Source organism: Curtobacterium sp. MCBA15_008, from assembly GCF_001865065.1.
Classification (GTDB): domain Bacteria; phylum Actinomycetota; class Actinomycetes; order Actinomycetales; family Microbacteriaceae; genus Curtobacterium.
Genome location: NZ_MJGN01000013.1, coordinates 1 through 57,671, shown reverse-complemented (window position 1 = coordinate 57,671; position 57,671 = coordinate 1). Strand labels below are relative to the sequence as shown.

At 71.1% G+C, this 57,671-nt stretch carries 46 protein-coding genes and 1 other RNA gene (1 of these 47 running past the window's edge); 31 read left to right on the top strand and 16 right to left on the bottom strand.

What is annotated here, in order from left to right:
- The 9 genes from BIU96_RS07125 to BIU96_RS07085 all read left to right on the top strand — a co-directional run.
- Nucleotides 1-260, top strand: partial view of a phosphoenolpyruvate carboxylase gene (locus tag BIU96_RS07125; protein ID WP_071291920.1) — the final stretch only. 2,398 nt of this gene lie to the left of the window's left edge; only the last 260 of its 2,658 coding nucleotides appear in the window; its start codon lies beyond the left edge, outside the window; the stop codon is at nt 258-260.
- Between the two features lie 134 nt (nt 261-394).
- Nucleotides 395-1,621 carry a multidrug effflux MFS transporter gene (locus BIU96_RS07120; RefSeq protein ID WP_139199881.1) on the top strand — a complete coding sequence of 409 codons (1,227 nt, stop codon included), beginning with the start codon at nt 395-397 and terminating at the stop codon, nt 1,619-1,621.
- A gap of 41 nt (nt 1,622-1,662) precedes the next feature.
- Complete coding sequence (locus BIU96_RS07115) at nt 1,663-2,001, top strand: STAS domain-containing protein (protein WP_071291969.1); 339 nt, start codon at nt 1,663-1,665, stop codon at nt 1,999-2,001.
- Nucleotides 1,998-2,444, top strand: a complete 447-nt coding sequence (locus BIU96_RS07110) for an ATP-binding protein (RefSeq protein ID WP_071291918.1) — start codon at nt 1,998-2,000, stop codon at nt 2,442-2,444. Before BIU96_RS07115 ends, BIU96_RS07110 begins: the two co-directional genes overlap by 4 nt.
- A gap of 66 nt (nt 2,445-2,510) precedes the next feature.
- Nucleotides 2,511-3,470: a helix-turn-helix transcriptional regulator gene (locus BIU96_RS07105; protein WP_139199879.1), complete on the top strand. Its 960-nt coding sequence runs from the start codon at nt 2,511-2,513 to the stop codon at nt 3,468-3,470.
- A 38-nt stretch (nt 3,471-3,508) separates the two neighbouring features.
- Nucleotides 3,509-4,066, top strand: a complete 558-nt coding sequence (locus tag BIU96_RS07100; protein WP_071291916.1) for an alpha/beta hydrolase — start codon at nt 3,509-3,511, stop codon at nt 4,064-4,066.
- 115 nt (nt 4,067-4,181) lie between these two features.
- Entirely contained in the window at nt 4,182-5,273 is a 1,092-nt protein-coding gene (locus tag BIU96_RS07095) for a hypothetical protein (RefSeq protein WP_071291915.1), read from the top strand.
- An 81-nt stretch (nt 5,274-5,354) separates the two neighbouring features.
- Nucleotides 5,355-6,227, top strand: coding sequence for a Nif3-like dinuclear metal center hexameric protein (locus tag BIU96_RS07090; protein WP_071291914.1), 873 nt, complete (start codon nt 5,355-5,357; stop codon nt 6,225-6,227).
- 2 nt (nt 6,228-6,229) lie between these two features.
- Nucleotides 6,230-6,964: a zinc ribbon domain-containing protein gene (locus tag BIU96_RS07085; protein WP_071291913.1), complete on the top strand. Its 735-nt coding sequence runs from the start codon at nt 6,230-6,232 to the stop codon at nt 6,962-6,964.
- A gap of 69 nt (nt 6,965-7,033) precedes the next feature.
- Here the strand turns inward: BIU96_RS07085 and rnpB are convergent.
- From rnpB to map, 3 genes are all read right to left on the bottom strand, one after another.
- Nucleotides 7,034-7,396, bottom strand: an RNA gene (gene rnpB, locus BIU96_RS07080) — RNase P RNA component class A.
- 411 nt (nt 7,397-7,807) lie between these two features.
- The gene (ppgK, locus tag BIU96_RS07075; RefSeq protein ID WP_071291912.1) at nt 7,808-8,557 is read right to left on the bottom strand and encodes a polyphosphate--glucose phosphotransferase; all 750 of its coding nucleotides are present in this window, start codon (nt 8,555-8,557) and stop codon (nt 7,808-7,810) included.
- 24 nt (nt 8,558-8,581) lie between these two features.
- Nucleotides 8,582-9,445, bottom strand: coding sequence for a type I methionyl aminopeptidase (map, locus tag BIU96_RS07070; RefSeq protein WP_071291911.1), 864 nt, complete (start codon nt 9,443-9,445; stop codon nt 8,582-8,584).
- 381 nt (nt 9,446-9,826) lie between these two features.
- On the opposite strand from map, the gene BIU96_RS07065 reads away from it, so the two are divergent.
- The 6 genes from BIU96_RS07065 (at nt 9,827) to BIU96_RS07040 (ending at nt 19,572) form a co-directional block, all read left to right on the top strand.
- Nucleotides 9,827-10,006 (top strand): SPOR domain-containing protein, encoded by a 180-nt coding sequence (locus BIU96_RS07065; RefSeq protein ID WP_071291910.1) that lies wholly within the window; start codon nt 9,827-9,829, stop codon nt 10,004-10,006.
- A gap of 36 nt (nt 10,007-10,042) precedes the next feature.
- On the top strand, nt 10,043-11,380 hold the full coding sequence (gene glnA, locus BIU96_RS07060) for a type I glutamate--ammonia ligase (protein ID WP_071291909.1): 1,338 nt from the start codon (nt 10,043-10,045) through the stop codon (nt 11,378-11,380).
- Nucleotides 11,381-11,402: 22 nt separating this feature from the next.
- On the top strand, nt 11,403-14,357 hold the full coding sequence (locus tag BIU96_RS07055; RefSeq protein ID WP_071291908.1) for a bifunctional [glutamine synthetase] adenylyltransferase/[glutamine synthetase]-adenylyl-L-tyrosine phosphorylase: 2,955 nt from the start codon (nt 11,403-11,405) through the stop codon (nt 14,355-14,357).
- A 595-nt stretch (nt 14,358-14,952) separates the two neighbouring features.
- Entirely contained in the window at nt 14,953-16,557 is a 1,605-nt protein-coding gene (locus tag BIU96_RS07050) for a glycosyltransferase family 2 protein (protein ID WP_071291907.1), read from the top strand.
- Nucleotides 16,550-18,148, top strand: coding sequence for a glycoside hydrolase family 26 protein (locus BIU96_RS19760; RefSeq protein WP_071291906.1), 1,599 nt, complete (start codon nt 16,550-16,552; stop codon nt 18,146-18,148). The genes BIU96_RS07050 and BIU96_RS19760 overlap by 8 nt, the downstream gene beginning before the upstream one ends.
- Nucleotides 18,145-19,572 carry a UDP-glucose/GDP-mannose dehydrogenase family protein gene (locus BIU96_RS07040; RefSeq protein ID WP_071291905.1) on the top strand — a complete coding sequence of 476 codons (1,428 nt, stop codon included), beginning with the start codon at nt 18,145-18,147 and terminating at the stop codon, nt 19,570-19,572. The genes BIU96_RS19760 and BIU96_RS07040 overlap by 4 nt, the downstream gene beginning before the upstream one ends.
- Before the next feature lie 500 nt (nt 19,573-20,072).
- Here BIU96_RS07040 and glnA (BIU96_RS07035) read toward each other — a convergent pair whose 3' ends face one another.
- Entirely contained in the window at nt 20,073-21,497 is a 1,425-nt protein-coding gene (gene glnA, locus BIU96_RS07035) for a type I glutamate--ammonia ligase (protein ID WP_071291904.1), read from the bottom strand.
- 238 nt (nt 21,498-21,735) lie between these two features.
- Between glnA (BIU96_RS07035) and BIU96_RS07030 the strand changes: the two genes are divergently transcribed.
- Nucleotides 21,736-22,191, top strand: a complete 456-nt coding sequence (locus BIU96_RS07030) for an RDD family protein (protein WP_071291903.1) — start codon at nt 21,736-21,738, stop codon at nt 22,189-22,191.
- A 362-nt stretch (nt 22,192-22,553) separates the two neighbouring features.
- Here the strand turns inward: BIU96_RS07030 and BIU96_RS07025 are convergent, their stop codons facing one another.
- Nucleotides 22,554-23,282 (bottom strand): DUF4191 family protein, encoded by a 729-nt coding sequence (locus BIU96_RS07025; protein ID WP_071291902.1) that lies wholly within the window; start codon nt 23,280-23,282, stop codon nt 22,554-22,556.
- Nucleotides 23,283-23,409: 127 nt separating this feature from the next.
- On the opposite strand from BIU96_RS07025, the gene BIU96_RS19755 reads away from it, so the two are divergent.
- Nucleotides 23,410-24,297: a hypothetical protein gene (locus BIU96_RS19755; protein WP_071291901.1), complete on the top strand. Its 888-nt coding sequence runs from the start codon at nt 23,410-23,412 to the stop codon at nt 24,295-24,297.
- An 81-nt stretch (nt 24,298-24,378) separates the two neighbouring features.
- On the opposite strand, the gene sucB is transcribed toward BIU96_RS19755, so the two are convergent.
- From sucB to BIU96_RS07005, 3 genes are all read right to left on the bottom strand, one after another.
- Complete coding sequence (sucB, locus tag BIU96_RS07015; protein ID WP_071291900.1) at nt 24,379-25,935, bottom strand: 2-oxoglutarate dehydrogenase, E2 component, dihydrolipoamide succinyltransferase; 1,557 nt, start codon at nt 25,933-25,935, stop codon at nt 24,379-24,381.
- Between the two features lie 49 nt (nt 25,936-25,984).
- Nucleotides 25,985-27,358, bottom strand: coding sequence for a dihydrolipoyl dehydrogenase (lpdA, locus tag BIU96_RS07010; protein WP_071291899.1), 1,374 nt, complete (start codon nt 27,356-27,358; stop codon nt 25,985-25,987).
- A 154-nt stretch (nt 27,359-27,512) separates the two neighbouring features.
- Nucleotides 27,513-28,994, bottom strand: coding sequence for a leucyl aminopeptidase (locus BIU96_RS07005; RefSeq protein ID WP_071291898.1), 1,482 nt, complete (start codon nt 28,992-28,994; stop codon nt 27,513-27,515).
- A gap of 75 nt (nt 28,995-29,069) precedes the next feature.
- Here BIU96_RS07005 and BIU96_RS07000 point away from each other — a divergent pair, with 75 nt between their 5' ends.
- From BIU96_RS07000 to BIU96_RS06980, 5 genes are all read left to right on the top strand, one after another.
- Nucleotides 29,070-30,002: a proteasome assembly chaperone family protein gene (locus BIU96_RS07000; protein ID WP_071291897.1), complete on the top strand. Its 933-nt coding sequence runs from the start codon at nt 29,070-29,072 to the stop codon at nt 30,000-30,002.
- A 141-nt stretch (nt 30,003-30,143) separates the two neighbouring features.
- The gene (locus BIU96_RS06995) at nt 30,144-31,469 is read left to right on the top strand and encodes a nitrate/nitrite transporter (protein ID WP_071291896.1); all 1,326 of its coding nucleotides are present in this window, start codon (nt 30,144-30,146) and stop codon (nt 31,467-31,469) included.
- Between the two features lie 193 nt (nt 31,470-31,662).
- A complete protein-coding gene (locus BIU96_RS06990; RefSeq protein ID WP_071291895.1) occupies nt 31,663-32,952 on the top strand; it encodes an RNA polymerase sigma factor in 1,290 nt (429 codons plus the stop codon).
- A 6-nt stretch (nt 32,953-32,958) separates the two neighbouring features.
- Nucleotides 32,959-34,218 carry a MurT ligase domain-containing protein gene (locus tag BIU96_RS06985; RefSeq protein WP_071291894.1) on the top strand — a complete coding sequence of 420 codons (1,260 nt, stop codon included), beginning with the start codon at nt 32,959-32,961 and terminating at the stop codon, nt 34,216-34,218.
- Nucleotides 34,215-34,988 carry a type 1 glutamine amidotransferase gene (locus tag BIU96_RS06980; protein WP_071291893.1) on the top strand — a complete coding sequence of 258 codons (774 nt, stop codon included), beginning with the start codon at nt 34,215-34,217 and terminating at the stop codon, nt 34,986-34,988. The genes BIU96_RS06985 and BIU96_RS06980 overlap by 4 nt, the downstream gene beginning before the upstream one ends.
- Before the next feature lie 105 nt (nt 34,989-35,093).
- Here the strand turns inward: BIU96_RS06980 and BIU96_RS06975 are convergent, their stop codons facing one another.
- Nucleotides 35,094-35,318 (bottom strand): hypothetical protein, encoded by a 225-nt coding sequence (locus BIU96_RS06975; RefSeq protein ID WP_071291892.1) that lies wholly within the window; start codon nt 35,316-35,318, stop codon nt 35,094-35,096.
- A 168-nt stretch (nt 35,319-35,486) separates the two neighbouring features.
- Between BIU96_RS06975 and BIU96_RS06970 the strand changes: the two genes are divergently transcribed.
- A complete protein-coding gene (locus tag BIU96_RS06970; protein WP_071291891.1) occupies nt 35,487-37,613 on the top strand; it encodes a type IIA DNA topoisomerase subunit B in 2,127 nt (708 codons plus the stop codon).
- Between the two features lie 180 nt (nt 37,614-37,793).
- On the opposite strand, the gene BIU96_RS06965 is transcribed toward BIU96_RS06970, so the two are convergent.
- A complete protein-coding gene (locus tag BIU96_RS06965; protein ID WP_071291890.1) occupies nt 37,794-40,280 on the bottom strand; it encodes a DNA topoisomerase (ATP-hydrolyzing) subunit A in 2,487 nt (828 codons plus the stop codon).
- Nucleotides 40,281-40,306: 26 nt separating this feature from the next.
- On the opposite strand from BIU96_RS06965, the gene BIU96_RS06960 reads away from it, so the two are divergent.
- Nucleotides 40,307-41,455 (top strand): alkaline phosphatase family protein, encoded by a 1,149-nt coding sequence (locus tag BIU96_RS06960; RefSeq protein ID WP_071291889.1) that lies wholly within the window; start codon nt 40,307-40,309, stop codon nt 41,453-41,455.
- Between the two features lie 30 nt (nt 41,456-41,485).
- Here BIU96_RS06960 and sepH read toward each other — a convergent pair whose 3' ends face one another.
- Entirely contained in the window at nt 41,486-42,502 is a 1,017-nt protein-coding gene (sepH, locus tag BIU96_RS06955) for a septation protein SepH (RefSeq protein WP_217642240.1), read from the bottom strand.
- Between the two features lie 274 nt (nt 42,503-42,776).
- On the opposite strand from sepH, the gene BIU96_RS06950 reads away from it, so the two are divergent.
- Nucleotides 42,777-43,076 carry a DUF4193 domain-containing protein gene (locus BIU96_RS06950; protein WP_031263038.1) on the top strand — a complete coding sequence of 100 codons (300 nt, stop codon included), beginning with the start codon at nt 42,777-42,779 and terminating at the stop codon, nt 43,074-43,076.
- A gap of 377 nt (nt 43,077-43,453) precedes the next feature.
- Here BIU96_RS06950 and BIU96_RS06945 read toward each other — a convergent pair whose 3' ends face one another.
- On the bottom strand, nt 43,454-43,885 hold the full coding sequence (locus BIU96_RS06945; RefSeq protein WP_071291887.1) for a DUF3093 domain-containing protein: 432 nt from the start codon (nt 43,883-43,885) through the stop codon (nt 43,454-43,456).
- A gap of 65 nt (nt 43,886-43,950) precedes the next feature.
- On the opposite strand from BIU96_RS06945, the gene dut reads away from it, so the two are divergent.
- From dut to dxs, 5 genes are all read left to right on the top strand, one after another.
- Nucleotides 43,951-44,442 carry a dUTP diphosphatase gene (dut, locus tag BIU96_RS06940; RefSeq protein ID WP_083402715.1) on the top strand — a complete coding sequence of 164 codons (492 nt, stop codon included), beginning with the start codon at nt 43,951-43,953 and terminating at the stop codon, nt 44,440-44,442.
- Complete coding sequence (locus BIU96_RS06935) at nt 44,439-45,161, top strand: DUF3710 domain-containing protein (RefSeq protein ID WP_254786015.1); 723 nt, start codon at nt 44,439-44,441, stop codon at nt 45,159-45,161. The genes dut and BIU96_RS06935 overlap by 4 nt, the downstream gene beginning before the upstream one ends.
- A 23-nt stretch (nt 45,162-45,184) precedes the next feature.
- Complete coding sequence (locus BIU96_RS06930) at nt 45,185-46,003, top strand: DUF3159 domain-containing protein (RefSeq protein WP_071291886.1); 819 nt, start codon at nt 45,185-45,187, stop codon at nt 46,001-46,003.
- 128 nt (nt 46,004-46,131) lie between these two features.
- Nucleotides 46,132-48,948, top strand: coding sequence for an aconitate hydratase AcnA (gene acnA / locus BIU96_RS06925; RefSeq protein WP_071291885.1), 2,817 nt, complete (start codon nt 46,132-46,134; stop codon nt 48,946-48,948).
- Nucleotides 48,949-49,080: 132 nt separating this feature from the next.
- On the top strand, nt 49,081-51,015 hold the full coding sequence (gene dxs, locus BIU96_RS06920) for a 1-deoxy-D-xylulose-5-phosphate synthase (RefSeq protein ID WP_071291884.1): 1,935 nt from the start codon (nt 49,081-49,083) through the stop codon (nt 51,013-51,015).
- A gap of 239 nt (nt 51,016-51,254) precedes the next feature.
- Here the strand turns inward: dxs and BIU96_RS06915 are convergent, their stop codons facing one another.
- The 4 genes from BIU96_RS06915 to BIU96_RS06900 form a co-directional block, all read right to left on the bottom strand.
- On the bottom strand, nt 51,255-53,399 hold the full coding sequence (locus BIU96_RS06915) for a 3-hydroxyacyl-CoA dehydrogenase NAD-binding domain-containing protein (protein WP_083402714.1): 2,145 nt from the start codon (nt 53,397-53,399) through the stop codon (nt 51,255-51,257).
- Nucleotides 53,396-54,628, bottom strand: a complete 1,233-nt coding sequence (locus BIU96_RS06910) for a thiolase family protein (RefSeq protein WP_071291883.1) — start codon at nt 54,626-54,628, stop codon at nt 53,396-53,398. Before BIU96_RS06910 ends, BIU96_RS06915 begins: the two co-directional genes overlap by 4 nt.
- 105 nt (nt 54,629-54,733) lie before the next feature.
- Nucleotides 54,734-55,978, bottom strand: a complete 1,245-nt coding sequence (locus tag BIU96_RS06905) for an HRDC domain-containing protein (protein WP_071291882.1) — start codon at nt 55,976-55,978, stop codon at nt 54,734-54,736.
- Nucleotides 55,971-56,507 (bottom strand): DUF3000 domain-containing protein, encoded by a 537-nt coding sequence (locus BIU96_RS06900; protein ID WP_254786022.1) that lies wholly within the window; start codon nt 56,505-56,507, stop codon nt 55,971-55,973. Before BIU96_RS06900 ends, BIU96_RS06905 begins: the two co-directional genes overlap by 8 nt.
- Nucleotides 56,508-56,578: 71 nt before the next feature.
- Between BIU96_RS06900 and BIU96_RS06895 the strand changes: the two genes are divergently transcribed.
- On the top strand, nt 56,579-57,671 hold a 1,093-nt coding region (locus BIU96_RS06895), incomplete at its 3' end, for an alpha/beta fold hydrolase (RefSeq protein WP_071291880.1).

Below are 57,671 nucleotides of genomic sequence, written 5' to 3'. Positions count from 1 at the left end.
CGAAGGTGCTCGACGAGATGCTCCGCACGCGCGCCTGGGTGCTGCGCGTCTCCGGTGGCAGCGACGTGCTCGAGGACCGGCCGGTCCTCGCCCGCGCCGTCCGCCTCCGCAGCCCCTACGTCGACGCGCTGTCGCACCTGCAGCTCCGCGCCCTGCGCGCGATCCGCACGTCCGGCAGCACGGACCCGACGGACGGCGACCACCGTCTGCTGCTCCTCACCGTCAACGGGATCGCGGCCGGCCTGCAGAACACGGGCTGATCTGTCGGTTCCGACCCACGGGCGGACGGGAGGCGCGGTGCCAGCTGGCACCGCGCCTCCAGTCCGTCTGTGGTCGTGTCCACAGACCGGCTCGGCCTTGTCGAATCGATTCGGCCAGGCGTAGCGTGGCCGGGGTGACGACGGAGCGCACCACGAACCCGACGATCGCGGGCGTGCTGCCCCCGATCCTGCCGCTCGCGCTCATCGTCGGCGTCTCGCCGTTCGCGACCGACATGTACATCCCGGCGCTGCCCGCCATCGCCCGTGACCTCGGGACCGCACCCGGCGCCGTGCAGCTCTCGCTGACCGCGTTCCTCGTCGCGTTCGCCGTCGGGCAGCTGCTGGCCGGGCCGGTCAGCGACGGCATCGGTCGTCGTCCGCTCATGCTCGTCGGCACCGCGGTGTTCGCGCTCGCGTCGGTCGGGTGCGCGCTCGCCCCGGACGTCGTGACCCTCGTCGTGGCACGGGTGTTCCAGGGGCTCGCCGGAGCCGCCGGCGCCGTGGCCGGCCGCGCCATGGTGTCCGACGTCATCACCGGGCCGCGGATGGCGAAGGTGTTCGGCACGCTCGCAGCGATCAACGCGATCGGACCCGTCGTGGCCCCGCTCGCCGGGGGAGCGGTCCTGACGATCGGCACCTGGCGCCTGATGTTCGTGGTACTCGCGGTCCTCGGTGCGGTCTTCTTCGTCGCCGTCGTGCTGCGGTTCCACGAGACGCTGCCACGGGAGCGCCGCGGAGGCGTCGGCTTCGGGGCGAACTGGGGCCGGATCCGTCAGCTGATGGCGATCCCGCGGTTCCGCGCGTACGTCCTCACCGGCGTGCTCTCGACGATCGGGTTCTTCGCCTACATCGCCACGAGCTCGTTCGTGTTCCAGACGCAGTTCGACTTCTCGGAGGGGATGTACACGATCGTCTTCGCGACGAACGCGTCGATGATGATCGTGACCACGCTCGTGTTCCGGCGGGTCGTCGGTCGGTTCTCCGAGGACGCGCTCCTGTCCCTCGGACTCGCCGTCGGGATGCTCGGTGCGGTCGGGGTCCTGTCGTCGGCGCTCCTCGGCCTCGGCCCCGTGCCGGTCTGGTGCTCCCTCGCGGTGGTGACGGCGGCCTGGGGATTCGTGCTGCCGGCCGCGATGACCCGGACGCAGCACGTCGGCGCGGCCCACCCGGGGACGGCGGCGGCGCTGCAGGGCGGGTTGACCTTCGGGCTCGGCGGCCTCGGGACACCGCTCGCGGGGGCGCTCGGCGGGACGGCGACGGCGATGGGGTCGGTCATGGCGGTGCTCATGGCGGCCGCCGTGGTCGTGCAACTCGTCGCGACTCGGCGGAGTCGGACGTCTTCCGGGTCGTCGACCCGGTAGGTTGCATGGTGCACCCCGTCCCGATCCGAGGAGGCACCGACATGGACATCGTCGTACACGAGGCCACCGCCGACGCCGCGGTGCTGGAGTGCAGCGGCCGGCTCAACATGGTCTCCGCACCGACCTTCCGCGAGACCGTGGCACAGGTGGTCACCGGCGGCCGTCCCCGCGTGGTGGTCGAGCTCTCGAAGGTCGAGTTCATGGACTCGTCCGGCCTCGGCGCGCTCGTCGGCTGCCTGAAGACCGCTCGCCAGGCCGGGGGCGACCTGCGCATCGCGGCACCCTCCGACCAGGTCGAGATGGTGCTGAAGCTCTCCAACATGGACAAGATCCTCCGCACGTACCCCGACGGGGACGCCGCGGTCACCGACTGGGGATGAGCACCGCGGTGGGCGGGCACAACCTCGACCTGGCGTGTCCGCCGGACGACGTCACGGCCGTGCACGCGTTCCTGGCGTCCGTGTGGGCGACCGAGCCGACCCTCTCCGCCGAGGACCGGATGGCGCTCGAACTCGCACTCGTCGAACTCACGTCGAACGTCATCGAGCACGGCGCCGGCGCGGCCGGTGTGGCCTGCTCGCTCCGGGTCGACGTCGGCCAGGACGCGGTCGAGGCCCTGCTGACGGACGACGGCGTCCCCGTCCCGGTCGACCCGCGGGCCGCGCAGTTGCCGGACGCCCTCGCCGAGAGCGGACGCGGGCTGGCGCTCGTGCAGATGGTCGTGGACGACCTGCGGTACGAACGGGTGGACGACCGGAACCGGTGGATCGTCCGCCGTGGCCGCGGAGGATCCGTCGCTTCATCCGCATCCCGCAGCGACTGAGCCGTTACCCGCAAAGCAGCCGGTCCGAAGCGCGTCGCCCGATGCTGGCGTGTGACGATCCAGTCGATGAACGTCGAGCCCGACCCCAGGATCCGCTTCGAGACGTCCGGGGTCGACCTCGAGGCGGCGATCGCGATGTACCAGGACGCCTACGAGGGCGCCGGGTTCCGGGCCGGTTCGACCGAGCGCCCCTTCAGCTACCGGTTCCGCGTGGTCGGCGACGACACGATGTCGTTCCGGTCGACGCGCTTCGACGCCCGGATGGAGGGCGAGATCGAGGCGCGGGACGAGTACGTCGTGATGTGGCTCGCCGACGGTGGCGGGATCGTCGACCGCGGTCGTGACGAGGTCGCCTTCGCACCCGGCACGCCGATGATGTTCCCGACCGGCCGACCCTTCGCCTTCGACCTGCAGGACGTCCGCCAGAGCCTCGTGCAGTTCGAGCGCACCTACCTCGAGGGCATCGCCGCCGAGGAGCACGGCGCGGCGCCGGCGCCCCTGGTGTTCGACCACACGCAGACGCCGCGTCCGGAGGACCTCCGCCGGTGGAACGCCCAGGTGCAGCGCGCGGCGACGACGGTGCTCGGGACCGCGCCGGTCTCACCGCTCGTGCTCGCCGAGACCGCGCAGGAGACCGCCCGTGCACTGCTGCGGACGTTCCCGCACACCGTGCTCGGGCCGGACGTGACCCTGCCGCAGGGCGCCACTGGACGCGTGCGCGAGGCCGTCGAGTACATGCACGCGTACGCGCACACGGCGATCTCGACCACCGACGTCGCCGAGCGCGTGGGCCTGAGCATCCGCGGCCTCCAGCAGGCCTTCCAACGGCAGGTCGGCTCGGCACCGAACGCGATGCTCCGCGGCATCCGGCTCGACCGGGTGCGCGAGGAGCTCCGCCGTGCCGCGCCGGGCGAACTCACCGTCGCCGCGGTCGCGATGCGCTGGGGCTTCGCGCACCTCGGCCGGTTCTCGGGCGCTTACGCCGCCCGGTTCGGCGAGTACCCGCGCGACACGCTGCACAGCTGACCCCGCGGCCGGGTCGTGCCGCCCAGTACGCTGCGACGGTGCGCAGACCTCGACCGTGGGTGATCGTCCCCGGGATCTGGAACTCCGGCCCCGACCACTGGCAGTCCCGCTGGCAGGCCGAGCGGGACGCGGCGGGCGTCGACGAGGTCGTCCGGATCGAACCGGCATCCTGGAGCGACCCCGAGCCGGGGGACTGGGTCGCCGCGATCTCCCGCGCCGTCGCCGTGTGCGCCGAGCCTCCGGTGCTCATCGCGCACAGCCTCGGCGTGCTGGCCGTCGCGCACTGGCTGCGGGACGGTTCCCGTCCGGCGGCAGCCGGGGCCTTCCTCGTCGCCCCGCCGGACCCCGCCGCGCCGGGCTTCCCGGCCGCCGCCGCGGGCTTCACCGCCCCCGCTGCACGGTCCGGACTGCCGACCCGCCTGGTGGTCAGCGACGACGACCCGTACTGCTCGGTGGACCGCGCCGTCGGGTTCGCGGCGACCCTGGGATCGGGTGTCCTGCGGGTCGGTGCACTCGGTCACGTGAACGTCGACAGCGGCATCGGGGAGTGGGTCGCGGGGCGGGCGTTGCTCGACGACTTCGAGCGCTCGCTCTGACGAGGCCGCGCCCGCCGTCGACACGCCGTTCACGTTCGACGCGATATGGCAGGCACTGCAGCGACACACCGCGGATGTCCGCGGAAATGAGCGTTGCGATATTTATCCTCCGAACATGGAATCGCAGTCCGGTGCACGCACCCCCCTCGTCGACCCGTTCGGTCGCGAGCTCGAGGAGTGGCTCCGTGACGCCCCGGCGACGCGCGCCCCGTACCTGGCGGACCTCGTGGTCCCGCCGGTCACCGGCCCCGTGCAGCGACCGGACGCAGCGTCGGACGCCGCCGTCGAGATCGCCCCGACCGTCCCCGACTCGACGCCCGAGCGCGTCGCGGAGACCCCGCACGCCGCCGTGCCCGCACCCGACGACTCCGCGTTCCGACGGCCCCGCGACCGTGCCCGGCACGCCGCGGTCTGCGCGCCCGCGTTCCCGGAACCGCCCGAGCGCCTCGCCCTCCAGCTGGAGGACCTGGCCGTCGAGGTCTCCGCGTCCACCGGCCGCACGACCATCGAGCGCATCGTCCTGCTCGAGGACGAGGTCCGCCGCCGCGACGAGGACCTCGCACGCCTCGCCGCGTGGGAGGCCACCGTCGCCGGCCTGAGCGACCCCGAGCTCGAGGCCGCCCGTGGCTTCGCGCACACCGTCTTCGCCGACCTGCTCGCCGACGCTGCCGTCGAGGCCGACCGTCGCGACCGCGCCGCCGCCCGTCGCGCTGCCACCGGCACCGTCGCGGTGATCGCTCCGGCTCTGGCCCCCGCTCCTACCCCGGCGCCGGTCGTGGCTGCGTCCTCGGCCGTGGTCGAGTCGGTCCCGGCAGCTCCGGTGCTCGTCGAGCCGACCGTGGTCGAGGTGACCGACGTCGTCGACGCGATCGACGCGCCCGGCACGGCGACCGCCCCGGAACGCGACGCAGCCGTCCGTCCGATGCTGTCCCTCCCGGTCGTCTCCCCGGTGTCCGCGGCGACGCGACCCACCCCGCTCATCCAGCCCGCCACCGGGCCGACGGTCATCGACCGTGCCGCGTTCGCCGCGGCGCTCACCGCGCACACCGGCACGACGGCGAGCACGCCGGTCGTCCTGCCGGAGGCCGTGTCCGTCCCGGCCGCGACGCCCGAGCCGACGGACGTGACCGAGGCGTCCGACGAGCCGACGCCCGGCTGGTGGTCGCGGTTCGTCGCCCGCATCCTGCAGGCGTTCGGTCGTCGCTGATCTCCCTCCACAGGGTCGGGTCCGGTCATGCTCCGTCCACAGGAGCCGCTCCGGACGCGTCGGTCTCGGTAGACTGACGGGATGCCGACGCTCCGCGAACTCCAGGCCGTGATCGAAGACCTGTGGCCCGCCGCAGGGGCCGAGTCGTGGGACTCCGTCGGCCTCGTCGCGGGTGATCCCGACCAGGCCGTCGAGCACGTCCACCTCGCGGTCGACGCCGTGCCCGCGACGGCGCGCGAAGCCGTCGAGATCGGGGCCGACCTGCTCCTGACCCACCACCCCCTGCTCCTCCGCGGGATCACGACCATCGCCGAGTCGACGTACAAGGGCAGCGTCCTGACCACCCTGGTCCGGGGTGGCACCGCCCTCGTCGCGGCGCACACCAACGCCGACGTCGTCACCACCGGCACCTCGGCCGTCCTCGCCGACCGCCTCGGCCTGGTCGACCAGCGGCCGCTCGACCCCGGTTCCGACCCGGCGACCGGCATCGGACGCGTCGGGTCCCTGGCCGAACCGACCACCCTCGGTACCCTCGCCCGCGCACTCGTCGACCTGCTGCCGCCCACCGCCACCGGTGTCCGCGTCTCCGGCGACTTCGACCAGCCGATCCGCACCGTGGCCCTCTGCGCCGGTGCGGGCGACGCCTACCTCCGGCACCCGGCCGTCCTGGGCGCCGACGTCTACGTCACGAGCGACCTGCGGCACCACCCCGCGTCGGAGTTCCGCGAGCAGGCGCTCCTCGGCGGCGGACCGGCGCTGATCGACACGTCGCACTGGGCGACCGAGTGGCTCTGGCTCGACGTCGCTGCCGAACAGCTCCGTCGTGCGGCCGGCGTCCGGGTCACCGTCAGCGACCTCCGGACCGACCCGTGGGACTTCGCCGTCCTGCCCGCGGCCGAGCCCACCACCGACCCCGCGTCGCACGACGCCGTCCCCACCACAGAAGGAGCCTGACCATGAAGGCAGCACCCGAGGACCAGGTCATCCTCCTCGACGTCCAGCGTCTCGACAACGACGTCACCCGGATCGCCCACCGCATCACCTCGCTGCAGAAGGGCGACCGCCTCACCGAGCTCAGCACGAAGGCCTCCGGGCTCCGAGCATCACTCGCCGCCGCGACGGGCGACGTCGAGGACGCCGAACGCGAGCTCGCCCGCCTCGAGTCCGACACGTCGACGGCGCAGGCGCGGGTCGAACGCGACACGACCATGCTCCAGCACGTGTCGAGCGCGAAGGACGCCGCTGGCCTGCAGAGCGAGCTCGAGTCGCTGCAGCGCCGCATCGGGGACCTCGAGACGGCCGAGCTCGAGGTCATGGAGCACCTCGACGTCTTCCGCGCCCGTGTCGGCGACATCGAGTCGCAGCTCGCCGAGGTCGAATCCGCCCGCGCCGGACTCGTCGCCGAGCGCGATGCCGAGATCGCCCGGCTCGAGGCCGACCGCGAGTCCGCCGTGCAGAGCCGAGCGAGCGTCGCGGCCAAGGTGCCCGCGGACCTCCTCGCGCTCTACGACCGGCAGCGTGCGCGGTACGGCTTCGGCGCGTCGCTCCTGCAGGGCGGGGTCTCCACCGCGTCCGGCGTGACGCTCACCAACTCGGACCTGCAGACCGTGCGGCGCGCGGCGCCCGACGACGTGGTGCTGTGCCCCGACAGCGACGCGATCCTGGTCCGCACGGCGGAGTCCGGGCTGTAGACGCGACCACACCCCGTGACAGGAGGCGCGGTGCCAGCTGGCACCGCGCCTCCTGTCCGTGACGTGGGTGCGAATGGGCCGGCCGTACGCCGGGTTCTGTCCCGCCGCTCGCGCGGCGGTGACGGCCATCTCTCTCGGACCGACGTTGCCGTCGGCCTCCAGCGGTCTACCCGAGGACTCGGCGAGCAGCCTCGACGTCCTCTGTCTGACCTTGCTCCGGGCGAGGTTTACCGAGCGGATCCGGTCACCCGGACCCCTGGTGGTCTCTTACACCACCGTTTCACCCTTACCGACGTCGCCGCCGGCGGTCTGCTTTCTGTGGCACTGTCTCGCGGATTGCTCCGGGTGGGTGTTACCCACCGCCCTGCTCTGTGGAGCCCGGACGTTCCTCGGCACTCCCGGGGGAGTGACGCGACCGTCTCACCGACCCATTCGCGTCCCCGAGTCTAGCGGGCGCGCGGTGGCCCCGCGGCGCGCACGATGCGAGGCGAGCGCCGCGCGTCGTGGTGGCGGCGTCCGGCGCCGCGCCCCGGTGGCGAGATCGCACTTCGGCGGGTTCCCTCGCCGGGGGTCCGCGCCGGAATGCGATCTCACGGCACCGCACCGCACCGCACCGCACCGCGCCGCCGCCGAGTGCCTCCGCCGCCGCCGGGGGCCGCGCCACCGCCGCCGAGCGCCGCCGGGGGCCGCGGCGTCCGCGGCCCGGTGGCGAGATCGCACTTGGGCGGGTTCCCTCGCCGGGGATCCCCGCCGAAGTGCGATCTCACCGAACGGCACCGCCGAGCGCCGGCGCTGCGCGGGCGCGGGCGCGCGGGCGCGGGCGCGAAGCGACGCCGCCGCCCGTCAGGCGCTGCGGGCCGCCAGGGTCGCGGCGCCGATGATGCCGGCGTTGTTGCGGAGCGTCGCGGGGATGATGTCCGCCTGCAGGTCGAGCAGCGGGAGGAACTCGTCGTACTGCTTCGACACACCGCCGCCGACGACGAAGAGTTCCGGGGAGAGCAGCGCCTCGAGCGTCGAGTAGTACTGCTGCAGGCGCTTCGCCCAGTGCTTCCACGACAGGTCGTCGCGTTCCTTCGCCGCGAACGAGGCGCGGGACTCGGCGTCGTGGCCCTCGATCTCGATGTGACCGAGCTCGGAGTTGACGATGAGCACGCCGTCGTTGATGAGCGCGCTGCCGATCCCGGTGCCGAGGGTCGTGACGATGACGAGTCCGTCCTTGCCCTTCGCCGCGCCGAACTGCTGCTCGGCGAACCCGGCGGCGTCGGCGTCGTTGACGAAGTGGATGGAGCGTCCGAGTTCCTTCTCGAACAGCGCCTCGGCCTCGAAGCCGATCCACTTCTTCGACACGTTCGCCGCAGACATGGTCTTGCCGTCACGGACGATGGCGGGGAAGCAGACGCCCACGGGGACGTCCGCCGCGGGGGCCAGCTCCTCAAGGATCGACGCGGCGACGGCGACGATGTCGTGCGGCTTCCCGCCCTCGGGTGTGGCCTTCTTGATCCGGTCGGTCGTGAGCTCACCGGTGGTGACGTCGACGATCGCGCCCTTGATGCCGGTTCCGCCGATGTCGACGCCGACTGCGAGGGAGGTCATGTGGAGCCTTTCGGTAGGGAGGGGTCAGGAGACGGTGAGGAGTTCCGCGCCGCGCTCGGTGACGACGAGCGTGTGCTCGAACTGCGCCGTCCAGGACTTGTCGTGCGTCGAGACCGTCCAGTCGTCGGACCAGATGTCGGCCTCGATGCCGCCGAGGGTGAGCATCGGCTCGATCGTGAACACCATGCCGGGTTCGATCACGTCGTCGAACCGCGGGGCGTCGTAGTGGGGGATGATCAGCCCGGAGTGGAAGGCCCGACCGACCCCGTGCCCGGTGTAGTCGCGGACCACCCCGTGGCCGAAGCGCTTCGCGTAGGCCTCGATGGCACGGCCGATGACGTTCACCTGGCGACCGGGGGCCACCGCGCGGATGCCGCGGCGGAGTGCCTCCTCGGTGCGGGTGACCAGGTCCTCGACCTCGGGCGCGGCCTGACCGACGATGAAGGTCCGGTTCGTGTCGCCGTGCATCCCGTCCTTGTAGGCGGTGATGTCGATGTTGACGAGGTCGCCCTCCTGCAGGACGGTGTCGTCCGGGATGCCGTGGCAGATGACCTCATTCAGGCTCGAGCAGAGCGACTTGGGGTAGCCGCGGTAGCCGAGCGTCGAGGGGTAGGCGCCGTGCGCGACGACGAACTCGTGGCCGATCCGGTCGAGCTCGTCGGTGGTGACCCCGGGGCGGATCGCTTCGCCGACGGCGTCGATGGCCTGCGAGGCGATGCGGCCGGCGACGCGGATGCGCTCGACCTCGTCCGGGCTGTACGTGTCGCCGTGGCCGAGCTCGTCGGGTTCGGCCCGGCCGACGTACTCCGGACGCTCGATGTCCTTCGGGACGCTGCGCTGCGGGGAGATGCGGCCGGCGGTCAGGTGTCCGTGTTCGTCCCGGGGCATGCGGACCACTCTATCCGGGCGCGGCGGGTGCGCGGACGCCGCGCCCGTGGTGGGCACGCGCAGGCCGCGGGGCACCGTGGACCGCGCACGAGGCAGGCGTCTGCCGACGGCGCGGTCAGCGGGCGCGTGCCCGACAGCGGTGGACGCGACCGCCTGGAGGCCCGGCACCGGTCCGGCGGGCCGGCACCGCGCCTCCAGGCGGTCGCCCCGGGGGCGCGAGAGCGACAGATGGGCGATGCGCATCGCGGGGCGCGACGCGAAGGCGACAGATCACCGCGAACGATCCGCAGCCATCTGTCGCTTTCGCGAAAGCGACAGATGCGCCCGCCGCGCCCGGCCCGCCGCCGCACGCGGCCGTACCCACGTGGGTACGGTGGCCGCATGAGCGACGAACGCATCGAGTCCCAGTGGTGGTTCAACGAGAAGACGCACGCCGTTGAGCAGGGCCCTCAGTCCCCGCAGCGCGACCGCATCGGCCCGTTCGACACCCGTGAGGACGCGCAACACGCCCTGGACCGGATCAAGGCGAACAACGAGCGGTGGGACGGCGAAGACCAATAGGCTGATCACCCCAGCTGCACCACGGAAAGGGCGTCAATGGACAAGCAGACGGACTTCGTGCTCCGCACCATCGAGGAGCGGGGCATCAAGTTCATCCGACTCTGGTTCACGGACGTCATCGGGACGCTGAAGTCGGTGGCGATCGCCCCGGCCGAGGTCGAGGGTGCGTTCGCCGAGGGCATCGGCTTCGACGGCTCGGCGATCGAGGGACTCACGCGCTCCTACGAGGCGGACGTCCTGGCGCACCCGGACCCCTCGACGTTCCAGATCCTGCCGTGGCGCGGGGAGATCGACCCCACGGCGCGGATGTTCTGCGACATCACGACCCCGGACGGCCAGCCCGCCGTCGCCGACCCCCGCAACGTGCTCAAGCGCACCCTGGCCCGGGCGAGCGAGCGCGGCTTCACCTTCTACACGCACCCCGAGATCGAGTTCTACCTGCTGAAGAGCCGCGACTGGAAGGACGGCGGCCCGCAGCCCGTCGACCAGGCCGGCTACTTCGACAACGTGCCCGGCGGCAGCGCCCACGACTTCCGTCGGCGGTCGGTCCGCATGCTCGAGGACCTCGGCATCTCGGTGGAGTTCTCCCACCACGAGGCCGGCCCGGGCCAGAACGAGATCGACCTCCGGTACGCCGACGCACTGACGATGGCGGACAACATCATGACCTTCCGCACCGTCGTGAAGGAAGTGGCGATCGAGCAGGGCGTCTACGCGACCTTCATGCCGAAGCCGATCTCCGGTCAGCCCGGTTCCGGCATGCACACGCACGTGTCGCTGTTCGAGGGCGACCAGAACGCCTTCTACGAGGCCGGCGGGCAGTACCAGCTCTCCGAGACCGCGAAGCACTTCATCGCCGGTGTCCTCAAGCACGCGCCGGAGATCACCGCGGTCACGAACCAGTTCGTGAACTCGTACAAGCGACTCTGGGGCGGTGACGAGGCCCCGTCGTTCGTGACGTGGGGGCACAACAACCGCTCGGCGCTCGTCCGCGTCCCGCTGTACAAGCCGAACAAGGGCCAGTCCTCGCGGATCGAGTACCGCGGCATCGACTCGGCGGCGAACCCGTACCTGGCGTACTCGCTGCTGCTCGCCGCCGGTCTCAAGGGCATCGAAGAGGGCTACGAGCTCCCGCCCGAGGCCGAGGACAACGTCTGGAGCCTGACGGACTCCGAGCGTCGCGCCCTGGGCTACAGCCAGCTGCCGGCGAGCCTCGACCACGCCCTGAGCCTCATGGAGGACTCGGAGCTCGTGGCAGAGACGCTCGGCGAGCAGGTCTTCAACTTCGTGTTGCTCAACAAGCGACAGGAGTGGAAGCGCTACCGCGACCAGGTCACGCCGTTCGAGCTCGACACGAACCTCGGCGCGCTCTAGCACCACCGACGAGCACCACGGCATGACGAGCAGGACGACGACGTCGCGTTCCGAGTTGGCCCGGCTGGGCTTCGCGGAGCTGTCGGAGAGCCTGGAACGGATCGCCGACCTGGAGGCACGGTTCGGCCCCGACCTGCGGGTTCCGGTGAGCGACGCCCCGGCTCTGTGGGAGTCCACGGCCGATCCCGACGGCGCACTCCGGGCGCTCGAGCGGCTGCTCGAACGGGCGCCGGACGAGTTGCGCCCGGTGCTCGCCGACGAGCCGGCGACGGAACGGCTGGTGCGCCTGCTCGGCGCGTCGGTCGGCCTCGGCGAGTTCCTGCACCGACGGCCGGCCGAGATCGCGCTGCTGCTCGAGCCCGTCTCCGCCCCGTGGACGCAGGAGCAGTACACGACGTCGCTGCTGGACGCGATCGACGGCGCCACCGGCGAGGACGCCCGACTCCGGCTGCGGGTGCGCTACCGCCGACACCTGGCGCAGATCGCCCTGTTCGACGTGCTGAACGTCTCGCCGACCGAGGCGTTCCCGGCCGTCGCCGCGGGGCTGGCCGACCTGGCCGGGGCAGCGCTCGAGGCCGCGGTCGACGTCGCTCGGCGCGAGGTCCCGTTCCCCGCAGCCGACGTCGCCGCGACCCCGCTCGCCGTCATCGCGATGGGCAAGGCCGGAGCGCGCGAGCTCAACTACGTGAGCGACGTCGACGTGATCTTCGTCACGGAGCCGAACGACACGGTCGGCACCGACCGTGCCGTCCTCATCGCGACCCGGCTGGCCATCGCCGCCACGCACGCCATCACCGACCTCGCCGCCGAGCCGGCGCTGTGGGAGGTCGACGCCAACCTCCGCCCAGAGGGCAAGGACGGCGCCCTCGTCCGCACGCTCGACTCGCACGTGGCCTACTACGAGCGCTGGGCGAAGGCGTGGGAGTTCCAGGCGCTGCTGAAGGCGCGCCCGATCGCCGGGTCGGCGGACCTGGGGGAGCGCTACGCCGCCGCGGTCGCACCGTTCGTCTGGACCTCCGCGAAGCGCCCGGGGTTCGTCGAGTCGGTGCAGCGGATGCGCGAACGGGTCACCGAGCACATCCCGGACGCCGAGGTCGACCGGCAGCTGAAGCTCGGCCCCGGCGGCCTGCGCGACGTGGAGTTCACAGTGCAGCTGCTGCAGCTCGTGCACGGGCGTGACGACGAGTCCGTGCGGGTGCGGTCCACGCTCGAGGCGATGGACGCCCTCGCCGACGCGGGCTACGTCGGCCGACCCGAGGCCGCGCGCTTCGGCCCCGACTACGCCCTGCTGCGCGTGCTCGAGCACCGCATCCAGCTCCGGCGGCTGCAGCGCACGCACCTCATGCCCTCGGACGAGGACGAGCTCCGCGTGCTCGCCCGGTCGAGCGGCCTCGCGAAGTCCGCCTCGGCGCTGGAGACCCGCTGGCGGGCGGTGAAGCTCGAGGTCCGTGGCCTGCACGAGCGCCTGTTCTACCGGCCGCTGCTGTCCGCCGTGGCCGCGAGCGACGGCGAGATCGTCCTGACGAGCGACCAGGCCGTCGACCGGCTCGGTGCCATCGGCTTCGTCGACCCGGTCGGTGCGCTGAGTCACATCCGGGCGCTGACGCAGGGTACGAGTCGTCGCGCGGCGATCCAGCGGAACCTGCTGCCCGTCCTCCTGCGGTGGATGGCCGAGGGGCCGGCGCCGGACCGCGCGCTCCTGGCGTTCCGCCGCCTGAGCGACACCCTCGGGGAGTCGAGCTGGTTCCTCCGCATGCTCCGTGACTCCTCCGGAGCAGCGCACTCGCTCACCACGGTGCTCTCCGAGTCGGCGTTCCTGTCCGGCCTGCTCGAACGGTTCCCCGAGGCCGTCGCGTGGCTCGACGAACCCGAGACGCTCCTCCGTCCCCGGCCGATCGAGTCGCTGCTGGCCGAGGTCACCGCCGTCACTGCGCGCCACGGGGACGACGTCGACGGTGCGGCCGCGCTCGTGCGGTCCGCCCGACGTCGGGAGACCCTCCGGCTCGGCATGGCCGCGGTGCTCGGCAGCCTCGACGTGGACTCGCTCGGCCCGGCGCTCAGTGACGTGACGGAAGCGACCCTCACGGGCGCCCTCGCCCTGGCACGCCGCAACGCCCCGGCCGGCCTGGAGTTCGGCGTCATCGCGATGGGGCGGTACGGCGGACGCGAACTCGGCTTCGGCTCCGACGCCGACGTCCTCTACGTGTACCGGGCGCCGGCGGACCTGCCGTCCGAGCAAGCGTCCCGGTCGGCGCAGACGATCGTGCGGGAGCTCACGCGGCTGACCGACGACGCGATCCACCCGCTCGAGCTCGACATCGACCTGCGGCCCGAGGGGAAGAACGGCCCCGTCGTCCGCACCCTCGACTCGTACGGGGCGTACTACGCGCGGTGGTCCCTGACGTGGGAGGCCCAGGCGCTCCTCCGAGCCCGCGGGGCCGTGGGGGACGACCAGTTGCTCCGCGACTTCGAGCACCTCGCCGACCGCACCCGGTACCCCGAGCAGATCGACGACCTGCAGGTCCGCGAGGTCCGGCGCATCAAGGCGCGCGTGGAGTCGGAGCGGCTGCCACGGGGCGCCGATCCGGCACGGCACCTGAAGCTCGGCCGCGGGTCCCTCAGCGACGTCGAGTGGTTCGTGCAGCTCCTGCAGCTGCAGCACGCGCTGACGATCCCGGGGCTCCGGACCACCTCGACGCTCGAGGCCCTCGACGCCGCGACCGAGGCCGGGCTGATCGGTGCCGAGGACGCCGAGCGGCTCGGTGCCGCGTGGCGGTTCGCCTCGCGGACCCGCAGCGCCCTCGTGCTCTGGTCGGGCAAGACGACCGACGTGCTGCCGGTCGACCGTGTCCAGCTCGAGGGCATCGCGCGGCTGATGGAGTACGCGCCGGGGTCGGCGTCACAGCTCGAGGACGACTACCTCGGCGTGACCCGCCGGGCCCGCCAGGTGTTCGAGCGCGAGTTCTACGGCGCCTGACCGGCGCCTGACCGACGCCTGACCGGCGCCCCGACCGGCCTGACCGGCGCCCTGACCGGCGCCCCGACCGGCGCCCCGACCGACGACGCGTGCCTGTGCACGACACGCCCGGACCGACGCGTTTCGCACGGAGTTGACACGTCCTCGCAGGTGAATTCCCCGTGTCGGCGGGCGTCCCCCGTTCGCCAGGCGCTGTACCCCGAGTAGTGCCACGGATGCGGTCGTGACCCGACCGTGACCGACCGCATCCGCCGCGCTCGACGCGACCGTCCCGCATCGCCGCGCCACGCCCGGCGACAGCCCCGTGAACGGGGCTTTCCTGCTCGGTCGCACCGCGCCTCCAGGCCGACACGCCCCCGTCGACGACGCGACGGAGCGGTCCATCGAGTCCACCGGAGTGCTGTCAGCAGCAGTGCGGACAAGTGCGACGCGACCAGAGGGGGACCACGGTGTACCCCGTAACGTGCCCGTAACGCCCCCGCACGGGGGCCAAGTTGCGCGGGCCATCACGTCTCTGCATCAATTGCACCACCCGAACCGGCCCTGATTCCCCGATGAAGCGGAATCTCCACCTCGAACGTTGAAGCAGGGATCAGTGTTCACCTTCATTCTGCAGATCAGGCAGATGGTCGAAGGGCACCCCGAGTTCTACCTGTTCGCCGTGTACTCCGCGGTGATCTGGTTGCTCTGGTTGCTCAAGGTCGTCATCTCCGCCCGCTACCGCCCCTTCACCGGCACCTTCGTCGGTACCACCAGCGTCGTCGTCCCCGTCGTGGACGAACCGCTCGACCTGTTCCGTGACGTGATCGGCCGCATGGTCGAACAGGGTCCCGGCGAGATCATCGTCGTCATCAACGGCGCCCGCAACGAGGCGCTTGAGGAGGTCTGCGACGAGTTCGCCCCGCTCGTCCGCTGGACCCACACGCCCATCCCGGGCAAGCGCAACGCCGTCAAGGTCGGCACCGAGATGTCCACGGGTGACATCACCGTGCTGGTCGACTCGGACACCGTCTGGACCCCCGGCGCGCTCGAGGAACTCCTCAAGCCGTTCGCCGACGCCTCCGTCGGCGGCGTCACGACCCGTCAGCGCATCCTCGAGCCCGAGCGCAGCTGGATCACCCGCTGGGCGGACTGGCTCGAGAACTCCCGTGCGCTGTACTCGATGCCGGCGCAGAGCGTGCTCGGCCAGATCGGCTGCCTGCCCGGGCGCACGATCGCCTTCCGCCGCGACATCCTCATGCGCGTCATGGACCGCTTCATGCACGAGAAGTTCATGGGGGTGTTCCTCGAGGTCTCCGACGACCGGACGCTCACGAACCTCACGCTCAAGGAGGGGTACCGCACCGTCTACCAGTACACGTCGCTGGTCTACACGGACGCCCCGCTCCAGGTGAAGAAGCTGTTCAAGCAGCAGCTCCGCTGGGCCCGCGGCTCGCAGTACAACACGCTCCGGATGCTCCCGTGGATGCTCGGCCACGCGCCGATCCTCGCGGTGTTCTTCCTGACCGACATCATCCTGCCGTTCATGCTCTTCGGCGTGATCGCGGGCTGGGTCTACCGTGCCCTCACCGGCCAGGGGGAGAACCTCTACCAGGGGATCCTGCAGCAGTACGGCTTCTCGACCGGCTTCATCTACGTCGCCGCGCTCATGGTGGTCTCGTCGGTGCTCAGCATGGCGATCCGGCAGATGCGGCACCTCGCCGAGAAGCCGAGCGACTTCTTCCGCCTGCCGATGTTCATCATCGTGTCGACGTTCTTCCTCATGCCGATCCGGCTCATCGGCTTCTTCCGCCTGGCGCACGCGTCCGGCTGGGGGACCCGTGCAGGTGCCTACGCCGGCGGGCCGATGGAGACCGAGGCCGACCACCCCCAGGCCGACGCCGTGCAGCCGTCCGCCTTTGGCACGCAGACCCCGGTGAGCCCGATCGACGCGGCATCCCGCGCCGGGATCGACGCGCCGACCGGCGACCAGCGCGCTGCCGACCGGGCGTTCGACGAGCTCTTCGGTCCGGACGCCACCACCAACTCGACCGCGACGGTCCTCGCGACCCGACGCTCAGCCGCTCAGGCGCAGGCATCCGCCGCTCCGGCACCCGCGAAGCAGGCCCCCGCCCGCGTCCGCCGGTACAACCCGTACGCCGCGATCCCGTACTGCATCGGCATCGCGATCTTCGTCCTGGAGGCCTTCCTCATTGTCTGACCTCATCCGCTCCTCCGGTGCTTGGTGGGCCCAGTCCAGCAAGCACACCCGACTCACCGCGATCGGCACCACCGCGATCGTCCTCGTCCTCGGGCTCATCACCTGGAACGTCTGGGTGTCCCCGGCCGGTTCCGTCTCGACGGCGGTCCACCAGGCCCTCGGCGTCACCCCGCCGAAGAAGAAGATCTCGGCAGCCGAGCTGCAGGCCAAGCTCACGGCCGCCCAGAAGGAGATCTGGGCACTCGAGGGCAAGCTCGATTCCTCGACGGCGCAGGCCGGGTCGCGTGGCGACCAGATCACGCAGCTCAAGGCGCAGATCGCGTCGCTCCAGTCCCAGCTCGGTTCCGGCAAGGGCGGGTCGGGAGGCGCGTCCTCCTCCGACGGGTCCGGCACGACCGTCAACGCGGCCGGCTCCGGCGGCTCGGGCAACGGTTCCGGCAACGGCTCCGGGTCGGGCAACGGCTCGGGTTCCGGTTCGGGCGGCGGGAACGGCTCCGGCGGCAACGGGTCCGGCGGCGGCAACGGCGGTGGCTCCGGGTCCGGTGGCCCCGCGACGAACCCGAACACGGGCCCGTCGACGGAGCCCGACGGCCCCGAACCGATCAGCACGCCGAGCAAGGCGCAGATCCTCGCCCAGCAGTCGCGGTGGTACGGCCTCTACACCGCGCAGTCGCCCTTCAACTGGTCCGAGTACGACCAGGTCTCGAAGGAGGTCGGCACGGCCACGAACATGGTCGGGTTCTTCCAGGGCTTCGACCAGGACTTCAACCAGAACGCGGTCCAGCGTGCCTGGGCGAACGGTCGCCTGCCGATGATGACGTGGGAGTCGCTGCCCGCGAAGACCGGCAACGACCAGCCCTACATCGAGGGCTACACGAACCAGGACATCATCTCGGGCAAGTTCGACGCCTACCTGACGAAGTACGCCCAGGCGCTGACGTCGAACGGCATGCCGCTCGTCATCCGCCTCGACCACGAGATGAACGGCCAGTGGTACAACTGGTCCGAGACGGCGAAGCAGCAGAACGCCGCCGGTTCGTACAAGGCGATGTGGCAGCACGTCTGGCAGGTCTTCCAGGACAACGGCGCGAACCAGTACGCCATCTGGGACTGGTCCCCGTCGCGCATCGACAAGCTCGGCAACCCGAAGTACCAGACGCTCGACTACATGCAGAACTACTACCCGGGTGCCGAGTACGTCGACTGGGTGGGCATGAGCGGCTACTACCGTGACGCCACCGAGCAGCCGACCTTCGAGAACACCTTCGGTGCGACGCTCGCCCAGATCCGGCAGATCGCGCCGGGCAAGGGCATCGTCCTCAACGAGATCGGTGCCACCGAGACCGGCGGCACCGTCTCGAACAGTCAGAAGTCCAAGTGGATCAACTCGCTGTTCGACGCCCTCGCCGATCCCGCGAACGCGGACATCATCGGCTTCGCGTACTTCAGCGAGACCGCGACGACCATCGTCGACGGCACCCGCACCACCAACGACTGGCGCCTCGACTCCCGTGCGGACAGCCTCCAGGCCTTCGCCGAGGGCATCAAGCGCACCGACATCGACTACGACCTGCAGGAGGTCACGCAATGACCGAGTCCAAGAAGTCGACCGCAGCGGTCGACACCCGTCCCGCACCCGTCATCAGCGTCATCGGCACCGGCTACCTCGGCGCCACCCACGCGGCCGCCATGGCCGAGATGGGCTTCGAGACCATCGGCGTGGACGTCGACCCGGCGAAGCTCGCCGCGCTGTCCGCCGGCGAGGTCCCGTTCTACGAGCCCGGCCTGCCCGAGCTCATCACGAAGCACGTGGCGAGCGGCAAGCTCCGCTTCACCGCGGACATCGCCGAGGCCGTCGCCGCCGCGGACGTGCACTTCGTCTGCGTCGGCACCCCGCAGCGCGCCGGGTCCCACGCCGCGAACCTGACCTACGTCGAGAACGCCACCCGCGGGGTCGCCGAGAACCTGACCCACCCGGGCCTCATCGTCGGCAAGTCGACCGTCCCGGTGGGCACCGCCGCACGGCTCCGCGGCATCGTCCGCGAGTTCACGCCGGCCGGGATCGACGCCGAGCTCATCTGGAACCCCGAGTTCCTCCGCGAGGGCAAGGCCGTCGACGACACCCTGCACCCGGACCGCCTGGTCTGGGGCGGTGCGTCCGACGCCGCCGACGCCGTGATCCGCGAGGTCTACGCCGCACCGATCGCCGAGGGCACCCCGGTCATCACGACCGACCTCGCCACCGCCGAGCTCGTGAAGGTCAGCGCGAACGCGTTCCTCGCGACGAAGATCTCCTTCATCAACGCGATCTCGGAGATGTGCGCCATCACCGGTGCCGACGTGTCGACGCTGGCGGACGCGCTCGGGCACGACGCCCGCATCGGCCGGAAGTTCCTCAACGCCGGGCTCGGCTTCGGCGGCGGCTGCCTGCCGAAGGACATCCGTGCGCTCATGCACCGCGCGAACGAGCTCGGCGCCGGCCGCGTGGTGGGTCTCATGCAGCAGGTCGACGAGATCAACATGGGCCAGCGCGAGCGGGTCATCGACATGACGATCGACGCGCTCGACGGCTCCGTGCTGAACCGCCGTGTCGCCGTCGTGGGGGCAGCCTTCAAGCCGCTCACCGACGACGTGCGGGACTCGCCGGCGCTCAACGTCGCCGACGCGCTGCACCTGCGCGGTGCCCAGGTCACCCTGTGGGACCCGGAGGCGATGGAGACCGCCCGTCGCTCCTTCCCGACGCTCACCTACGCGTCGTCGATGGAGAACGCGATCGAGGACGCGGACGTCGTCCTCGTCCTCACCGAGTGGGACGAGATCGTCGAGGCCGACCCGGCCGCTCTCGCCGCCATCGTCGGTCGTCGGGTCGTCATCGACGCCCGCAACTGCCTCCCGGTCACCGACTGGGTCAAGTCGGGTTGGACCGTCCGTTCCCTGGGACGGCCCACTCCGGTCACGGGTGCACCCGTGAGCGTCGCCGCGGGGACGAACGACGCGGTGGCCACCGCGCGGTAGTCACCGTCCGCGATGCGGGGTCCGTGCCGGGGCGGTGCGGGCCCCGCTCTCGTGCGCCCGGCGCGCTCCCGGGGCGCGCCGTCCCGCGCGTTGGGTGCCCAATCGCGCGTAGGAAGCAGATCCGCTCGTAGGCGGCAGGAAGTTCCTGCTCCCCACGAGCGATTGCGCTTTCCACTGCGGGTGCGATGGGAAGGAACGTGCAGGGCGACCGCCTGGAGGCGCGGTGCGGGTCCGCCGGACCGGCACCGCGCCTCCAGGCGGTCACGTCCACCGCGCGACTCGCACGTTCGGGCGTACTCACCGCTTCCGGGCGTACTCACCCGTTTCGGGCGTACCTGCCGTTTCCGGGCGTACTCACCCGTTTCGGGCGTAGTCGGTCGTTCTTTTCGACCGAGTACGCCCGTTTCTACTTTCCACCGCGCGCGTCATGGGAAGGAACGTGCACGCGGAAGGGCCCCGCACCGGTGACGGTGCGGGGCCCTTCGTGGCGAGCGGAGAACTCAGACGCCGAAGTACAGCTCGTACTCGAACGGGTGCGGGCGCTGGGCCAGCGGGAGGATCTCGTTCTCGCGCTTGTAGTCGATCCAGGTCTGGATGAGGTCCTCGGTGAAGACGTTGCCCTTCGTGAGGAACTCGTGGTCCGCCTCGAGCGCGTCGAGGGCCTCGTCAAGCGAGCCCGGGACCTGGGGGATGCCCTTGGCCTCCTCCGGGGGGAGCTCGTAGAGGTCCTTGTCGACCGGCTCGTGCGGCTCGATGCGGTTCTGGATGCCGTCGAGGCCGGCCATGAGCTGCGCGGCGAAGGCGAGGTACGGGTTGCCCGAGGCGTCCGGCGCGCGGAACTCGATGCGCTTGGCCTTCGGGTTCGTGCCCGTGATCGGGATGCGGATCGCAGCCGAACGGTTACCGGCCGAGTAGACCAGGTTGACCGGAGCCTCGAAGCCCTTCACCAGGCGGTGGTAGGAGTTGATCGACGGGTTCGTGAAGGCGAGCAGCGCGGACGCGTGCTTGAGGATGCCGCCGATGTACCAGCGGGCGAGGTCCGACAGACCGCCGTAGCCGTTCTCGTCGTAGAAGAGCGGCTTGCCGTCCGACCAGAGCGACTGGTGGGTGTGCATGCCCGAGCCGTTGTCGCCGAAGAGCGGCTTCGGCATGAACGTGGCGACCTTGCCCCACTGGTCAGCCGTGTTCTTGACGATGTACTTGAACTTGAGGATGTCGTCCGCGGCGTGGACCATCGTGTCGAACTTGTAGTTGATCTCCTGCTGGCCGCCGGTGCCCACCTCGTGGTGCGAGCGCTCGAGCTCGAAGCCCGCCTCGATCAGCTTGAGGGTGATGTCGTCGCGGAGGTCGGCGGTCTTGTCGACCGGCGACACCGGGAAGTAGCCGCCCTTGTACGGGGTCTTGTTGGCGAGGTTGCCGCCCTCTTCCTCGCGGCCGGTGTTCCAGGCGCCCTCTTCGGAGTCGACCGAGTAGAACGACTGGTTCTGGGTGACCGAGTAGCGGACGTCGTCGAAGATGTAGAACTCGGCCTCGGGGGCGAAGAACGCGGTGTCCGCGATGCCCGTCGACGCGAGGTACTTCTCCGCCTTCTTGGCGACCTGTCGCGGGTCGCGGCCGTAGATCTCGCCGTTCCGCGGGTTGTAGATGTCGAAGATCATGATCAGCGTGCGCTCGGCGCGGAACTGGTCGATGTAGGCCGTGGTCACGTCAGGGATGAGCTGCATGTCCGACTCGTGGATCGACGCGAAGCCGCGGATCGAGGAGCCGTCGAAGAGCTGACCGACCGAGAAGAAGTCCTCGTCGACCGTGGATGCCGGGATGTTGAAGTGCTGCTGCACGCCGGGCAGGTCGGTGAATCGGATGTCGAGGAACTTGACGTCCGTGTCCTTGATGAAGGCCAGGACCTCGGAGGAATCGCTGAACATGTGTGTCGATCTCCTGGGGGTTGGGGATGTGGAGGTGACCCGCGGGTGCACCCTCCGATGAGGCTATTGACACCGGGTTTCCCGGACGTGACTGCTTTGTTTCGTGCGTGTTACGTCAAGCCTGGTCGAACCGGCGGGGGCGGCCGCCGGTGTCGGGCGGGGGCCGTCGCCGGTGTGGGGCGGGGGCCGTCGCCGGTGTGGGGCGGAGGCCGTCGCCGGTCTCGCCTACGCTTGCAGCATGGCCCGCAGCACCACTCCGTCACCCGCGTCCTCCGAGCACCCGGACGGCTGGCCCGGCAAGGACCTCGGGCTGCCGGAAGAGGGCCCCCGGTCGGTCGGACGCATCGGCCGACGGATCGTCGCGCTGCTGATCGATGGCGCACTGGCCGACCTCGTCGCCTTCGTCACCGGCGTGTGGTCGCCGGTGAACGGCTCGGGCGACATCGCCCACTCGTGGATCCAGATTGCCATCTTCGCCGGGCTGCAGATCCTGTTCATCTGCCTGCTCTCGGGCTCGTTCGGACACATCTGCGTCGGCCTGCGGGTCGTGCCCATCCGTGGTGGGTACGTCGGCATCTGGCGTCCGGTGGTCCGCACGCTCCTGCTCTGCCTCATCGTGCCGGCGCTCATCATCGACCGGGACAGCCGGGGCGCGCACGACCGCATCGCCGGCACGGTGCTCGTCCGGCGTTGAGTCGGGCGGGGGAGCGCCGAGGCGTGGTGCGCTGACTTCCGGGACTCCGTCGGTGCAGGTCGGCGGTGACGATGCACGACAGGGCTGATGTCGTACGACATCGACGTCGTCGTTGCTCCGCGCGCGCGACTGCTGCACGCGCCCAGGGACGACAGGGCTGATGTCGTACGACGACGACCGCGTCGCACTACGTCGAGGAAGCCGCGCCGGCGAACCGCGCCGCGAACCGCGCCGCGCACCGCGCCGGCGACCGCACCGCGAACCGCGGCCGGCCCGACGCCAGCCCGACCCTGCCCGCACAGCAGAACGCCCCCGACCTGGCACGGTCGGGGGCGTTCGACGGCGCGCGTCGTGACGCTGGGTCAGCGCGGCCGTCCGGCACGGGCCCGCATCGGGTCCATGCCCTTCGGGATCGACGCGGCGGGGCTCTGCGTCAGCGAGTCGAGACGGTTCGCGACCGCCAGGACCTCGTTGCGGTTGAGCGCCTTCTTGTACTTGTTCATGGCACGGGGGAGCTTGTGGAGGGTCACCGCGTCGGAGTCCTTGTCGTCCTTGCCGGTGGCGACGTGCACCACGTGCACCGGCACGTTCGGGACGATGCGCTGGACCTTGCGGCGCTCCTCGTCGACCTGGCGGTTGAGGTTCCCGCGCTGGCCCTCGGTGATGAGCACGACGCCGGGGGTGCCGACCGCACGGTAGACCGCGGCCTGCGACCGGCCGTGCACGGCGACGGGCATCTCGCTGGAGCGCCACTGGCGACGGAGCGAGTTCGACAGCACGGCGCCGACGGCACCGGGCTGCCCCTCGATCTGCGAGTAGGCGGCGCGTTCTGCGAGGCGTCCGAGGACGATCAGGAACAGCAGCACGCCGAGCAACACGCCGGCGACGATCCAGAGGATCATCGCGAGCCAGTTCTGCCCCGGCAGGAGCAGAGCGAGCAGGATGCCGAGGGCCACGGGGACCACGAACGCCACCGCGAACCACCAGACGGAGCTGGGGTCCGCTCGACGGGTCATGGTGAAGACCTGGTACATCTGCTTGAGACGACCCGGCTCCTTCGCCGTCGTTCCTTGTGAAGTGCTGCGTGCCATGCCCCCAGGATACGGCCTGCGCCGACATGTCCGAACCCGCCCCGACCCGGCTGTGGGCGAACAGGGTTCTCCACAGTCCGGTGCACCCGCCGGGAGGCGCGACCCACCCATCGACAGGCTGTCCGGCATGCAGATGGTCACCGAACGGATCCACTGGTGCGCGTCCGACGACGAACGGTCGCTCCTCGCCTGGGCGGCCGACCGCGCCTGTACGGCCAGCCGCCACCTCGCGCCGGTCGCGACGGTCGGCCGCTCGCCGGACGGGCGCCTCGTGGTCGACGTCACACGCCCGTCGGGCTCCCCGCTGGCAGCGGCCCTCGACACGCTCGGCACCCCGACGACCGGCGTTGCGGTGACCCTCACCGTGCCGCTCCTCGAACTCGCACTGGCCGAACGGTCCGGTGCGGTGTGCATCGGGACAGCGGGGCTCGACGACGTCCTGGTCGACGACGCGGGTGCGGTCCTGCTCTGCGACCGTCCGCCGGGCGCGACACCGGCCGAGAGGACGGCGACGCAGCACGCCGCGACGAAGCGCACCGCGACGCAGCACGCCGCGACGCAGCACACCGCGACGCAGCACACCGCGACGCAGCACACCGCGACGCACGATCACGGGCGCCGTGGCTCTGACCAGGACGGTGCGCGGATCCTGCTCGTGGCAGCACGGGTGGTGTGGGAGCGCACGGACGAACGAGATCCCGCGCGTCCCGCGGTCGATGCAGCCCTGTCCGCCGCCCTCGACGGCGACGCCGACGCCGTCCGGGCAGCCCTCGCGTGCGTCCGAGCAGCGGCGGCACCGCGCCCGGTCCGGTGGGAGCCCGTGCAGCTCGACCTGCTGATCGGCGTCCCGACCCGGGCGACCCCGCCGACCCGGACGCTCCTCGGCACCGTGCAGGAGATCGTCGAGCTCGGCATCCCGCTCGGCAGCGGCCGACGTCTCCCACTCCGCCGAGCCCTGGTCGGCGCCGTGATCGCATCCGGACTCACCGCAGCCGCCGTCGTCACCCTCGGGTGATCGTCGAGCCGACCAGCCGGGGCGACAACGGGAACGGCCCCGGTCCACCAGGGACCGGGGCCGTTCAGGTCGAGCTACGGATCAGTAGCCGAGGTTCGGGCCGAAGTTGCCCTCCTCGAGGCGGTTCTTCACCGCGACGAGGTAGCGCGATGCGTCAGCACCGTCGATGATCCGGTGGTCGTACGACAGCGCGAGGTACACGAACGAACGGATCGCGATCGCTTCCTGCCCGTCGACCTTCACGACCGCCGGACGCTTCGTCACGATGCCCGTGCCGAGGATCGCCGACTGCGGCAGGAACACCACGGGGGTGTCGAACAGCGCGCCACGCGAACCGGTGTTGGTCAGCGTGAACGTGCCACCCGCGAGCTCGTCCGGCTTCAGCTGGTTGTTGCGGGTGCGCTCGGCGAGGTCCGCGATGGACTGCGCGAACTTCGCGAGGTCGAGCGACGCCGCGTCCTTGATCACCGGGGTGAGCAGGCCGCGCTCGGTGTCCACCGCGATGGAGACGTTCTCGGTCTCCGGGTAGACGATCTCCTCGCCCTCCACGGTCGAGTTGATCTTCGGGTGGGCCTTGAGCGCCTCGGACGCCGCGAGGGCGAAGAACGGCATGAAGGAGAGCTTCGAGCCGGTCTTCTCGAGGAACTCCGCCTTGTTGGCGTCGCGGAACTGCGCGACCTTCGTCACGTCGACCTCGACGACGCTGGTGAGCTGCGCGGTCGAGGTCATCGACTGCACGGCACGCTCGGCGACGACCTTGCGCAGGCGGGTCATCTTCTCGCGGGTGCCACGCAGCGGCGACACCTCGGCGACGAAGGGGCCGGCAGGGGCGGCTGCGGCAGAACCACCGGCGGCCGGGGCCGCGGTGGCTGCGGCGGCAGCCGCGAGGACGTCCTCCTTGCGGATGCGTCCACCGACCCCGGAGCCGGTGACGGTCGACAGGTCGACACCCTGCTCGTTGGCGAGCTTGCGCACGAGCGGGGTCACGTAGCCGGAGGCCGAGGCGTCCTGCGAGGGATTCGGCACCGACGCAGCGGCGCTCGGGGCCGACGAACCCGACGCGGCGGGCGCCGGAGCGGCGGCCGGAGCCGGAGCAGCGGCGGGAGCCGGCACCGCTGCCGGGGGAGCGGCGGCGGGCGGCGGCACCGGAGCGGCCTGGGGGACGGGTGCAGCGGCGGGCGGCGCGGCCGGGGCCTGCGGTGCGGCGGGCTGCGTCTGGCCGGCGGGGGCGGGCTCGGGCTCGGTGGGCTCCGGGGCGGGGGTCTCGGACTCCTGCTCGGTGCTCGGCTCGGCCTCGGGCGCCTCGGCGTCGGCAGCGGCCTCGTTCGAGGACTCGTCGGACGCCTGGTCCGAACCGTCGGACGCCTGGTCCGAACCGCCGTCGGACGAACCGGAACCGGAGCCGTCACCGATCTTCACGAGCGGCGTGCCGACCTCGACGGTCTCGTCCTCCGGCACGAGGATCTCCTCCACGACGCCGGCGACCGGCGACGGGATCTCGGTGTCGACCTTGTCGGTCGAGACCTCGAGCAGCGGCTCGTCGACCTCGACCCGGTCACCGACGTTCTTCAGCCATCGGGTCACCGTGCCCTCGGTGACGCTCTCGCCGAGCGCCGGGAGGTTGACGGATTCGCTCATCGGGTGGACTCCTCTTCGCAGGGGTGGTTCGTGGTGGTGGTCATGGTGTTCACAGGGCGTGCAGCGGCTTGCCCGCGAGGTGCATGAACGCCTCGCCGAGTGCCTCGTTCTGCGTCGGGTGCGCGTGGATGAGCGGCGCGATGTCCTCCGGGTAGGCCTCCCAGTTGACGGCGAGCTGCGCTTCGCCGATGAGCTCGCCGACGCGCGCGCCGATCATGCTCACACCGACGACCGGGCCGTCGACCACGCGGACGACCTTCACGGAGCCGGCGGTGCCGATGATGTGGCTCTTGCCGTTGCCGGCGAGGTTGTACTCGTACGAGTCCACCTTGTCGGCGCCGTACTGCTCTTCGGCCTTCGCCTGCGAAAGGCCGACCGAGGCGACCTCGGGGTCGGAGTAGGTGATCTTCGGGATGTTCTTGTCCTCGATGACGACCGGGTTCAGCCCGGCGATCTCCTCGGCGACGAAGATGCCCTGCTGGAAGCCGCGGTGCGCGAGCTGCAGCCCGGGGACGATGTCGCCGACGGCGTACACGTTCGGGATGTTCGTGGCGAGGCGCTCGTTGGTGGTGACGAACCCGCGGTCCATCGTGACGCCGACCTCGTCGAAGCCGACGTTCTGCGTGACGGGGCCACGGCCGACCGCGACGAGCAGGACGTCACCGTCGAAGGTCTTGCCGTCCTCGAGCGTCACGACGACGCCGTTCTCGTGCTGCTCGACGCCCTGGAACCGGACCCCGAGGGAGAACTCGATGCCGCGCTTGCGGAACGCGCGCTCGAGCTGCTTCGACATCGACTCGTCCTCGGCGGGCACGAGGTGGGGCAGGCCCTCGACGATCGTGACCTCGGCGCCGAACGACTTCCAGACGCTGGCGAACTCGACGCCGATGACGCCACCACCGAGGATGACGACCTTGTTCGGCACGTAGTCCATGCGCAGGGCGGTCTCGGAGGTGATCACGCGACCACCGATCTCGAGCCCCGGCAGGGACTTCGAGTACGAACCCGTCGCGAGGACGATGTTCTTGCCGGTCACGGTCTGCTCGCCGACCTGCACGGTGTTCTGCGACGTGAGGCGCCCCCAGCCCTCGACGACGGTGATGCCGCGGGCCTTGATGAGCCCCTGCAGGCCCTTGTACTTGGAGTTGATGACGCCCTGCTGGTACTCGATGACCTTCGGGACCTCGACGCCGGCGAACTCGGCGATGACGCCGTACTTCTCGGCGTCACGGGTGCCGTCGGCGATCTCGGCAGCGTGCAGGAGGGCCTTCGTGGGGATGCAGCCGCGGTGCAGGCACGTCCCCCCGAGCTTGTCTCCCTCGATGAGCGCGACGCTCATCCCGAGCTCGGCGGCCCGGAGCGCAGCGGCGTAGCCACCACTGCCGCCACCGAGGACCACGACGTCGTAAGTCTGTTCCGTCACCTGGTGCAACTCCCTCGTGCGTGTCGGGGCCGATCGGGCCCCACTGGACACCGCAGCGAGCGGCGTCCGACGGTCGGACCGCATGGTTCCGGTCCCGTCCCGCTGGTTCCGGTGGGGGCACGTCAGGCGCGCTGCCCCACCGATACCAAACCTACTACTTGGCCTGGAGCTCTTCTGCGAGCGAGATGAGCGTGCGGACCATGACGCCGGTGGCGCCCTTGCCGAGCCAGCCGTAGCCGCCGCCCTTGTTCTCGGACGGACCGGCGATGTCGAGGTGGGCCCACGGGATCCCCTCGCCGACGAACCGCTCGAGGAACTTGCCGGCGAGCAGCATGCCGCCCGCCGGGTTGCCGACGGTCGCGTTCACCATGTCGGCGATCTCGCTGGCGAGCCGGGCGTCGAGCTCCTCGGGGAGCGGCATCGGCCAGATCGGCTCGGCGACGGACGCGGCGACCGCCCGGACCTGCGCGACGAGGTCGTCGCTGCCCATGAGCCCGGTGGTGCGGTCGCCGAGCGCGACGACCTGCGCCCCGGTGAGCGTGGCGACGTCGACGATCGCGTCGGGCTGCTCCAGGGACGCGGCTGCCATCCCGTCACCGAGCACCAGGCGGCCCTCGGCGTCGGTGTTGGTGACCTCGACGGTCTTGCCGTTCTTCAGCGTGAGGACGTCACCCGGGCGGGTGGCGGAGCCGGACGGCATGTTCTCGGCGAGGCAGAGCCAGGCGGTGATCTTCGTGTCGAGTCCGAGTCGCGCGGCGGCGACGGTCGCGGCGAGCACCGTGGCGGCGCCGGTCATGTCGGTCTTCATGCCGAGCATCGAGGCGGCGGGCTTCAGCGAGAGGCCGCCTGAGTCGAACGTGATGCCCTTGCCGACGAGCGCGAGGTGCTTCTGCGCGCCGGCCGGCTCGTACCGCACGACGACGAGGCGGGGCGGGCGGACCGACCCGCGGCCGACGCCGGCGATGCCGCCGAAGCCCTGCTCCTCGAGCGCGACCTCGTCGAGGACCTCGACGGTCAGCGGGAGCCCCTCGGCCTGCGCGAGCGCGACCTCGGCGACGTCGGACGGGCCGAGGTCACCGGCGGCGGTGTTCACGAGGTCCCGGACGAGCGATGCGGCGTCGGCCACGATCGCCGGGCGGACCGCGGCGTCGGCGGCGACGGAGGCGGGGGAGACGACCTGCACCGCCTGGTCGCCGCGCGTCGGGCCGGTGGTGCCGGTGCCCTTGTGGCGGGTGAAGGAGTAGGCGCCGAGTGCCGCTCCCTCGAGTGCGGCGTCGACGAGCTCGACCGAGTCGGTGGGCAGCGCGAGCGCGATCGAGGAGACGGTCGGCAGCTGCCGGACGGCGCTGCCCGCAGCCGACCGGATCGCGGCGGCGTCGGTGCCCGAGCCGAGTCCGATCAGCGCGATGCCCTGCGCCTCGACGCCCGTGGCCGGGATGCGCACGAGCTGGTCCTTTGCGCCGGTGGCGCCGATGGCCGCCAGGTCGAGGTCGTCGAGCGCGGAGAAGGGCGTCACGGCCGGCGGGGCGATGGTCGCGGGTCCGCCGTCGGTGCCGGGTCGGATCCCGACGACCAGGACGTCGGCGGTGACGGTGGCGGGGCTGGACGTGGTGGTGGAGAGCGTCGGTCGGACCATGCGACAACCCTATCCAGCAGGTGTTCGCTGTCGGCGTGGCCGGCGCGCACGGGGGATCACGGTGCCCCGCCTAGCATGGGGACGGTGAACCACCCCGAGGAGCTCTACACCTTCGCCGAGGACGCGCCGACCGTGCCCGCGGGGCTGCACCTGATCGCCGGCCTCACCGGGTTCGCGGACGCCGGTTCGGCCGTCGCGCAGGTGACGTCGGCCGTGCTCGAGGACCTCGAGACCGAACTGGTCGCCGAGTTCGACCCGGACGTGCTGCTCGACTGGCGCGCCCGCCGCCCGGTGATCACGTTCGAGCACGACCACATCGCCGCCGTCGAGCCGCCTCGGCTCGCGCTGCACCTGGTCCGCGACGAACTCGGCCAGCCGTTCCTGTTCCTGTCGGGCTACGAGCCGGACTTCCAGTGGAACCGGTTCGTCCGCGCCGTCACCGACCTGGCCGCCGACCTCGACGTCGCCGACACCACCTGGGTGCAGTCGATCCCGATGCCGGTCCCGCACACGCGGCCGATCAGCCTGACCGTCTCCGGCACCCGCGCCGACCTCGTCGAGCAGATGAGCGTCTGGAAGCCCGAGACCCAGGCGCCGGCGAACGTCCTGCACCTCGTCGAGCACCGGCTGTCCGAGCTCGGGCAGCAGGTCACCGGCCTGGTCCTGCTCGTCCCGCACTACCTGTCCGACACGGAGTTCCCGGACGCGGCCGTCGCCGCGTTCTCCGGCATCTCGTCGGCGACCGGCCTGATCTTCCCGTCGGACGCCCTGCGCGAGGAAGGGCGCGAGTTCCGCACCCGCGTCGACGAGCAGGTCGCCGGCAACGAGGAACTGCAGCGGTTGGTCGGGGTGCTCGAGGAGCGTCACGACACCTACATGGAGGGCAACCCCATCGCCTCGCCCCTCACGGGCGTGGACGGGCAGGTCCCGACGGCCGACGCGATCGCGGCGGAGCTCGAACGGTTCCTGGCGGACCGTCGTCCGGACGTGGACCCGACCGCGGACTGACCGCAGCTGACGGGGCAGACGCGCACCGCGCCTCCAGTCCGAGCAGGTGCGGCAGCCTGGAGGCGCGACCCGCCTGACCGCGGCCGTCACGTTCTCCACAGCCTGATTCGGCGGCGGGGCCGTCGCCGCTAGCCTTGACGGGTGAATTCCCGCCGCGCCTTCCTCGTCTGGGGCATCGCGGTGCTCGCGTACGTGCTGGCGGTGGTCCAGCGTTCCTCGCTCGGGGTCTCCGGGGTGGACGCACAGGACCGCTTCGCGGTCTCGGCGGCCGTGCTCTCGACGCTCGCGGTGGTGCAGATCGCCGTCTACGCGGGACTGCAGATCCCGGTGGGCATCGCGCTCGACCGGGTCGGTCCCCGGCGGCTGGTGCTGCTCGGTGCCGCGCTGCTCGTCGTCGGCCAGGCCGTCGTGGCGGTGTCGCCCACGATCGGTCCGGCCATCGCGGGCAGGGTCCTCGTGGGCGCCGGCGACGCGATGACGTTCATCTCGGTGATCCGGCTCGTGCCGATGTGGTTCAGCGGGCGGATCCTGCCGCAGATCTCGCAGTGGACGGGCAACCTCGGGCAGGTCGGGCAGATCCTGTCCGCGTTCCCGTTCGCGGTCCTGCTGCACACGGCGGGCTGGACCCCGGCGTTCGGCGTGGCGGCCGCGGCCAGTGCCGTCGGCCTCGTGCTCGCGGCGGTCTTCGTGCACAACGGGCCGGTGCCGGTGCGGACGGACACCATCCCGCTGCCGTTGCCCCACTCGTGGCGCAGCGCCTTCCACACCTTCGGGCACGCGCTCCGCCGGCCGGGCACGCAGCTCGGGTTCTGGTCGCACTACGTGACGCAGTCCTCCGGCACGGTGTTCTCCCTGCTGTGGGGCGTGCCGATGCTCCGCGGGCTGGGGTACTCCTCGTCCGAGGCCGCCGGGTTCCTCACCGTCATCGTCGTGACCGGCTTCGTGGTCGGGCCGCTCCTCGGGCTGCTCTGCGCCCGCTTCCCGCTCCGCCGGTCGAACCTGGTGCTCGGCATCGTGCTGGCCCTCGGCGTGATGTGGACCGCCGTCCTCCTCTGGCCGGACCACCCGCCGACGTGGCTGCTCGTGGTGCTCGTCGTCGTGATGGGCATCGGTGGACCGGGTTCCCTCATCGGGTTCGACTTCGCCCGGTCCTTCAACCCGGTCGGGTCCCTCGGGTCGGCGAACGGCGTCGTGAACGTCGGCGGGTTCCTGGCCGCCTTCGTGATGATGTTCCTGATCGGCACGATCCTCGACATCGCGGCCCGGGCGACCGGGCAGACCGTGTTCGCGTGGGCGAACTTCCGGCTCGCCCTCACCGTGCAGTACGTCGTGGTGGGGATCGGCGTGGTGATGCTGCTGCAGGCCCGACGCCGGACACGCCGTGAACTCCACGCGCAGGACGGAATACGGGTGGGGCCGCTCTGGGTTGCACTGGTTGCGCGCCTGCGGAAGCGGAGCGTGCAATAATGAGGTCGGACCCGTTCGGGCCTCCTGTGTCTCGGAGCACTCCAGTGCGCCGCAGAAGCCGGGGGACTTGACATGGGTCCTAGTGCTGCCCGGAACGGTAGGACCTGACGACGCGGGAGACCGCGGCGCAGGCCCTGGGGTGGCGAGGGAGGCCACGACCCCACGAACGTGGCACGACGAGAGAGGTGATCGCATGGCTGCCCGGAGCACGACGATCGATCCCACCAAGGACACCGCGCCCACGAACGACACCGCGCCCGAGGGCACCACGGCAGACGCCGCGGCGACCGACGGGACGGACGCGCCGAAGAAGCGCGCCCCCAAGAGCACCGCCAAGAAGGCCGCCCCGAAGAAGGCCGCCCCGAAGGCGAAGAAGAAGGCCGACGACGAGGACCTCGACGAGGAGACCCCGGCTGCCGAAGCCGACGCTGAGGCGACCGACGACACCGAGGGCGAGACCGACGAGAAGGACGCCGTCAAGCCGGACGCCGCAGCCGCGGTCGCCGCGGGTGCGCTCGTCATCTCGCAGTCCGACGACGACGAGGCACCGGTCTACTCGACCACCATCACGGGTGCGACCGCCGACCCGGTGAAGGACTACCTCAAGCAGATCGGCAAGGTCGCCCTCCTCAACGCGGAACAAGAGGTCGAGCTCGCGATGCGCATCGAGGCCGGCCTGTTCGCCGAGGACAAGCTCCAGCACTCGACCGGCCTGTCGAAGCCCCAGGAGCGCGAGCTCCGCTGGGTCGCCCGTGACGGTCAGCGTGCGAAGTCGCACCTGCTCGGCGCGAACCTCCGTCTGGTCGTCTCGCTCGCGAAGCGCTACACGGGTCGCGGCATGCAGTTCCTGGACCTCATCCAGGAGGGCAACCTCGGTCTGATCCGTGCGGTCGAGAAGTTCGACTACACCAAGGGCTTCAAGTTCTCGACGTACGCGACGTGGTGGATCCGTCAGGCCATCACCCGCGCCATGGCCGACCAGGCCCGCACCATCCGCATCCCGGTGCACATGGTCGAGGTCATCAACAAGCTCGCCCGCGTGCAGCGCCAGATGCTGCAGGACCTCGGTCGCGAGCCCACTCCGGAAGAGCTCGCCCGCGAGCTCGACATGACGCCTGAGAAGGTCGTCGAGGTGCAGAAGTACGGTCGCGAGCCGATCTCGCTCCACACCCCGCTGGGTGAGGACGGCGACTCGGAGTTCGGCGACCTCATCGAGGACACCGAAGCGGTCGTGCCGGCCGACGCGGTCGGGTTCACGATGCTGCAGAAGCAGCTCGAGAGCCTGCTCGACTCCCTGTCCGAGCGCGAGGCGGGCGTGATCCGCATGCGCTTCGGCCTCGGCGACGGCCAGCCGAAGACCCTCGACCAGATCGGTGACACGTTCGGCGTGACGCGTGAGCGCATCCGTCAGATCGAGTCCAAGACGATGGCGAAGCTCCGCCACCCGTCGCGGTCGCAGTCGCTGCGCGACTACCTCGAGTAAGCCGGCATGCGCTTCTTCATCCCGATCCTGATCGGGCGGATCCTCCGTGCCCTCGCCCGTGCGAGGGGCGGCGGGTCCGCCTACCCCGGGTACATCGTCCTGAAGCTCGTGCCGGACTTCCTGCAGCACGTGACGAAGCAGTTCCCGAACGGCGTCGTCTTCGTGCTCGGCTCGAACGGCAAGTCGACCACGACGCACATGATCTCGGACATCGTCCGGGCGCACGGACTCCGGGTCTTCACCAACCCGTCCGGCGCGAACCTGCCGCAGGGCATCGCGTCCGCGCTGCTGTCCGAGGTGTCGCTCACCGGCCGCCTCAAGGCCGACATCGGCATCCTCGAGGTCGACGAGGCTTTCGCGGTCGAGCTCGCCGGCATCCTGTCGCCGTCCACGGTGACGATGCTCAACGTGCAGGTCGACCAGCTCTACCGGTTCTTCGAGACCGAGCGCGTCGCGACGATGATGCTCGACACGGCGGCCCTGTCGACGTCGAACGTCATCACGAACCACGACGACCAGTTCCTCGACGCCTACGTCGGTGCCCCCGGCCAGCGCGTGCTCCGCTTCGGCGCGAGCGACGAGGTCGTGGCCGCGGCCCCGAACGGGCTGCAGAACGCCGACTCCTTCGATGCCGGCGAGCGGACGCAGACCGCCGCCGATGCCGAGGTCGTCGCCCACACCGGCGACGGCGCGACGATCCGCTTCGACGGTGCCGACATTTCGGTGCGCCTGCCCGCGCGCGGCCTGCACTACGCGGTCGACGCCGCGGCAGCCACGGCGACGGCGAGTGCCGCGCTCGGCACGCAGTTCCGCGCCGAGGCGGTCACGAAGGCCTTCGGCACGATGAAGCCGGCGTACGGCCGTGGTGAGCGACTGCCCATCGCGGGGGAGTCCGCGGAGTTCACGATGTTCAAGAACGCCGCGAGTCTCCAACTCAACCTCGACGCGCTGCCGGACCACCCCGAACAGGTGCTCATGGCGATCGACGAGGGCACGCCGGACATCTCGTGGATCTACGACATCGACTTCTCGAAGCTCGACCACGTGGACGTCGTCTCGGGCGACAAGGCCTGGCAGATCGCGATCGCGCTCGAGCACGCCGGTGTCCGCATCGGCAAGGTGGACCCCGACGTCGAGGCTGCGATCAAGCACATGGAGCAGCTCGGTGCCACGACGAGCGGCACGAAGAACTTCATCGTCAACTACGAGATCATGATGATCGCCCGGAAGGCCCTCGGCCACCCGGACATGGAGAAGACCGCATGACGGCCGATCGGCTGACCATCCTGCACGTCTACCCCCGCCAGATGGGTGTCTCGGGCGACCGCGGCAACGTCGCGGCCCTCGTCCGCCGGGCCGCCGCGGCGGACATCGACACCGAGGTCCTCGAGTACGCGCCGGGCGACGCACTGCCGACCGCGGCGGACGTCGTGGTGATCGGCAACGGCCCGCTCAGCGCGATGCGCTCCCTCGGCGAGGACATCGGCCGCATCGGTGCCACGCTCCGCTCGTTCGCAAACGACGGCGTCCCGATCGTCGCCGTCGGCGGCGGGTTCGACCTCGCCACGAACGAGATCGTGCCGACCGACGGCGCCGTCGTCACCGGGTTCGGTGTCTTCGACGCCCGTGCCGTCCGCGGTGCCGAGCGCCGGGTCAACTACTTCGTGCTCGACACGCGGTACCCGCTCCTGCCGGGCGCTCCTACGCGGCTGGCCGGCTTCGAGGACCACGCCACGACGATCGAACTCGGTGCCGGCGTCCAGCCGTTCGCCGACGTCGTCTCCGGCGGCGGGAACCAGGCCGGGCAGCCGGTCGAGGGTGCGATCACCGGGAACTCGTTCGGCACGCACACGCAGGGTCCGATCCTGCCGCTGAACCCGCAGTTGACCGACGGTGTCCTCGCTTCGGCCACGGCTCGGATCGGCCGCGAGTACGCACCGGATCCGGAACGGACCGCCACGATCGACCGGTACGCGCGCGAAGCGCGGGCGACGGTGGACCGTTACGTGGACAAGGCGTTCAAGCGGATCGCTTGACGGACGCTCGCTGCGGACGTCGAACGCGACACGCAAAGACGGGAGGCGCGGTGCCAGCTGGCACCGCGCCTCCCGTCTGCAGTCGGTCGCTGCTGTCGGTCGCGACTACTTCGACTCGTAGAGTCGGCTGCTCTCGTCGTGCCACTCGATGGCGGTCGCCGCGAGCTTGTCCTTGAACTCCGCGCCGTGGTGAGCGCAGAAGAACAGTTCGCCGCTGGCCATGGTGGCTCGGATGTAGGCCTGCGCGCCGCAGCTGTCGCAACGGTCGGCGGCGGTCAGCTGGTGGTTGCTGACTTCGTCGATGGAGGGGTCCTGCACGGTCTGGGTCATTGCTGTGCTCCTCACGGATCGCAGGTGGTGCCGGGTGGTTGGACCATTTCAACACGTGATGCCTGGGAACGACGCATTGTGGTGGCCCCATTTCGCTCAGCGCGGATCGAGTGTCCCCAGTCCGAGTGTCCGGCGGGTGGTGTCGGTGCCGATCGCTAGCATCGGAAGGTGAGCTCCGACTACTCCGCACGCCATCTCTCCGTCCTCGAAGGGCTCGAGGCGGTCCGGAAGCGCCCGGGCATGTACATCGGTTCGACGGACTCCCGCGGCCTCATGCACTGCCTGTGGGAGATCATCGACAACTCCGTCGACGAAGCCCTCGCCGGGCACGGTGACGAGATCGGTGTCGTCCTGCACGAGGACGGCTCGGTCGAGGTCCGTGACACCGCGCGCGGCATCCCCGTCGACGTCGAACCGAAGACCGGTCTGACCGGGGTCGAGGTCGTGTTCACCAAGCTCCACGCCGGCGGCAAGTTCGGCTCGGGGTCCTACGCAGCGTCCGGTGGCCTGCACGGCGTCGGCGCCTCCGTCGTCAACGCGCTGTCGGAGCGCCTCGACGTCGAGGTCGACCGCGGCGGCAAGACCTACGCGATGTCGTTCCACCGGGGCGAGCCCGGCACCTTCGACGACGCGAATGGCATCGGACCCGACGCGCCCTTCGCACCGTTCACGTCGGGCAGTGAGCTCCGTGTGGTCGGCAAGGTGAAGAAGGGCGTCACCGGCTCCCGGATCCGCTACTGGGCGGACCGGCAGATCTTCACCGCCGACGCGAAGTTCAGCACGAGCGACCTGGTGAGCCGTGCGCGGCAGACGGCGTTCCTCGTGCCCGGGCTCGGCATCACCATCACCGACGCGCGCCCCGCCTCGATCGAGGCCGCCGCTGCTCGGGCCGAGGCCACCGGGACCGCGGTCGCCGCCGGGCCCGTGGTGGAGCGGTTCCGGTACGAGGGCGGCATCGGCGAGTTCGTCGAGCACCTCGCCGTCGACACCGCCGTCACCGACGTCTGGCGCGTCCAGGGCACCGGTACCTTCACCGAGACCGTGCCGATGCTCGACGACAAGGGCCACATGGTGTCCACGTCGGTCGACCGCGAGTGCGAGGTCGACCTGGCGCTCCGCTGGGGCAGCGGCTACGAGACGGTGTTCCGCAGCTTCGTGAACATCATCGCCACGCCGAAGGGCGGCACGCACCAGGCAGGCTTCGAGTCGGGCGTGGTCAAGGCCGTCCGCACCCAGGTCGAGGCGAACGCCCGCAAGCTCAAGGTCGGGCAGGACAAGCTCGAGAAGGACGACGTCCTCGCCGGCATGACCGCGGTGCTGACCGTCCGCCTGCCCGAGCCGCAGTTCGAGGGCCAGACGAAGGAGGTGCTGGGCACCCCGGCGGTCCGCAAGATCGTCGACCAGGTCGTGTCGAAGCGCCTCACCGAGATCCTCACCTCGACGCAGCGCACCGAGAAGGCACAGGCGGCGACGCTGCTCGAGAAGGTCGTCGCCGAGATGAAGACCCGGATCTCGGCCCGAGCGCACAAGGAGACCCAGCGCCGGAAGAACGCGCTCGAGAACTCCTCGCTGCCGACCAAGCTCGCCGACTGCCGCAAGCAGGACGCCGAGGGCACGGAGCTCTTCATCGTCGAGGGTGACTCCGCGCTCGGCACCGCCAAGCTCGCCCGCAACAGCGAGTACCAGGCGCTGCTGCCCATCCGCGGCAAGATCCTGAACGTGCAGAAGGCGTCCGTCTCGGACATGCTCTCCAACGCCGAGTGCGCCTCGATCATCCAGGTGATCGGCGCGGGCTCCGGCCGCACGTTCGAGATCGACCAGGCGCGGTACGGCAAGGTCATCATCATGTCCGACGCCGACGTCGACGGCGCCCACATCCGGACCCTGCTGCTGACGCTGTTCTTCCGGTACATGCGGCCGATGATCGAAGAGGGCCGCGTGTTCGCCGCGGTGCCGCCGCTGCACCGGGTCGTCGTGGTCAACCGTGGCAAGCCGAACGACACGCTCTACACGTACTCGGAGCAGGAGCTCCAGGCGGTGCTGAAGAAGCTCGAGAAGTCGGGCAAGAAGTACCAGGAGCCGATCCAGCGGTACAAGGGCCTCGGTGAGATGGACGCCGACCAGCTGGCGGAGACCACGATGGACCGCACGCACCGGACGCTGCGGCGGGTGCGGATCACCGATGCCGAGAGTGCCGCGAAGGTGTTCGAGCTGCTGATGGGCAACGACGTGGCCCCGCGCAAGGAGTTCATCCTGGCGGGCGAGGGTCTCGACCGGGACCGCATCGACGTGTAGTGCGCGCGGGTCGCGCGGGTCGGTCGCGCGCGGTCGTAGGGCGGGGCGGTCGCGCGCGGGTCGTTTCGTGCTGAGCGACACTTCACGGACCAAGAAGCCCGTGAGGTGTCGCTCAGCGCGAAAGAGCGGCACCGGCGGCGCGGCGGCCCGGCGCCGACGTGGCGCCGCGCCTGCGGCCCGCTACGCCTCGCCCGCGGTGCCGTCGAGCGCCGCCGCACTCCCACCGATCGTGCCGATCACGGCGTCGAGCGGCGCGCCCGACCCGTCGCGCTTCGACAGCCAGTCCGGCAGTGTCCGAGCAGCGCCGTCCGTGCCGACCGCGTGCGGGGGAGCGATGCCTGCCCACGCCACGGTGATGCCGTCCTCGCCCTTCAGGAACGCGTGCGCCCGGACCCCCTGGGTGGCACGGCCCTTCGCCGGGAACTCGGACAGCGCCGAGACCTTCGCACGACCGGTGTCCGTGCCGGGCAGCGCCGCCGAGGACGTCGACACGGTCGCGACCACGGCGTCGTCGGAGCGGGCGACGGACCCGAACCAGACCACCGAGGCGCCCGAGGCCAGCGCCACGCCGGCGACGCCGCCGGCGGGGAGCCCCTGCGGCCGGACGCCGGACGCCGGGAACCGGAGCAGCTGCGCGTTCGACGTGATGAACACGAGGTCCTCGGACTCCGGCGCCTGGCTCGCACCGATCACCGAGTCGCCGTGCTTCAGGCCGATCGCGACCATCTCGTCCTTGTCCGGCCAGGCACCTGCGGTGACCCGCTTGACGATGCCCTGCGCGGTGCCGATCGCGAGGGAGTCCGGCGCCGAGGGGGACAGGTCGACGAGTGCGACGACCGTTTCGTTCTTCGTGATGCCGAGGTACTCCGTCACTCGCACGCCGGCGTCGAGCCGGACGGAGGCCGGCGGGACCGCGGGCACGTCGACCGGCGAGAACCGCAGCACGCGGCCGGTCGAGGTGAGCGCACCGACCTGCCCGCGGACCGTGGAGACGACCGAGGAGCGGACGGCATCGTGCTTCGACCGCTTCGGCACCCGGACGATGCCGAGGTCCGAGGTGGGGATGTCCACGCGCACGAGCCGTCCGGTCGTGGAGAGCAGCACGCGGCACGGCGCGTCGGCGATCTGCAGCGACTCGGGGTCGACCGCCGCCTTCTTGCCGCCGCGGACCGGCGCGTCCGCCTCGGTCAGCAGGGTCCGACGCGGCGTCGCGAACCGGTCCGACACCTCGGTCAGCTCGAGCGCCACCTGGGCACGGAGCCGCTCGTCCGACGCCAGGAGTTCCTCGAGCGCCGCGATGTCGGCGAGCAACTGGTCGCGTTCAGTCTCGAGCTCCATCCGCGAGAACTTCGTCAGGCGGCGCAGGCGCAGCTCGAGGATGTACTCGGCCTGCACCTCGGACAGGTCGAAGACGTCGCGCAGGCGGTTGCGCGCCGCCTCGGAGTCGTCAGAGGTGCGGATGACCTGGATGACCTCGTCGATGTCGAGGATCGCGATGAGCAGCCCCTCGACGAGGTGCAGCCGTTCCCGCTTGCGCGCGAGACGGTACTGCGACCGCCGAGTGACGACCGACAGGCGGTGCTGCACGTAGACGTCGAGCAGCTCGCGCAGCCCGAGGGTGCGCGGCGACCCGTTCACCAGGGCGACGTTGTTGATGCCGAAGCCGTCCTCGAGCGGGGTGTGCTTGTAGAGCTGCTCGAGCACCGCGGTGGGGTTGAAGCCGGACTTGATACCGATCACGAGCCGGAGCCCGTGGTTGCGGTCGGTCAGGTCGTTCACGTCGGAGATGCCGACGAGCTTCTTCGCCTGGACGCCGTCCTTGATCTTCTCGATGACGCGCTCGGGGCCGACCAGGTAGGGCAGCTCGGTGACGACGAGGCCCGCCTTGCGCGGCGTGAGGTTCTCGACGGAGACCTTCGCCCGGGTGCGGAACGAGCCACGGCCGCTGGCGTAGGCGTCGCGCACGCCGGACAGCCCAACGATGGTGCCGCCGGAGGGCAGGTCCGGACCGGGGACGTACTCCATCAGCTCTTCGAGGGTGGCCTGCGGGTTCATGAGCAGGTGCTTCGCGGCCTCGACGACCTCGCCGAGGTTGTGCGGCGCCATGTTGGTCGCCATGCCGACCGCGATGCCGGACGCGCCGTTGACGAGCAGGTTCGGGAACGCCGCGGGGAGTACGCCGGGCTGCATGATCTGGTTGTCGTAGTTCGGGACGAAATCGACGACGTCCTCGCCCAGGTTCTCGGTCATCGCCATCGACGGCTCGGCGAGGCGGGCCTCGGTGTACCGCGCCGCCGCGGGGCCGTCGTCGAGCGAGCCGAAGTTGCCGTGCCCGTCGACGAGCGGCACGCGCATCGTGAACGGCTGCGCCATCCGGACCAGGGCGTCGTAGATCGCGCCGTCGCCGTGCGGGTGCAGCTTGCCCATCACCTCGCCGGTGACGCGTGCGCTCTTGACGTGCCCGCGATCGGGCCGCAGGCCCATCTCCGACATCTGGTAGAGGATGCGCCGCTGCACCGGCTTGAGGCCGTCACGCGCGTCGGGGAGCGCCCGCGAGTAGATGACGGAGTACGCGTACTCGAGGAAGGAGCCCTGCATCTCCTCGGAGACGTCGACGTCCTCGATGCGTTCACCGTCGGGCAGGCCGACTGCTTCCGTGCGTGCCATGGCACCTTTCTGGGAGACTGGGGGAGATGGGAACAAGCGTACCGACGGCCCCCGACGCCACCGCGAACCTCGCCGACGTCTTCCCGAGTTGCCTCGTGGCGCTCGGGGCTGCGGACGACGCGTGGTTGCGCACCACCGGACTGGAGGCACGGATCACCCTCCGTCCCGCCCGTTCCGCGATCGTCGTGCTGGTCGACGGCCTGGGGGCCGGCGCACTGGCGGCCCGCGCGGGCCACGCACGCTGGCTCACCGCGGGGAAGAAGAAGCTGCGGAGCGGGTTCCCCACGACGACGGCCGCGGCGCTCAGCACCCTGACGACCGGCCGGTCGCCCGGCACGCACGGCGTCGTCGGGTACAGCGGGTGGAACCCCGAGACCGGCGCGGTGATGAACCTGCTGGGCGGCTGGGACACCGAGGTCCCGGCGGGCTGGCTGCTCGCACCGACGCTCTTCACGGCGGCGCAGGCCCTCGACGTCGACCCCGTGGTGGTCGGCCCGGCGCGCTACCGCTCCTCGGGCATGACGGCGAACGTGCTCGGCGGTGCCCGGTACGTCTCCGCCGACTCGATCCCGCAGCGCATCGACTCCGCCCTCGCCGAGACCGCGACCGGCCGCTCGCTGGTCTACCTGTACGTCCCCGAGCTCGACTCGATCGGGCACAAGAACGGCTGGCAGTCCGACCGGTGGACCGCCGCGCTGGAGCTGCTCGACGGTGAACTCGCGCGGCTCGACCGTGCGGTCGCCGACGACGTGGGGATCGTCGTGACGGCCGACCACGGCGTCCTGGACGTGCCGGACCACGCGAACATCGCGATGGACCCGCTGTTGCTGACCGACGTCGTCGGGGTGGCCGGGGACCCGCGGTGCCGGCAGCTGACCGTCGCACCGGGCACCGACGTCCGGGCGCTCGTGGGCGCCTTCCGGGCCCGCTACGGCAAGAAGGCGTTCGTCGCCAGCCGCGACGAGGCGATCGCCGCCGGCTGGTTCGGCCCGGTCTCGGACGAGGTCGTCGACCGCATCGGCGACGTCATCGTCGTGGCGCGCGGGTCGTGGGCGTTCAACGACGACCGCGGGCTGCGCGACGGCGAGGAACCGAAGCGGATGATCGGCCAGCACGGTGCGATGACCGACGACGAGATCCTCGTGCCGCTCCGGCTCGCGGGAGCGTTCGCGTAGAAACGCCCCCGCTGGCAGTGCTTGCCGGGATCAGGCGGGGTCGTCGTCCGGGCGTGTACCGAAGACGATCTCGTCCCAGCTCGGCATCGAGCGGCGGTTGCGCTTCTTGCGCTCCTGACGACCACCCTCGGACTCCGGGGCGGAGGCCGGACGGGCGTCCTGCTGCTGGACGCCCGCGGGCTCGTCCTCGAAGCCCTGCAGTGGGATGTCGACGACGCTGATCGAGGTGCCGCGGGGCTCCTCCTGCTGCTCGCCGAACGCGGCGGACTCCCGCTCGCCACGGCGACGCCGAAGGGCCTCGAGCAGGTCGGCGGTCTCGTTGCCCGGGGCGCGTTCCTCGACGGCGGCGACGCCGATGCGGGGGAGCGGCGCACGGAGCGGGCGCTCCTGCACGTCGGGGTTGGTGACGTCCTCGTCCGGCTCGTCGACGCGGAACGCGCCCGAGTCGAACCGCGTGCCGTCGGTGTCCTGGTGGTCGCTCTCGACCGCGCGGAGCCGGGGCGCGATGCCCTCGTCGTCACTGTGCGAGAGCCGGTGCGCGTCGCCGTTGTCCGGCGTCAGCGTCGAGGTCTTGGGGTCGAAGAGCCACTGCGCGTCGTGCTCGACCTCGGCGGCGGTGTAGTGCACGCGCACCTGCCAGCCGTGCTCGGCGTGCTTCCACGAGGCCCAGGAGACCGCCGTGGCCTCGCCGGCCTCGAGCTTCGCCGTGATGGCCTCGCCGAAGGTGTCGGGCGCCTCGTCGTCGACCGGGGTGACCGGCACACGGTGGGCGGCGTCGAGGACGAACGCGCGCTCGGCGAGCACGGGGCCCTCGAAGCGGCGGACGTACTCCACGTCGACGTCGAGCGCCGCAGCGACCTCTGCGGCGTCGGCACCACCGCGGATGCGGGCCTGCACGTCCTTCGGGGACACACGCTTCTGCGGACCTGCCTCGGGGTTCGCCTGCCGGACCTGGCCCGGCAGCGACGAGGTGACGGGCAACCGGAACTCGGTCCCGCCGTCGGTCGCGAGGAGGAGTGCCCCGGACTCCACTCCGATGACTCTCACGTCTTGCATGGTTCCGCCTTCCGAGCGTCGCGTACGGTCGAGCGTCGTACCCCAGGAGTATGCAGCCGTCCCGGGCCGATCCCGGGGAGGCGCACGGGCGTGCCGCGGACTCCCGTCAGGCCGATTCCGGACCCCGGGAATAGCGACGACGGGTGTCGGGTTGCAGCGCCAGAACGACCCGCCGCAGTTCTCGGTTTGCGCTCTGGCGGGCCGTGGTGCAAACTGTCGCCGCCGATCACCGGCGACGACCTCTCGATACGAGAAATGGATGGGCATGGCCACCGATTACGACGCCCCCCGGAAGACCGACGACAACTCTGACTCGGAGTCGATCGAGGCCCTCAAGGAGCGCGTTCCCGACAAGATGTCGGGGGTCGTCGACGATGATTCCGACAACCCCGGCAGCTTCGAGCTCGCCGGACAGGACCTCAGCGACGTCGACCTCGACGTCGTCGTGCTCCCGCCCCAGGTCGACGAGTTCACCTGTGTCGAGTGCTTCCTGGTGAAGCACCGCTCGCAGCTCGACCACGAGTCGAAGCTCGGCCCGGTCTGTGCGGAGTGCGCGGCGCTCTAGGACCGCACGGAGTCGAACGGCCCGTCACCCGCTGGGTGGCGGGCCGTTCGCGTCCCTGGCCGTTTCGCGCGCACCTGGCCCTCTCGGGCGTACCTGTCCGAATCGGGCGTACTCGGTCGAATCGGGCGTACCTGGTCTGTTCTTCCGACCGAGTACGCCCGTTCCTGGTGACCAGCGCGACCGTCATGGGAAGGAACGGGCGTGGCGGGGGCGAGCCGCGCCTCCTGGCCGGACCAGCGCGACCGCCCGACCGACGCGACCCGGACCAGCGCGACCGCCCGACCGCCGCGACCCGGGCCAGCGCGTGCCCGATCGACGCGACCCGGGTCAGCGGACGCAACCCGACCGACGCAACCCGAGCCGGCGCGCCCCGCGACTCAGGAACGCAACGCGGCGACCAGGGCCGAGGGGTTGCGGACGCTCACGAGCCAGTACGGCGTGGGGTCCGCCGGATCCTCGACCTCGACCTTGACGACCCCGCGCACGTACCCGCGGAAGAGCGTCCACGCGCGGGCGTCGAGCTTCGGGCCACGCTGCGACGTGGCCTCGGCGCCCTCGTAGCCGGTGACCTCGCCGACGAGCGCACGGGGGAGGTGTGCACGGCCGGCGCGGAACTCGGTGTCGGTGACCTCGATCGTCGGGGCGAGGGCCCACAGCAGCACGACCACGCCGAGGTACATCCCGATCGCGACGAGCACGCCCGTCAGGACGCTGATCGGCAGGAACACGAGGAGGCTGGCGGGGATGACGAGCGCGGTCGCCAGGTAGAGGACGGGCGGAGCCCACAGTCGTTCGCGGTACAGGGTCACGGGTCCATTCGACCACGACTCGGGCCAGGTCACGGAACGGTCACGGTCTGCACTACCCTCGACACGTGACCGAACCAGTCGACGTGCTCTGGACCGGGGAGAACGCTCCCGGCTACGCCCATCCCGGTGACGCCGGAGCCGACCTCGTCTCCACCGAGGCGTTCGTGCTCCGTCCCGGCGAGCGGCGCCTGGTGGGCACCGGCCTCCGCATCGCGCTCCCCGAGGGCCACGCTGCCTTCGTCGTCCCGCGCAGCGGACTCGCAGCGAAGCACGGCATCACCATCGTGAACTCGCCCGGCACCGTCGACGCGGGGTACCGCGGCGAGATCAAGGTCGCACTGCTCAACACCGACCAGACCGAGGCGCACGAGGTGCACGTCGGCGACCGCATCGCCCAGATGATCGTGATGCCGGTCCCGCGCGTGTCGTTCACGCGCGTCGACGAGCTCCCGGACAGCGTCCGCGGCCAGGGCGGGTTCGGCTCGTCGGGCTACGGTGACCGGAGCGGTGTCCCCAGCGGCACCGCCGACAATGCTCAGGAAGGAACGCGCGCATGAAGTTCGGCCGACGCAAGCGTGACGAGGTCGAGGTGGCGGACGCCGTCATCGACGAGGTCGAGGTCGCCGAGACGACCCCCGAGGTGGACATCGCGACCGATGCCGACGCCGACCTCGACGAGGTGGACGCCGTCGCTCCGACGGACAAGTCCGCCCCCGAGGACCGCGCCGACAACGGCCCGCACGACGAGACCGAGGCGAACCTGGTCCGCCCGTACGTCGACCTCGGTGGCGTGAAGGTCCTGCCGCGCGAGGGGCTGCACCTCCGGCTCGAGGTCGAGGAGGGCTCGCAGCGCGTCGTCGCCGTCGGGCTCGACTACGACGAGTCCACCCTGCAGGTCCAGCCGTTCGCGGCCCCGCGTTCCACCGGTCTCTGGCACGAGATCCGCGCGCAGATCGCCGAGCAGATCGAGCGCCAGGGCGGTGTCGTGACCGAGGTCGACGGTCCGTTCGGCCCCGAGCTCCGCGCGCAGGTGCCGGTCGTCACCGACGGCACCGGCATGACGGACGGCGCCCGTCCGGCCCGGTTCATCGGCGTCGACGGCCCGCGCTGGTTCCTGCGCGGCGTGATCGCCGGCAAGGCCGCCGAGCAGCCCGACGAGGCCGACGAGATCGAGGACCTGTTCCGCAGCGTCGTGGTGGTCCGCGGGACCACGCCGATGCCGCCGCGCGACCTCATCCCGCTGCACATGCCGAAGTCGACGCAGTCGGCCATCTGACCCACGACCTGCCTGGAGGCACGGTGCCGGACCACGACGACACCACCCGTCCCGACGCGGCGGCTCCTCGACCCGACGGTGCGGCCCCGGGACCGGCTGCTCCCCGGCCCGACGGGCCGGCTGCGGTCGGCGACGACGCGCTGCCGTCGTTCTCCGAGCAGATGCGCGCGGCGGTCGCCAACACCGGACTGGGCAAGGTCGCCCCCGGTGAGGCCCCGTCCGGGCACGCGCTCGTCGCGGCGATCGGCGGCGTGCGCGGCCTGGCCGAGTCGGTCCTGCCCGGCCTGGCGTTCCTGGTGGTCTACGCGATCACGAAGGAACTCGCACCGAGCGTGCTCATCCCCGTCGTGATCGGCGCCGTGTTCGTGGTGCTCCGGCTCCTGCAGCGGCAGTCGCTCGTGATGTCCCTCGCCGGGATCCTCGGCGTGGCGATCTCGGCCGGCCTCGCGCTCATCACCGGGCGGGCCGAGAGCAACTTCATCCCCGGCATCGTGATCAACATCGTGTGGCTCGTCGGGCTGCTGGTGACGCTGGCGATCCGGCGTCCGCTGATCGGCCTGATCGTCGGGTTCCTGCTCCCGCCGAACGAGGACGGCAGCCACCAGGACTGGCGCGCCGACCCGGCGAAGCGTCGCGTGCTCACCGTCGCCACGTGGTTGTGGGTCGGGCTTTTCGCGATCCGGCTCGTCATCGAGATCCCGCTCTACCTGACGGCGCAGGTCGAACTCCTCGCCGGCATCAAGCTCATCACCGGCGTCCCGCTCTACGCGGCGGTGCTCTGGGTGACGTGGCTGCTCGTCCGCACCGTGTTCCGACGTCAGGGCGACACCGCCGCGGTGTAGAGTTGTCTCGACATCGAGACAATTCTCCTCGGGCCGTCACCGGTCCCGGGGATTAGGTTTGCCTTGCTGGTGGGGCGCTCCGCGTCCGACCAGGATGGGGGCACACCGATCAGTAGGGAGGCGGCACAGTGGCTGCAGTCAACAGCTTCGGCTCGAAGGACACACTCTCGGTTGGGGGTGTCGACTACGCGATCCACCGGATCGACACGGTGCCGGGGCACGAGAAGCTCCCGTACAGCCTGAAGGTGCTGCTCGAGAACCTCCTCCGAACCGAGGACGGCAAGAACGTCACCGAGGAGCAGATCCGCGCGCTCGGCTCCTGGCGTCCCGAAGCCGAGCCGGACACCGAGATCCAGTTCTCCCCGGCGCGCGTCGTCATGCAGGACTTCACCGGCGTGCCGTGCATCGTCGACCTCGCCACCATGCGCGAGGCGATGGCCGAGATCGGTGGCGACCCGAACAAGATCAACCCGCTGTCGCCGGCCGAGATGGTCATCGACCACTCCGTCATCGCCGACCTGTTCGGCAGCACGGACGCCCTGCAGCGCAACACCGACCTCGAGTACGAGCGGAACGGGGAGCGCTACCAGTTCCTCCGTTGGGGTCAGACCGCGTTCGAGGACTTCAAGGTCGTCCCACCGGGCACCGGCATCGTGCACCAGGTCAACATCGAGTACCTGGCGAAGGTCACCTACACGCGTGACTTCGACGGCGAGACCTACGCCTACCCGGACACCCTCGTCGGCACCGACTCGCACACCACGATGGTCAACGGCCTCGGCGTGCTCGGCTGGGGCGTCGGCGGCATCGAAGCCGAGGCGGCGATGCTCGGCCAGCCCGTGTCGATGCTCATCCCGAAGGTCGTCGGATTCAAGCTCTCCGGGTCGATCCCGGCCGGCGTCACCGCGACCGACGTGGTGCTCACCATCACGCAGGAGCTCCGCAAGCACGGCGTCGTCGGCAAGTTCGTCGAGTTCTACGGCGAGGGCGTCGGCGAGGTCCCGCTCGCGAACCGCGCCACCATCGGCAACATGTCGCCCGAGTTCGGCTCGACCGCGGCGATGTTCCCGGTCGACGACGTCACGCTCGACTACCTGCGCCTGACCGGTCGCGACGACGCCCAGATCGCCCTGGTCGAGGCGTACGCCAAGGCCCAGGGGCTCTGGCACGACCCGTCGGTCGAGCCGAACTACTCCGAGTACATGGAGCTCGACCTCTCCACGGTCGTCCCGTCGATCTCCGGGCCGAAGCGTCCGCAGGACCGCATCGAGCTCTCGAACGCGAAGACCCAGTTCGAGCTGGACCTGAACAACTACACGACGCCGTCCGAGCAGACCGACCTCGACGACGCTGTGGAGGAGACGTTCCCCGCCTCCGACCCGATCGCCGCCGGTTCGACCAACGAGGACACGTCGCTGCACGAGCACGTGTACGTGTCGAGCGCACCGTCGACCGCCTCCGCCCCGACGAAGGTGAACATGGACGGGGCCGACCCGTTCACGATCGACCACGGCGCGGTCGCGATCGCCGCGATCACCTCGTGCACGAACACGTCGAACCCCTCGGTCATGATGGCCGCCGGCATCCTCGCCCGGAACGCCGCGCAGAAGGGCCTCAAGGCGAAGCCGTGGGTCAAGACCACGCTCGCGCCGGGGTCGAAGGTCGTCACCGACTACTACGAGAAGGCCGGTCTCACCACCTACCTCGAGGACCTCGGCTTCTACACGGTCGGCTACGGCTGCACCACCTGCATCGGCAACTCGGGCCCGCTGCCCGAGGAGATCTCGCAGGCCGTGCAGGACAACGACCTCGCCGTGACCGCGGTGCTCTCCGGCAACCGCAACTTCGAGGGGCGCATCAACCCCGACGTGAAGATGAACTACCTGGCGTCCCCGCCGCTGGTCATCGCGTACGCCCTCGCCGGGTCGATGCACTTCGACTTCGACAAGGACGCCCTCGGCACCGATCAGGACGGCAACGACGTCTTCCTGCAGGACATCTGGCCTGACGCGGTCGAGGTCCAGCAGGTCATCGACGCGTCGATCGACACCGAGATGTTCACCCACGAGTACGGCTCCGTGTTCGAGGGTGACGACCGCTGGAAGAACCTGCCGACCCCGACGGGCGACACCTTCGAGTGGGACACCGAGTCGACCTACGTCCGGAAGCCCCCGTACTTCGAGGGCATGACGATGCAGCCCGACGCGGTGTCGGACATCTCCGGCGCCCGGGTGCTCGCGAAGCTCGGCGACTCGGTCACCACCGACCACATCTCGCCCGCCGGTTCGATCAAGGCAGACAGCCCCGCGGGCCAGTACCTCGCCGAGCACGGCGTCGACCGCAAGGACTTCAACTCCTACGGCTCGCGTCGCGGCAACCACGAGGTCATGATCCGCGGCACGTTCGCGAACATCCGGCTCCGCAACCAGCTGCTCGACGGCGTGGAGGGCGGCTACACCCGTGACTTCACGACGCCGGACGGTGCGCAGTCGTTCATCTACGACGCCTCGCAGCACTACCAGGAGCAGGGCATCCCGCTCGTCATCTTCGGCGGCAAGGAGTACGGCTCCGGCTCGTCGCGTGACTGGGCGGCCAAGGGCACGAACCTGCTCGGCGTGAAGGCCGTCATCACCGAGAGCTTCGAGCGCATCCACCGCTCGAACCTGATCGGCATGGGTGTCGTCCCGCTGCAGTTCCCCGCCGGTGAGTCGGTCGAGTCCCTCGGGCTCGACGGCACCGAGGTCGTCTCGATCTCGGGGCTGACCGAGCTGAACGAGGGCCGGACCCCGAAGACGGTGCACGTCACCGCGACGCCGAGCGAGCACTCGCCCGCGGGCAAGCAGCCGATCGAGTTCGACGCCGTCGTCCGCATCGACACCCCCGGTGAGGCGGACTACTACCGCAACGGCGGCATCCTGCAGTACGTGCTGCGTTCGCTCGTCTGACCGCGGTGAGCACGGGTCGCTGACGCGACCACACGACGGACTGGAGGCCCGTGGCGACACCGCCACGGGCCTCCAGTCCGTCTGCCGATCACGCGGATATGGTGGGGGACCAGCCCCACGAAAGGAGCGCCCGTGAGTCTGCTCCCCAGCATCACGTCGCCGCGCGACCTGAAGCGTCTGTCGGACGCACAGATGACCGACCTCGCCGCGGAGATCCGGCGCTTCCTCGTCGCCGAGGTGGCGAAGACCGGTGGGCACCTAGGCCCGAACCTCGGCGTGGTCGAGCTGACCCTCGCGATGCACCGCGTGTTCGACTCGCCGCACGACGCGTTCGTGTTCGACACGGGGCACCAGTCGTACGTGCACAAGCTCGTGACCGGGCGGCAGGACTTCTCGCGGCTGCGCGAGCGCGGAGGGCTGGCGGGCTACCCGCAGCGGAGCGAGTCCGAGCACGACATCGTCGAGTCCTCGCACGCGTCGTCCTCGCTGTCGTGGGCGGACGGCATCTCGCGTGCGTTCGTGCAGACCGGGCAGACGGACCGCACGGTCGTCGCCGTGGTGGGCGACGGCGCGCTCACGGGTGGGATGACGTGGGAGGCCCTCAACAACATCTCGGACGGCAACGACCGCCGACTCGTGATCGTGGTGAACGACAACGGCCGCTCGTACGCGCCGACGATCGGCGGGATGGCGCGGTTCCTCAGCTCGGTGCGGACGCGACGGGAGTACCGCGCGCTGTACGAGACCTCGCGGGCGGTGGCGAGCCGGTTCGGCGCTCCGGGACGGGCGATCTACCGCGGGATGCGGGGCGGCCTGCACGGCTTCCTGTCGCGGTTCACGAACAACGAGGCGCTCTACTCGAACCTCGACATCAAGTACATCGGCCCGGTCAACGGGCACGACCAGCGGGCGATGGAAGCCGCGCTCCGGCAGGCCAAGGAGTACGGCGCCCCGACGATCGTGCACGCCATCACGGAGAAGGGCCACGGCTTCGAGCCGGCGCTCCGCGACCAGGCGGACCAGTTCCACGCCGTCGGGCACATCGACCCCGAGACCGGCGAGTCGCTCGACGTCTCGTCCGGTCCGTCGTGGACGTCGGTGTTCGCGTCGACCCTCGCCGACGTCGGCGCGTCGGACGAGAAGATCGTGGCCATCACCGCGGCGATGCTCCGGCCGACGGGGCTGCACCTGTTCCAGGAGCGCCACCCGTCGCGGGTGATCGACGTCGGCATCGCGGAGCAGCACGCCGTGACCACCGCCGCGGGGCTCGCGTTCGGAGGACTGCACCCCGTGGTGGCGCTCTATGCGACGTTCCTCAATCGGGCGTTCGACCAGGTGCTCATGGACGTCGCCCTGCACAAGGCCGGCGTGACGTTCGTCCTCGACCGCGCGGGCATCACCGGCCCCGACGGCCCGTCGCACCACGGCATGTGGGACCTCGCGCTGCTGCAGGTGGTCCCGGGCATCCGCATCGCCGCGCCCCGTGACGCCCCCACGCTCCGCGAGGAGTTCCGCGAGGCCGTCTCCGTCGACGATGCCCCGACCGTCCTGCGATGGTCGAAGGGTCAGGTCGGGCCGGACATCCCGGCGCTGCGGCGGCTGCCCGACGGCGTCGACGTGCTGCACGCGCCCGAGTCCGGCGCTGAGGAGGACGTCCTGCTGGTGGCGGTCGGCTCGATGGTGCCCGTCGCACTCGAGGCAGCAACACTGCTCGAGGCGCAGGGGATCGGGGTCACCGTCGTCGACCCGCGCTGGGTGGTGCCGATCCCTGCGTCGCTCATCGACCTGTCCCGCGACCACCGGCTCGTCATCACCATCGAGGACGGCGTTCGGGTCGGCGGGGTCGGCACGCGGCTGCGGCAGGACCTCCGGGCCGCCGGGGTCGACACCGGGGTGAACGAGCTCGGGCTGCCGGACGCCTTCATCGACCACGCCTCCCGCTCGCAGATCCTCGCCGACGCGGGGCTCACCGCGCAGGCGATCGCGCGCGATGTGATCGACCAGGTGGTGGGCACGAAGCTGCCGCAGGCGAAGCCGGCGCGGTCGCGGTCGTCCGTCGACGGCTGAGCGGGGCGCCTGCGGCGTTCGGTCGCGCCCCCGCACCCCGGATCGCACCCTGGTGCGGACATCGCGCCCCGGAGTGCGGGGGCGCGACGTTCGCGGAGGGGTGCGATCGCGTCGTCGGGCCGGGGGGACGGCTGCGACCTCGGCGCCGGCGGCATCGGCGGCTCGCCGACGAACCACGAAACCGACATCGAACCGGCCGCAGCGGTCGGTTCGACGTCGGTTCCGTGGTTCGAAGGGCGCTAGCGGGAGGCGGGGCCGACGATCAGCGGCTCGTGGAACGCCCCGCCGAAGACACGCTCCGAGGCGCCGGAACGGTCGAGGTACGGGCTGATCCCTCCGGCCTGGAACGGGTAGCCCGCGCCGAGGATGAGGCCGAGGTCGATCTCCTCCACGTGCTGCACCACGTCGTCCTCGAGCATGCGGTGCAGCTCGTCGGCGAGGGCGTCCTCGAAGCGCCGCTGCATCTCGGCAGCGTCGACTGGCTGCGCACCACGCCGCGACGGCGCGACGAGCTTCACGGCGGCGGGGTCGTACCCGGTCGCGTTGCCCTTCTTGTCGCGGGTCAGGATGTGCCCGTACTCGGCGATCCTCTTCAGGCCGTCGCCGGGGTAGAAGCGCTCCGGCCACGCGGCGTGGTGCGAGTCGAGCACGTGGGCGCCGACCGGAAGGCCGACCAGCTCGAGGAGCTCGAACGGGGACATCGGCAGACCCAACGGAGCAGCACCGGCCGCGACGACGTCGAACGAGGTGCCCTCCTCGACGCCGCGCATCGCCTCGCCGAGCACCCGGGCGAGCACCCGGTTCACGACGAAGCCCGGCTGGTCGGCCGTGATGATCGCGGTCTTCTTCAGGGTCTTCGCCACCGCCAGCGCCGTGGCGAGGGTCTCGTCCGAGGTCTGGGCGGTCCGGACGACCTCGAGCAGCGGCATCACCGCCACGGGGTTGAAGAAGTGGAACCCGACCAGGCGTGACGGGTCGGACAGGACGGACCCCATCTCGGACACCGACAGCGACGAGGTGTTCGTGGCGAGGATGGCGTCCGGAGCGATGACCTGCTCGATCTTCCGGAAGACCTCCTGCTTGACGGACATCTCCTCGAAGACGGCCTCGATCACCCAGTCGGCGTCGGCGAAGGCGTCGTAGGACACCGACCCGGTCACGAGTGCCTTGATGCGGTTCGCGTCATCGGGGGAGACGCGGCCCTTGTCGAGCAGCTTGTCGACCTCACCGGAGATCCGCGACACACCCGCGTCCACGCGGCTCTGGTCGACGTCGGTGATGACGACGGGCACACCGAGCCGGCGGGCGAAGAGCAGGGCGAACTGGGACGCCATCAGCCCGGCGCCGAGGACGCCGACCTTCGTGATCTTCTTCGCCTCGACGCCCTCGGGGGCGCCGACGGGACGCTTCGCACGCTTCTGCACGAGGTCGAACGCGTACATCGACGCGGCGAACTGGTCGCCGGAGATGAGGTCGGCGAGGGCGTCGTCCTCGTCGGCGAACCGCTCGTCCAGTGATCCACCGCGAGCGGCGGCGACGAGGTCGAGCGCCCGGAACGGCGACTTCGGGACGGTGCCGATCTTCGACGCGACCTGGCCCCGGGCGACCTTGACGACCGTGCCCCACGCGGCCTTCTCGATGATGCCGGGCTCGTTCTTCCGGACGACCTTCGTCCGGCCCGAGACCACGCCGTCGACCCACGTCACGGCGGAGGGCAGGAAGGTCACCGACGGGATGAGCGCGTCACCGATGCCGAGCTCGACCGCGGCCGGCCCGTCCAGCAGGCGGTTGTTCTTGAGCGGGTTCTCGACGATGACGCGGAGCGCCTTCTCGGGGCCGATCAGGCGGGGGAGCAGCGTCGCGCCGCCCCAGCCAGGGATGATGCCGAGGAACACCTCGGGCAGACCGATGCCCTGCGCCGCCGACGAGAACACGCGGTAGGTGCAGTGCAGGCCGATCTCGAGCCCACCGCCGAGCGCGATGCCGTTGATGAGCGCGAACGAGGGGACGCCGAGGTCGGAGAGCTTCCGGAGGGTGGCGTGGCCGAGGGCGGCGAGGTCGTGCGCGACCTCGCGCGACGGCACCGAAGCCGCCTGCGACAGGTCGGCACCGGCCGCGAAGCAGTACTCCTTGCCGGTGATCGCGACGGCCTGGATCGTGCCGGCGGACGCCTCGGTCCGGAGGGTGTCGAGCACCCCGGACAGTTCGTACAGCGTGCGCGGCCCCAGCGTCGAGGGACGCTTGTAGTCCTTGCCGTTGTCGAGCGTGATGAGCGCGAGCGTGCCGCCCGAGGGGAGCGCGACGTGCTTGACGTAGGAGTGGGTGACGACCTCGTCCTCGCTGAGCGCGAGGAGCCGGTCGTTGTCGGTGGTGGTCACGATCACGAGGCCTTTCGTGCGGCGGAGCGGCTGAACGACGGGTTCTCCCAGATGACGGTGCCGCCCTGGCCGAGGCCGATGCACATCGTGGTGATGCCGTACCGGACGTCGGGACGCTCGGCGAACTGTGCGGCGAGCTGGGTCATCAGGCGGACCCCGCTCGAGGCGAGCGGGTGGCCGACGGCGATGGCGCCGCCCCAGCCGTTCACGTTCGGGGAGTCCTGCGCGATGCCGTAGTTGTCGAGGAAGGCGAGCACCTGGACGGCGAACGCCTCGTTGATCTCGAAGAGGCCGATGTCGTCGATCGACAGTCCGGCCTTGGCGAGCGCCTTGTCGGTGGCGGGGACGGGGCCGATGCCCATCACCTCGGGGTCGACGCCCGCGAACGCGAACGAGACCATGCGCATCTTGGTCGGCAGGCCGTGTTCCTTCGCGGCGTCGGACGACGCGAGCAGGCTCATGGTGGCGCCGTCGTTCAGGCCCGCGGCGTTGCCGGCGGTGACCCGACCGTGCGGCCGGAACGGCGTCTTCAGGGCGGCCAGGGCCTCGAGCGTGGTGCCGGGTCGCGGCGGCTCGTCGCTGGACACGATGTCCCAGCCCTCCCCGTTGTTGACCTCCACCGGCACCAGGTCCGGCTGCAGCTTGCCCGCGGCCCACGCGGCGGCGTAGCGCTGCTGGGACTGGACGGCGTAGGCGTCCGTGCGGTCCTTCGTGATCGCGGGGAAGCGGTCGTGCAGCCGCTCGGCGGTCGAACCCATCACGAGTGCGTCGCTCGCGACCATGCGCTCCGCGACGAACCGCGGGTTCACGTCGGCGCCGAACCCCATCGGGTGGCGGCCCATGTGCTCGACCCCGCCGGCGATGGCGACGTCGGCCGCACCGAACGCGATGGCTCCGGCGAGCGTGGTGACGCTCGTCATGGCGCCCGCGCACATCCGGTCGATCGCGTACCCGGGGACGGTCTTCGGGAGGCCCGCGAGCATCCCCACGGTCCGGCCGAGCGTGAGCCCCTGGTCGCCCTGCTGCGTGGTCGCCGCGACGGCGACGTCGTCGACGGCGGCGCCGTCCAGCGAGGCGTTCCGGTCGAGGAGCCCGCGCATGGCGTGCACCGCCAGGTCGTCGGCACGGGTCTTCCAGAACACCCCCTTCTCCCCGGCTCGTCCGAACGGTGTCCGAACGCCGTCCACGAAGACGACTTCTGCTGCCTTTGGCAATCTGGGCCTCCAGATCCTCATCGATCACGCCGGGGCACGTTCCGCCCCGACCGGCCGGGTCACACCCGGCATGCAGGACGACGCTATGCCCCGAGGCTGGGCGGACGCATGCCGGTTGGGGCGTTCCTACGACTCCGTGTTGCTCTCGGCAGCAGGCTCCTGTGCAGCAGCGACAAAGGCGTGCGCGATGATCGACGCGGTCTCCTCGACCTGCCACGGCCGGGCGTCGTGCGCGGCGAGCACGGCACCGACGGTCTCGGTCGCGATCGGCGTCGGCGGCTCCCACGAGACGGTGCGGAGTGTGTCCGGCGTGAGGAGGTTCTCGACGGGCAGGTCGAGCTCCTCGGCGCGGGCGACGACGGCGGCACGGGCGGCCTTGTACCGGCGGTCGGCGGCGGGGTTCCGGTCGGCCCAGGCGCGGGGCGGCGGCAGCGTGGCCTCGCCGGTGCCGCGGAGCTTCGGCAGGTCCTCGGTGGTCCGGCCCTCCTCGACGGCGGCCCACCACCGGTCGAGCTCGGAGCGGCTGGCGCGGCCGGTGAAGGCCTTCACGCCGCTGAGTTCGCCCTTCGACTCGGGGTTCGCGGCCGCGGCGGCGACGATCGCGGAGTCGGGGATCGTCCGGCCGGGCGCGATGTCGGCCTCGCGGGCGAACGCGTCGCGGGCGAGCCACAGCGACCGGGCGATGGCGAGGGCACGGGCGCCGCGGAGGGCGTGCATGCCGGACAGGCGGCGCCAGGGCTCGGCACGCGGGGGCTTCGGGGCGCGCTGCAGGACGGCGGCGAACTCCTCCGCCGCGATGCGGGTCTTGCCGGCGACCTCGAGCTGCTCGGCGAGGGCGTCACGGAGGTCCGGGAGCAGCTCGACGTCGAGGGACGCGTACACGAGCCACGACTGCGGCAGCGGACGGGTCGACCAGTCGGCGGCGGAGTGCGCCTTCGCGAGCGTGATGCCGAGCAGCTGTTCGACGACCGCGCCGAGTCCGACGCGCGGGAACCCGGCGATGCGGGCACCGAGCTCGGTGTCGAAGATGCGCGTCGGAACCAGGCCGACCTCCTGCAGGCACGGCAGGTCCTGCGAGGCGGCGTGGAACAGCCACTCCTCGTCGACGATCGCATCTTGCAGCTCGGAGAAGTCGCCGATCGGGATCGGGTCGAACAGGAAGGCGCCGGCACCGCGGCGGAACACCTGGATGAGGTAGGCGCGCTGCGAGTAGCGGTAGCCGCTGGCCCGCTCGGCGTCGACCGCGACGGGGCCGTGCCCGGCGGCGATCGCCGCGACCGCGTCGAGGTACTCCGAACGCGACTCGATCACGTGGACGGCGTCGTGGCCGGCCTCGAACGGGGACGCTGCCGGGGCGGCGGGGTCAGTCACGTGCGGTCCTCCTCGGGGCCAACAGGGTCACGCCGTCCGACGCGGGCGGCAGACCGGCGAGCATCGCCACGATCTCCTCCCACGCCTCGACGTGTGCGGTGAGGTCGTCCCCCCGCGGGGTCCACGACGCACGCAGCTCGAGCTGTGCGCCGTCGCCCTGCGCGGAGAGGTCGCCGTAGCCGCGGGAGATGATCTTGGTCGCCGTGCCGGACGCGCGGTCGTACTCTGCGCCGTGCGCGGCGAGGGCGTCCACGAGCCAGCTCCACGTCACGTCGGCGACGAACTCGTCGACGCCGATCTCCGGTTCCAGCGGCGCCTGCGCGAAGGTCACGATGCGGTAGGCGCCGCCCCATCCCTCCGGTTCGTCGGGGTCGTGCAGCGCGATGAAGCGCCCCGTCCCCAGGTCGGAGTCGATGCCGTGAACGGCGCCGGACACGTCCGCCGCGAGGGCGATCGAGAACGGGGCGATCCGTGACGGCGAGGGGATCTCGGTGATCGTCGTCTCGGCGCGGGTGCCGCCCGACGCCACGAACGCACGGAGCCGCGCGAAGGCGTCGGGCTCTCGGGTTTCGGACACGAATGCAGACTAGGCTCCGGACCATGTCCCGATCCGCGCGACCCGCCGAGGACGTCGTCCAGGGGACCGCACGATCGGCCGGGTTGATCGCCCTCGGGGCGGGGGTCGCGGCAGCCGCGGTCGGCACCGCCGTCATCGGTGGCTTCGTCGCTGCGGTGGCACGGGCGGTCGTCACACCGGACCGGAAGCGCACCGAACGGGTGCCGATCCACGCGGTCGACCCGGTCCGGATGACCGTCACCGTCGAGCGCACCGCCGACACCGAACTGCAGGGCCGCTACAGCCTCTGGTTCGGCGGCGGCACCGGCCACATGCGCATCGGCGAGGTCCTCGGGACGACCGACACCACCGTCACCCGGCGGATCATCGCGATCGACGCCGGGGACCCGACCGCTGCACGCCGCGGTCGCTGGGGTGGCTGGTTCTACCTGACCCCCGGCGAGCTCGACGTCCCCGTCGAGGACGTCGACGTCCCCACCCCGAACGGTCCGGCTCCGGCCTGGGTGATCCGCGCCGACGACCCGGACGCCCCGTGGGCCGTCCTCGTGCACGGCCGCGGCGTGACCCGCGCCGAGACGATCCGCGCGGTCCCGGTCTTCCGGGCGGCGGGGTACTCCGTGGTGCTGGCGAGCTGGCGGAACGACGGCGTCGCTCCGCGCAGCGTCGACGGCCGCTACGGCCTCGGCAGCACCGAATGGGAGGACATCGACGCCGTCCTGCGCTGGCTCGCCGGCCGGGGCGCGTCGAGCGTCGTCCTGATGGGCTGGTCGATGGGTGGCGCCGTGGTCCTGCAGACCCTCGTCCGCTCCCGCTTCGCCCACCTGGTCGACGGAGTGGTGCTCGAGTCGCCCGTCGTCGACTGGCACGCCGTCCTCAAGTCGCAGAGCCAGCTCATGCGCCTGCCCCGGCCGGTGCGCAAGGTCGCGCAGCGGCTGCTCCGGACGCCGGTCCTGCACCGGGCGACCGGCCTGCACCGGCCCGTCGACCTGCGGGAACTCGACATGGTCGCGCGGGCGGACGAGCTGTCGGTGCCGATCCTGCTACTGCACAGCGACGACGACGGGTTCGTCCCGTCCTCGGCGTCGCACCGGTTGGCCGAGGCCCGGCCCGACCTCG

Bases quoted from the DNA above. Each gene is read 5' to 3' on its own strand.
- BIU96_RS07115 (WP_071291969.1), top strand. From the start codon at position 1,663: ATGGACATCGTCGTACACGAGGCCACCGCCGACGCCGCGGTGCTGGAG.
- BIU96_RS07110 (WP_071291918.1), top strand. From the start codon at position 1,998: ATGAGCACCGCGGTGGGCGGGCACAACCTCGACCTGGCGTGTCCGCCG.
- BIU96_RS07105 (WP_139199879.1), top strand. From the start codon at position 2,511: ATGAACGTCGAGCCCGACCCCAGGATCCGCTTCGAGACGTCCGGGGTC.
- BIU96_RS07095 (WP_071291915.1), top strand. From the start codon at position 4,182: ATGGAATCGCAGTCCGGTGCACGCACCCCCCTCGTCGACCCGTTCGGT.
- BIU96_RS07090 (WP_071291914.1), top strand. From the start codon at position 5,355: ATGCCGACGCTCCGCGAACTCCAGGCCGTGATCGAAGACCTGTGGCCC.
- BIU96_RS07085 (WP_071291913.1), top strand. From the start codon at position 6,230: ATGAAGGCAGCACCCGAGGACCAGGTCATCCTCCTCGACGTCCAGCGT.
- ppgK (WP_071291912.1), bottom strand. From the start codon at position 8,557: ATGACCTCCCTCGCAGTCGGCGTCGACATCGGCGGAACCGGCATCAAG.
- map (WP_071291911.1), bottom strand. From the start codon at position 9,445: ATGCCCCGGGACGAACACGGACACCTGACCGCCGGCCGCATCTCCCCG.
- BIU96_RS07065 (WP_071291910.1), top strand. From the start codon at position 9,827: ATGAGCGACGAACGCATCGAGTCCCAGTGGTGGTTCAACGAGAAGACG.
- glnA (WP_071291909.1), top strand. From the start codon at position 10,043: ATGGACAAGCAGACGGACTTCGTGCTCCGCACCATCGAGGAGCGGGGC.
- BIU96_RS07055 (WP_071291908.1), top strand. From the start codon at position 11,403: ATGACGAGCAGGACGACGACGTCGCGTTCCGAGTTGGCCCGGCTGGGC.
- BIU96_RS07040 (WP_071291905.1), top strand. From the start codon at position 18,145: ATGACCGAGTCCAAGAAGTCGACCGCAGCGGTCGACACCCGTCCCGCA.
- glnA (WP_071291904.1), bottom strand. From the start codon at position 21,497: ATGTTCAGCGATTCCTCCGAGGTCCTGGCCTTCATCAAGGACACGGAC.
- BIU96_RS07030 (WP_071291903.1), top strand. From the start codon at position 21,736: ATGGCCCGCAGCACCACTCCGTCACCCGCGTCCTCCGAGCACCCGGAC.
- BIU96_RS07025 (WP_071291902.1), bottom strand. From the start codon at position 23,282: ATGGCACGCAGCACTTCACAAGGAACGACGGCGAAGGAGCCGGGTCGT.
- BIU96_RS19755 (WP_071291901.1), top strand. From the start codon at position 23,410: ATGCAGATGGTCACCGAACGGATCCACTGGTGCGCGTCCGACGACGAA.
- sucB (WP_071291900.1), bottom strand. From the start codon at position 25,935: ATGAGCGAATCCGTCAACCTCCCGGCGCTCGGCGAGAGCGTCACCGAG.
- BIU96_RS07005 (WP_071291898.1), bottom strand. From the start codon at position 28,994: ATGGTCCGACCGACGCTCTCCACCACCACGTCCAGCCCCGCCACCGTC.
- BIU96_RS07000 (WP_071291897.1), top strand. From the start codon at position 29,070: ATGGGGACGGTGAACCACCCCGAGGAGCTCTACACCTTCGCCGAGGAC.
- BIU96_RS06990 (WP_071291895.1), top strand. From the start codon at position 31,663: ATGGCTGCCCGGAGCACGACGATCGATCCCACCAAGGACACCGCGCCC.
- BIU96_RS06985 (WP_071291894.1), top strand. From the start codon at position 32,959: ATGCGCTTCTTCATCCCGATCCTGATCGGGCGGATCCTCCGTGCCCTC.
- BIU96_RS06980 (WP_071291893.1), top strand. From the start codon at position 34,215: ATGACGGCCGATCGGCTGACCATCCTGCACGTCTACCCCCGCCAGATG.
- BIU96_RS06975 (WP_071291892.1), bottom strand. From the start codon at position 35,318: ATGACCCAGACCGTGCAGGACCCCTCCATCGACGAAGTCAGCAACCAC.
- BIU96_RS06965 (WP_071291890.1), bottom strand. From the start codon at position 40,280: ATGGCACGCACGGAAGCAGTCGGCCTGCCCGACGGTGAACGCATCGAG.
- BIU96_RS06960 (WP_071291889.1), top strand. From the start codon at position 40,307: ATGGGAACAAGCGTACCGACGGCCCCCGACGCCACCGCGAACCTCGCC.
- BIU96_RS06950 (WP_031263038.1), top strand. From the start codon at position 42,777: ATGGCCACCGATTACGACGCCCCCCGGAAGACCGACGACAACTCTGAC.
- BIU96_RS06935 (WP_254786015.1), top strand. From the start codon at position 44,439: ATGAAGTTCGGCCGACGCAAGCGTGACGAGGTCGAGGTGGCGGACGCC.
- BIU96_RS06910 (WP_071291883.1), bottom strand. From the start codon at position 54,628: ATGAGGATCTGGAGGCCCAGATTGCCAAAGGCAGCAGAAGTCGTCTTC.